At 73.3% G+C, this 57,671-nt stretch carries 41 protein-coding genes and 1 tRNA gene (2 of these 42 only partly in view); 24 read left to right on the forward strand and 18 right to left on the reverse strand.

Translation table 11 applies throughout. The annotated features are described in order from the left end of the window. The 5 genes from WMF34_RS40090 to WMF34_RS40110 all read left to right on the forward strand — a co-directional run. On the forward strand, positions 1-999 hold the 3' portion of the coding sequence (locus WMF34_RS40090) for a hypothetical protein (RefSeq protein ID WP_437991108.1). It extends 369 nt beyond the left edge of the window; only the last 999 of its 1,368 coding nucleotides appear in the window; its start codon lies off the left edge, out of view; its stop codon occupies positions 997-999. A 256-nt stretch (positions 1,000-1,255) separates the two neighbouring features. Then, a complete protein-coding gene (locus WMF34_RS40095) occupies positions 1,256-2,581 on the forward strand; it encodes a hypothetical protein (RefSeq protein WP_437991109.1) in 1,326 nt (441 codons plus the stop codon). A gap of 39 nt (positions 2,582-2,620) precedes the next feature. Then, positions 2,621-2,694, forward strand: a tRNA-Gln gene (locus WMF34_RS40100). A 225-nt stretch (positions 2,695-2,919) separates the two neighbouring features. Further along, the gene (locus WMF34_RS40105) at positions 2,920-3,642 is read left to right on the forward strand and encodes a sigma-70 family RNA polymerase sigma factor (protein ID WP_437991110.1); all 723 of its coding nucleotides are present in this window, start codon (positions 2,920-2,922) and stop codon (positions 3,640-3,642) included. After that, positions 3,639-4,082: a hypothetical protein gene (locus WMF34_RS40110; protein ID WP_437991111.1), complete on the forward strand. Its 444-nt coding sequence runs from the start codon at positions 3,639-3,641 to the stop codon at positions 4,080-4,082. Before WMF34_RS40105 ends, WMF34_RS40110 begins: the two co-directional genes overlap by 4 nt. Positions 4,083-4,216: 134 nt before the next feature. Here WMF34_RS40110 and WMF34_RS40115 read toward each other — a convergent pair whose 3' ends face one another. Continuing rightward, positions 4,217-4,990 (reverse strand): Stp1/IreP family PP2C-type Ser/Thr phosphatase, encoded by a 774-nt coding sequence (locus tag WMF34_RS40115; RefSeq protein WP_012240508.1) that lies wholly within the window; start codon positions 4,988-4,990, stop codon positions 4,217-4,219. 173 nt (positions 4,991-5,163) lie between these two features. Next, complete coding sequence (locus WMF34_RS40120; RefSeq protein WP_437991112.1) at positions 5,164-6,372, reverse strand: S1C family serine protease; 1,209 nt, start codon at positions 6,370-6,372, stop codon at positions 5,164-5,166. 254 nt (positions 6,373-6,626) lie between these two features. Between WMF34_RS40120 and WMF34_RS40125 the strand changes: the two genes are divergently transcribed. The 5 genes from WMF34_RS40125 to WMF34_RS40145 all read left to right on the forward strand — a co-directional run bounded on the left by WMF34_RS40125 (position 6,627) and on the right by WMF34_RS40145 (position 16,194). After that, the gene (locus tag WMF34_RS40125) at positions 6,627-7,205 is read left to right on the forward strand and encodes an RNA polymerase sigma factor (protein WP_437991113.1); all 579 of its coding nucleotides are present in this window, start codon (positions 6,627-6,629) and stop codon (positions 7,203-7,205) included. Positions 7,206-7,210: 5 nt separating this feature from the next. Continuing rightward, complete coding sequence (locus tag WMF34_RS40130; protein WP_437991114.1) at positions 7,211-11,950, forward strand: VIT domain-containing protein; 4,740 nt, start codon at positions 7,211-7,213, stop codon at positions 11,948-11,950. Positions 11,951-12,179: 229 nt separating this feature from the next. Continuing rightward, a complete protein-coding gene (locus WMF34_RS40135) occupies positions 12,180-14,651 on the forward strand; it encodes an AAA family ATPase (RefSeq protein ID WP_044966983.1) in 2,472 nt (823 codons plus the stop codon). A gap of 110 nt (positions 14,652-14,761) precedes the next feature. Further along, the gene (locus WMF34_RS40140) at positions 14,762-15,277 is read left to right on the forward strand and encodes a hypothetical protein (RefSeq protein WP_044966985.1); all 516 of its coding nucleotides are present in this window, start codon (positions 14,762-14,764) and stop codon (positions 15,275-15,277) included. A 5-nt stretch (positions 15,278-15,282) separates the two neighbouring features. Next, positions 15,283-16,194 (forward strand): 3-hydroxyacyl-CoA dehydrogenase family protein, encoded by a 912-nt coding sequence (locus WMF34_RS40145; RefSeq protein ID WP_437991115.1) that lies wholly within the window; start codon positions 15,283-15,285, stop codon positions 16,192-16,194. Positions 16,195-16,230: 36 nt separating this feature from the next. Here the strand turns inward: WMF34_RS40145 and WMF34_RS40150 are convergent, their stop codons facing one another. The 6 genes from WMF34_RS40150 to WMF34_RS40175 form a co-directional block, all read right to left on the reverse strand. Then, positions 16,231-16,890 (reverse strand): tetratricopeptide repeat protein, encoded by a 660-nt coding sequence (locus WMF34_RS40150; protein ID WP_437991116.1) that lies wholly within the window; start codon positions 16,888-16,890, stop codon positions 16,231-16,233. Between the two features lie 602 nt (positions 16,891-17,492). Continuing rightward, the gene (locus tag WMF34_RS40155) at positions 17,493-18,272 is read right to left on the reverse strand and encodes a hypothetical protein (RefSeq protein ID WP_437991117.1); all 780 of its coding nucleotides are present in this window, start codon (positions 18,270-18,272) and stop codon (positions 17,493-17,495) included. Then, complete coding sequence (locus tag WMF34_RS40160; protein WP_012240517.1) at positions 18,269-19,249, reverse strand: pseudouridine synthase; 981 nt, start codon at positions 19,247-19,249, stop codon at positions 18,269-18,271. The genes WMF34_RS40155 and WMF34_RS40160 overlap by 4 nt, the downstream gene beginning before the upstream one ends. Continuing rightward, positions 19,246-22,314 carry a PEP/pyruvate-binding domain-containing protein gene (locus WMF34_RS40165; RefSeq protein WP_437991118.1) on the reverse strand — a complete coding sequence of 1,023 codons (3,069 nt, stop codon included), beginning with the start codon at positions 22,312-22,314 and terminating at the stop codon, positions 19,246-19,248. The genes WMF34_RS40160 and WMF34_RS40165 overlap by 4 nt, the downstream gene beginning before the upstream one ends. A gap of 21 nt (positions 22,315-22,335) precedes the next feature. Further along, the gene (locus tag WMF34_RS40170) at positions 22,336-23,259 is read right to left on the reverse strand and encodes an alpha/beta hydrolase (protein WP_012240519.1); all 924 of its coding nucleotides are present in this window, start codon (positions 23,257-23,259) and stop codon (positions 22,336-22,338) included. A gap of 172 nt (positions 23,260-23,431) precedes the next feature. Continuing rightward, complete coding sequence (locus WMF34_RS40175) at positions 23,432-25,051, reverse strand: AgmX/PglI C-terminal domain-containing protein (protein WP_437991119.1); 1,620 nt, start codon at positions 25,049-25,051, stop codon at positions 23,432-23,434. A 692-nt stretch (positions 25,052-25,743) separates the two neighbouring features. Here WMF34_RS40175 and WMF34_RS40180 point away from each other — a divergent pair. The 5 genes from WMF34_RS40180 (at position 25,744) to WMF34_RS40200 (ending at position 30,519) form a co-directional block, all read left to right on the forward strand. Continuing rightward, the gene (locus WMF34_RS40180; RefSeq protein WP_012240521.1) at positions 25,744-26,667 is read left to right on the forward strand and encodes a hypothetical protein; all 924 of its coding nucleotides are present in this window, start codon (positions 25,744-25,746) and stop codon (positions 26,665-26,667) included. 52 nt (positions 26,668-26,719) lie between these two features. After that, positions 26,720-27,616: a hypothetical protein gene (locus WMF34_RS40185; protein ID WP_437991120.1), complete on the forward strand. Its 897-nt coding sequence runs from the start codon at positions 26,720-26,722 to the stop codon at positions 27,614-27,616. 268 nt (positions 27,617-27,884) lie between these two features. Beyond that, positions 27,885-29,213 (forward strand): protein kinase domain-containing protein, encoded by a 1,329-nt coding sequence (locus WMF34_RS40190; protein ID WP_437991121.1) that lies wholly within the window; start codon positions 27,885-27,887, stop codon positions 29,211-29,213. Between the two features lie 32 nt (positions 29,214-29,245). Further along, positions 29,246-29,776, forward strand: coding sequence for a hypothetical protein (locus WMF34_RS40195; protein WP_012240524.1), 531 nt, complete (start codon positions 29,246-29,248; stop codon positions 29,774-29,776). 107 nt (positions 29,777-29,883) lie between these two features. Continuing rightward, the gene (locus tag WMF34_RS40200) at positions 29,884-30,519 is read left to right on the forward strand and encodes an AMIN-like domain-containing (lipo)protein (protein WP_437991122.1); all 636 of its coding nucleotides are present in this window, start codon (positions 29,884-29,886) and stop codon (positions 30,517-30,519) included. Between the two features lie 71 nt (positions 30,520-30,590). On the opposite strand, the gene WMF34_RS40205 is transcribed toward WMF34_RS40200, so the two are convergent. Then, a complete protein-coding gene (locus WMF34_RS40205) occupies positions 30,591-31,808 on the reverse strand; it encodes a LysM peptidoglycan-binding domain-containing protein (protein WP_437991123.1) in 1,218 nt (405 codons plus the stop codon). Positions 31,809-32,022: 214 nt separating this feature from the next. Between WMF34_RS40205 and recD2 the strand changes: the two genes are divergently transcribed. Beyond that, positions 32,023-34,461: an SF1B family DNA helicase RecD2 gene (gene recD2 / locus WMF34_RS40210; RefSeq protein ID WP_437991124.1), complete on the forward strand. Its 2,439-nt coding sequence runs from the start codon at positions 32,023-32,025 to the stop codon at positions 34,459-34,461. Positions 34,462-34,886: 425 nt separating this feature from the next. After that, complete coding sequence (locus tag WMF34_RS40215) at positions 34,887-36,020, forward strand: tetratricopeptide repeat protein (protein ID WP_437991125.1); 1,134 nt, start codon at positions 34,887-34,889, stop codon at positions 36,018-36,020. Positions 36,021-36,101: 81 nt separating this feature from the next. Here the strand turns inward: WMF34_RS40215 and WMF34_RS40220 are convergent, their stop codons facing one another. From WMF34_RS40220 to WMF34_RS40235, 4 genes are all read right to left on the reverse strand, one after another. Continuing rightward, positions 36,102-36,944: an HAD family hydrolase gene (locus tag WMF34_RS40220; RefSeq protein ID WP_012240529.1), complete on the reverse strand. Its 843-nt coding sequence runs from the start codon at positions 36,942-36,944 to the stop codon at positions 36,102-36,104. Positions 36,945-37,029: 85 nt separating this feature from the next. Continuing rightward, complete coding sequence (gene rpmA, locus WMF34_RS40225) at positions 37,030-37,287, reverse strand: 50S ribosomal protein L27 (RefSeq protein ID WP_012240530.1); 258 nt, start codon at positions 37,285-37,287, stop codon at positions 37,030-37,032. Between the two features lie 14 nt (positions 37,288-37,301). After that, positions 37,302-37,610, reverse strand: a complete 309-nt coding sequence (gene rplU / locus WMF34_RS40230; protein WP_012240531.1) for a 50S ribosomal protein L21 — start codon at positions 37,608-37,610, stop codon at positions 37,302-37,304. 295 nt (positions 37,611-37,905) lie between these two features. Further along, a complete protein-coding gene (locus tag WMF34_RS40235) occupies positions 37,906-40,521 on the reverse strand; it encodes an ATP-dependent Clp protease ATP-binding subunit (protein WP_012240532.1) in 2,616 nt (871 codons plus the stop codon). An 80-nt stretch (positions 40,522-40,601) separates the two neighbouring features. On the opposite strand from WMF34_RS40235, the gene grxC reads away from it, so the two are divergent. From grxC to WMF34_RS40260, 5 genes are all read left to right on the forward strand, one after another. Continuing rightward, on the forward strand, positions 40,602-40,895 hold the full coding sequence (gene grxC / locus WMF34_RS40240) for a glutaredoxin 3 (RefSeq protein WP_044966993.1): 294 nt from the start codon (positions 40,602-40,604) through the stop codon (positions 40,893-40,895). A 190-nt stretch (positions 40,896-41,085) separates the two neighbouring features. Beyond that, positions 41,086-42,759 (forward strand): serine/threonine-protein kinase, encoded by a 1,674-nt coding sequence (locus WMF34_RS40245; protein ID WP_012240534.1) that lies wholly within the window; start codon positions 41,086-41,088, stop codon positions 42,757-42,759. 7 nt (positions 42,760-42,766) lie between these two features. After that, entirely contained in the window at positions 42,767-43,999 is a 1,233-nt protein-coding gene (locus WMF34_RS40250) for a tetratricopeptide repeat protein (RefSeq protein ID WP_157907250.1), read from the forward strand. Positions 44,000-44,269: 270 nt separating this feature from the next. After that, positions 44,270-46,237 carry an acetate--CoA ligase gene (acs, locus tag WMF34_RS40255; protein ID WP_437991126.1) on the forward strand — a complete coding sequence of 656 codons (1,968 nt, stop codon included), beginning with the start codon at positions 44,270-44,272 and terminating at the stop codon, positions 46,235-46,237. Between the two features lie 267 nt (positions 46,238-46,504). Further along, positions 46,505-48,070 (forward strand): serine/threonine protein kinase, encoded by a 1,566-nt coding sequence (locus WMF34_RS40260; protein ID WP_437991127.1) that lies wholly within the window; start codon positions 46,505-46,507, stop codon positions 48,068-48,070. A gap of 69 nt (positions 48,071-48,139) precedes the next feature. Here the strand turns inward: WMF34_RS40260 and WMF34_RS40265 are convergent, their stop codons facing one another. The 4 genes from WMF34_RS40265 to rho all read right to left on the reverse strand — a co-directional run bounded on the left by WMF34_RS40265 (position 48,140) and on the right by rho (position 54,408). Next, a complete protein-coding gene (locus tag WMF34_RS40265; protein WP_437991128.1) occupies positions 48,140-49,816 on the reverse strand; it encodes an ATP-binding protein in 1,677 nt (558 codons plus the stop codon). Then, on the reverse strand, positions 49,813-50,907 hold the full coding sequence (locus WMF34_RS40270) for a (Fe-S)-binding protein (RefSeq protein WP_437991129.1): 1,095 nt from the start codon (positions 50,905-50,907) through the stop codon (positions 49,813-49,815). The genes WMF34_RS40265 and WMF34_RS40270 overlap by 4 nt, the downstream gene beginning before the upstream one ends. Positions 50,908-50,956: 49 nt before the next feature. Next, positions 50,957-53,044 (reverse strand): GAF domain-containing protein, encoded by a 2,088-nt coding sequence (locus tag WMF34_RS40275; RefSeq protein ID WP_012240540.1) that lies wholly within the window; start codon positions 53,042-53,044, stop codon positions 50,957-50,959. A gap of 116 nt (positions 53,045-53,160) precedes the next feature. Further along, positions 53,161-54,408: a transcription termination factor Rho gene (rho, locus tag WMF34_RS40280; RefSeq protein ID WP_012240541.1), complete on the reverse strand. Its 1,248-nt coding sequence runs from the start codon at positions 54,406-54,408 to the stop codon at positions 53,161-53,163. A 420-nt stretch (positions 54,409-54,828) separates the two neighbouring features. Here rho and yccX point away from each other — a divergent pair, with 420 nt between their 5' ends. Next, positions 54,829-55,107: an acylphosphatase gene (yccX, locus tag WMF34_RS40285; protein WP_012240542.1), complete on the forward strand. Its 279-nt coding sequence runs from the start codon at positions 54,829-54,831 to the stop codon at positions 55,105-55,107. A 5-nt stretch (positions 55,108-55,112) separates the two neighbouring features. Continuing rightward, entirely contained in the window at positions 55,113-57,251 is a 2,139-nt protein-coding gene (locus WMF34_RS40290; protein ID WP_437991130.1) for a hypothetical protein, read from the forward strand. Positions 57,252-57,397: 146 nt separating this feature from the next. Here WMF34_RS40290 and rplQ read toward each other — a convergent pair whose 3' ends face one another. Continuing rightward, positions 57,398-57,671, reverse strand: partial view of a 50S ribosomal protein L17 gene (gene rplQ, locus WMF34_RS40295; RefSeq protein WP_012240544.1) — the 3' portion only. 245 nt of this gene lie beyond the right edge of the window; the window shows 274 of its 519 coding nt (coding positions 246-519); its start codon lies beyond the right edge, outside the window; it ends in the stop codon at positions 57,398-57,400.

Here is a 57,671-nt window from a genome sequence, read left to right on the forward strand (position 1 = left end):
GCCGGGGGCGCGGCCATCGCGCCGGCCGCCACGGGCCGCCAGCTCGTCTACCTCGTTCCGGTCGGCGTCACGGGCAGCTCCGGGGGCGCGGCGCTCGCGCGGGTCGGCTTCGGCGTGCTGGCCGGGTTCGGCGAGGTGACGGATCCGACGGCGTGGGATGTGAGCGCCGTGATCGAGGCCGAGGTGGCGGCCGAGGACGGGCTGGCCACGCTGATCGGCTCCTCCGGCACCGACGACGCGGCCCAGACGCCCACCGGCACCCTGCGCCTGTCCGCCTCGTTCGCGCGGCTCGACTTCGAGGGCGAGGGCAGCTCGGCCTTTCCCCCGCTGATCCTCTACGTCGGCGGCGCGGTCGGCCGCACCCGGTTCAGCTACCTGGGTCCGGGCCCCGAGCGGCGCGACAAGAGCCTGCCGCCGACCTACGCGCCGCTCGAGCTCACCGCCGTCCCCTGGAGCGTCGGCGCGGCGGCGGTCTACGTCGGCGAGGGCGGGAAGAAGCTCGCGCCCACGCTCGAAGGGCAGATCAAGTTCGACTCGCGCTGGACCGCGTCGGCGGACACGCTCGAGTGGTGCGAGCCCGCGGGCGACGTCGTCCACGGCGTGGATCCGGTCACCCAGTCCCCCACCTTCGCCCCTGCCACGCGCTGCAGGCAGGAGGTGCTCGGCGCGCCGATGCAGAGCCAGGAGCTCACGATCGCGGCGCACGCCGGGCTCGTCGACAAGGTGGCGAACGCCACGTTCCGCGCGGCGCTCGGCGCGAGGGTGGCGGTCGCGCTCAACGACGAGGCGCCCGCCGATGTCCGCCTCAGCCTGCGCGCCCCGGTCCACGTGACGCTGGCGCGCGCGCCGGTGGGGACGGAGTACCGCGGGCTCATCCGGCTGATGCCAGCGCTCAACGTGATCCGTAGCTCGACCGGAGGCACGGACGTCAGCGGCACGATCGAGATCGCCTTCCTCGGCCAGCGCGCGATGTTCGCCGACAACTACACCGACCTCTGACGCAGGGCCGCGACGCGCCCTCGCGGCCGCCGCGCCATTCTCCCGCGTTGCGGCGCCATCTCCCCGCGCACGGCCGCCACGCCTCCGCCCCCGCGAGCCCTGCCGCCGGACGCAGCGCCCTCGGCCTGGGCGCCTGCCCCGCCCGGCACCTTTCTTGGCCCACTGCGCCAGCATCCGCTACCGACGCACGAGAGCAGCGGAGGTGCACCCGGAAGCAGCATCGGGTGGGCCGCCGCGGCTCGCTAGGGAGACAGCGATGGGCCCGAGCGCAGCGTACAAGGTGGAGGGGCTTGGCGACGGCGTGCCGGCGTCGGGCGGCGCGGAGGGGCGCGGGCAGGGGCAACTGAGCAGCCTCTGCAGCGCCCCCACGATGCCGTTCACGTCGCACGCCGGCGGCGCGGAGGAGGCACCGGCGGAGTCGAAGCCCTGGTGCATCGACCGCGGCGACTTTCTGGAGGCGATGAGCACGGTCACGCTCTGGCGCGCGCTGGAGCTCGGGGAGCTCCCCCACAGCACGCGCGTCTGGCGCGAGGGCCTCGAGTGCTGGACGCCTGCCGGCGACGTGAAGGCGCTCGGCTGGACCATTTCCCAGCCGCCCCCGCGCGACGAGGCGCCTGCCCTCTCCGCCGCGGGCGAGGCGCCCGAGTCCACCGGCCCGCTCAGCTTCGCGCTGACGCCGGACGACCTCAGCTCCGTCGCGCCCCGCTTCCACCAGGACGCCCCCGCGAAGGCGCGCGGCGAGCGCGCCGAGGCCTTCACCCTCGGCCGGTTCCCGCTGGCCGAGGCCGTGCTGCGGCGGGACAGCCCCTCGCAGCCGATTTCTCTTGATATTCCGTCCTGTTTCCCCGCGGCCCCCTCGTCCCCGCCCGACACGCTCCCGAGCGCCGTGGCGCCGAGGCCCGGCGCCGCGAAACCCGGGCTCGGGCCGGCGCGTGGCGCGCGCGACGCGGATCCGACGCCGCGCGGGCGTGTGTCGGGCGCCTGGTCGCGGCTCGCACGGCGCGCCCGCGTCTCTCGCGGCGCCGCCGGAGCGGCCGCGGGCAGCGCGGCGCTCGTGCTCGTGCTGGGCCTTTCGGTGCTGAGCGTGGTCGCCCCTGGGGCCTCGCCTGCGAGGCCTGCGGCCGCGCAGGCTGCGCACCTCGGCGTGGCCCAGGGCGTCGCGACCGCCGCCGCGCAGGTCGCCGTACCTGCCCCGGACCTCGCCGCGAGCGCCGGCGCTGCGGCGCTTGCCGTGGCGGCCCCGGCGCGCGACGGCGCGGCCGTGGCGACCCCGGCGCGCGACGGCGCGACGGCCGAAGCGGCCCCGGCGCGCGACGGCGCGACGGCCGACGCGACGTTGGCGCGCGAGGAAGCGGCCGCGACCCCGGGCGAGGACACCGGCGCGCCCGCGCTGCCGCTCCACCGGGCGGAGAAGGCCTCGGCGTCCGGCGCGAAGCCGGCGCCGGCGGGTCGCCGCGAGCGCGGGCAGTTCCGCCTGAGGCGAGGCCGATCCGAGGCGGACGCCACGCGCGGCATCAGCTATCCGGCCCGCAGGGCCGACTCATGGCTCGGGACGGGTGCCATCCTGCGCGACTCGCGCTAAGGTGCGCGCCGCGCGGCGGTCGGCTCCGTCCCGCAGCACTCCGGCGTCGTTCAAGGGCAGGACGGGGGACTTTGAATCCCCTAATCGTGGTTCGAATCCACGCGCCGGAACCATCGAGCCCCCGCGCCCTCTGAGGGGGGTCATGGCGGCCGATCTTCATCGAGTGGGCGAGAGCGCCTCGGGTGAGGTCGCACCGCCTCGCGGGTGCGTCCTGCGCCGTCACCTGCTCGCTATTGTCTGGCGCGGTCGAGCCGGGGTTGTTTACCGTGGTCTCACCGAGGGCTCTGCGCCTGCCGCGCGGCGTGCGCGAGCCCCTGGCTCCTGGAGGACCGGACGGCGTGTCGAGCGATGAAGGGGCCCGCGGACGCGGAGCCCCTACCCATGTAGATACGGACCGCGAAGGCGGCTCTCCGTCCGCTGCGGGCGCGGAGCTCGGGCGCGCGTCGGCGGCGCCGCTCGAGGCGGGCGAGGCGCAGTTCATCGCGCGGCTCGTCGCGCGTGACGAGAGCGCGTTCAACGAGCTCGTGATCATGTACGAGCGCCGCGTGTTCGCGCTCGTCTACCGCATGCTCGGCCGGCGTGACGAGGCCGAGGACGTGTCCCAGGAAGTCTTCGTGCAGGTCTTCAAGGCGATCGATCAGTTCCGCGGCGAATCGAAGCTCTCGACGTGGATCTATCGGATCGCCGTGAATCTCTGCAAAAACCGGACGAAGTACCTCTCGCGGCGGCATGCTGGCGCCCAGGACGACGTCGACGCCATGGCCGAGCGGGTGCCGCTGTCCGCGGCCAAGGGCGTGAGCGTCGGCGACGTGAGCCGCCCTGACGAGCTGGTGGAGGGGATGCAGCTCGAGGCGGTCGTGAAGCGCGCCATCGGGCAGCTCGATCCCGAGTTCCGGGAGGCGCTCATCCTTCGCGACGTGGAGGACATGTCGTACGAAGAGATCGCCTCGGTCACGGGTTTGCCGGACGGGACGGTGAAGAGCCGGATCCATCGCGCGCGCGGCCAGCTCCGCGCGCTGGTCGAGAAGATGATGGGCGAGAAGGTGAGAGGCGGGAAATGAGCGGAGCGGACGACCCGAAGCGCACGGGGCGAGCCGAGGAGCCGGCCGCTTCGGGCGCGGAGAGCGGCGGCCGTCCTTCGGCTCCCCCCGTGGAGCGCCCGCCCGCCGCCGCCGCGCCCCTGAGCGACCTGCCCGAGGACGGCGACCTGCCCGAGGACGGCGATCTGCCCGAGGACGGCGACTTGCCGCTCGTCGACGAGCTGGATCTGCGCGAGCTGGTCCGAGGGGCGATGCGTCCGCCGCCCGCGGCGCCGCCGAGCCTTCTGCGCGGAGTGCAGCGCCGGATCCGGGTGCGCTCGCGGGGGAAGTTCTACGGCGACGGCTGGAGCACCGCGCGTTCGCCGCGCTCGACCTACCTGATGACGAGCCTCTTCATGCTCGCCCTCATCGCCTTCGTCTTCCTGGTCCTGATCCCCTGGAGCGGCGGCGCCCTGCCCTGATCACCGTCGCCGAGCGGCGGTCACCCGCACAGGAGACGGGCCCAGATCGGCGTTTTCGGCGCGGAAGCGTGCTCCAGCACGCTGAGCACCGAAAACGTCGAGGTGGGCCCGTATCCGAAGCGGGTGACCGCTGCTCACTGGGTCCAGCGAACGAGGACGCAGGTCACGTTGTCGGGGCCGCCGTTCTCGTTCGCGCGCTCGATCATCTTGGCGGTCGCGACCTGGATGTCCTGATGCTCCGTCAGGATCTGCGTCATCTCCAGATCGCTCACCGGCCCGGAGAGCCCGTCCGAGCAGAGGACGTACGTGTCGTTCAGCTGCGGCACCTCGAAGCGGGTGTCGACCTTGACCGTGTCCTTCATCCCGAGCGCGCGCACGATCACGTTCTTGTGCGGGAAGTTCGCGATCTCCTCGGGCGTGAGCCGCTTCATCTTGATGTAGTCGTTGAGGAGCGAGTGGTCCTCGGTGAGCATCTCGAGCCGGCCCTCGCGGAAGCGGTAGACCCGGCTGTCGCCGACGTGGGCGACGTAGACGCCGTCGTTCGCCGTGAAGATGCCGACGAACGTCGTCCCCATTCCCCGCTTCTTCGCCTCGCGCTGCGCGGTCTCGTAGATCCGCAGGTTGGCGAGCTTGATCCCCGTGATCAGCCGGTTCTCTTCGTAGCCCTTGGACCGGTCCATCTTGTAGGGCCAGGTCCGCTCCGGGTCGTCCTGCGTCTGGGCGAAGAAGTCCTGCATCGCGTCGACCGCCATCTTCGACGCGACCTCGCCCGACGCATGCCCCCCCATTCCATCGGCGACCATGAAGAGGCCGTACTCCACCATGATGCCGAAGTTGTCCTCGTTGTGGTTGCGCTTGCGCCCGACGTTCGTCTCGCCGGCCACTTCGATTCGAAACGTTTGGGACACGGATCACCCGATCGATGGCCCCGCGCGAGGCGCGGGGTTGAATGAGAACCGCGAGCGCGCCCGTCCGAGCCGCTCGAGCCCGATCCTGGAGGTTCGGTTGACGGAGTGTCAACCGGATCGGGCCCGAGCGCCGAGCTTATAGAATCCGCGCGCGGCCCCGCATCATTTTTTGCTTACTTGCGGTACTCCTCGGTCGCCTTGCCGCTCGAGCTCGGCGGCGGGAGCTCGGCCTCCGGCCGCCTCGCCACGGCGGCCGACGGATCCGGCGCGGCGCGGAGCACGACCGTGACCTGCCGGTACTTCCCGCGGCTCAGCAAGGTGAGCGGGACCTTCTCGCCGACCGCATGCGTCCGGATGGCGTCGGAGAGCGCCTCGGGGCTCGTGACGGGCACGCCGTCGACGGCGAGGATCATGTCGCTCTCCGCGCGATCGCCGCCCGTCAAGCGGGCCTCGTCCGCAGGGCTCTCGGGGTGCACCACGGTGACCCGGACCCCCTTCGCGACCGGCGCCACCTCGCTGACCCCCTGGATCCCGAGCCACGCCGCGGGCGGCACGGCATCCTTCGGCACCGCGCGAAGGAACGCCCTGACCGCGCTGATCGGCACGCCGAACGCGACGGGCGTGCAGGGCTTGCCCTCGTTCGGGGCGCAGCCGCGGCCCAGGATCGCGACCACGCGGCCGTCCTCGTCGATGATGGGCGCGCCCAGATCGAGCGGCGAGACGCGCGACCCGAGCTCGATCGCGCGCTCGAGCGGCCGGTCGTCGCCGCCGATCAGCGTCTTGTGCGATCGCAGCACGAGCGCGGTGGCCGCGACCTTGCCGCGCGCCGCCGAGAACGAGCGGATCTGCGCGTCCGGCCGCACCGGATCGCGCGACGAGGCGGTGAGCCCCTCGGCCCACTTGCCGGTCTGCGGCACGAGCAGCGCGAGATCCCACACGCGGTCGTGGTGGCCGAGCTTCACCCGCACGGTGGTCCCGTCGGCGAGGCGCGCCGTGAGGTCGTTGCCCGCGCCGAGCGGCGAGAGCGCCGTCAGGATGCGCCCATCGCCGGCGAGCGCCGCGCCGAGGCCGAGGACCTGCCCGCCGCGCTCGATGACCACCACGCCGCGCGCGGCGCGCTCCTCGACCGGCGGCTCCGCCTTGTCCTTCTCGGCCGGGCCCCCCTTCGGCTCGGCGGCGGCCGCCTTCTTCTCCTTCCCGCCCCCGCTGGCCCGGGTCGGGAGCACCACCCGCTTGCCGGACGGCGGGGCGTCACCCTCCCCCCGAGCCTGCGCCTCGCCCGGCGCGCCCTGCGCGAGCGCCGCGGGGGCGGCGAGCGCTGCGGCGGCGGACACGGCAGCGGCGAGCGCCAGCGACCGTCTCCATCGCTTCACACGCGACATGTCAACGGGATCGCTCGGCGCCGCGCCGCGGGGCGCGGCGGCGTGTGTGACACCAGGCGGGCTTGTCTCGTTCATAAGCGCGGCTCCTGAGGCGACGGCCGATTCTGCTGCGGCGGAGATCGCATTGCAAAAGGCAAAGGCCGGACCGCGCTGTACCGTGGGATCGGGCACCGGAGTCCGCCGGGGGCGGGGGTCGAAAAAAATCCGGTCACGAACTCGGGGGACGGGGACACATGGCCGGCGATGAGGCAGCGATGGCAGCTGGATTAGCGCTCGTTGGGTCGGAGGGCGACGCGCGGGCCGACGAGGCGCGCGCGATCGAGGGGCTGATCGGGACAGGCGACTTCCGGGAAGCGCTGGCGCGGTGTGCGAAGGCCTACGCCATGCCGCTGGGCCGGCTGTGCATGGCGTTCACGGGGTCGCAGGCCGAGAGCGAGGAGCTGGTGCAGGAGACGCTGCTCGCGGCGTTCGATGCGTTCCCGCAGTACCGCGCCGAGGGGAGCGTGCGGGCCTGGCTCTTCGGGATCGCGCGGCGCCTCTGCGGGCGGCACACCGAGCTCAGGGCGCGGCGCGAGGCGCGGCTGCGCCTCGTCCACGACACCCGGCCGCGGCCCGACGCGAGCGAGCTCGCCGCGGAGCGCGAACGGGCCGAGCGCGCCCGCGCCGCGCTCTCGCGGCTCAAGCCGAGCGAGCGCGAGGCGGTGGTGCTGCGCTTCGAGGCGGGCCTCTCCTTCAAGGAGGTGGCCATCGCGTGCGGGATCGACGAGGCGGCGGCGCGGAAGCGGGTGAGCCGCGCGCTTTCGCGGCTCAGGGCCGAGCTGGGCGAGGAGTGAGGGCGATGGGCGCGACAGAGACGGGTTCGGTTGGGCTTTGCGGCGAGGTCGAGGAGCAGCTCGCGGAGGTGCTCGACGGGACGGCGCGGCCGGCGCTGTACGAGCACATCGCCGGCTGCGACGCGTGCCGCGATCTCCGCCACGACGCGGCGCGCGCCGCGGAGGTCGCCGCGGCGGCCGGCGCGGACTTCCGGCCGGCAGACGGATTCGCGGACGCGCTGCTCCGGCGGATCGAGGCGGCGCGCCCCTCGGACGGCGCGACGAGCGGCGCGGTCCTGAAGGTGGCGGCCGAGGAGCAACACGACGCCGCTGGCGCGGGATCCGGCGTGACCGAGGGGCGATCGGACACCGCCGAAGGGCGATCGGACACCGCCGAAGGGCGATCGGACATCGCCGAAGGGCGATCGGACACCGCTGAAGGGCGATCGGACATCACCGAAGGGCGATCGGACACCGCTGAAGGGCGATCGGACACCGCCGAAGGGCGATCGGACATCGCCGAGCGGCGATCCGACACCGCTGAAGCCCGATCCGACATCGCCGAGCGGCGATCCGACACCGCTGAAGCCCGATCCGACACGGCCGACGTCCGATCCGGCACCACCGAAGAGCGCTCCCCTACCCCCAGGCCGCGTTCCGACACCTCCGGAGCGCGATCCGGCGCGGCCGAGGCGCGCACGGGCGGACCGCGCTCCACGATGCCGGAGCGAACCGCGCCGGCAGCGCGCCGCACGGCCTTCGGGCGGCGCTCGGCCTTCGCCGCCGCCGCCCTGGCCGCGGCGGCGGCGGTAGCGGCCGGCGTCGCCCTGCGGCGCGGCGGCGAAACGACGGCGGCGTCCGTCGCCGCCGCGGCCGGGGCGCCATGGTCCGGCAAGGTCGCCTCGGTGTCGCGCGCGTCGGCCGACAGATCGGGCGGCCTCGAGGCGTGCGACGCCGCGGGCGCCTGCGCGCCGCTCGCCGCGGGCGCCCCGCTCCCGGAGGGCGCGACCCTGCGCACCGACGCGCGGACGCGCGCCCACCTGTCGCTCGCGGACGGCTCCGCGCTCGCCATCGACCGCGGCTCCCGCGTGTGGATCGCCGGCGACGGCCGCCGCGCGCGCGTCGACGAGGGCGCCGTCGTCCTCGACGTCACCCCGGCCCCCGGCGCGCCGCCCGCGCGCATCGAGGTGCCGCACGGCCAGATCGAGGTGCTCGGGACCAAGCTCGCGATCACCGCGAGCGCCGCGCGCGCCTCGGTCGAGGTGGCCCGCGGCGCCGTGCGCGTCACCGGCGAGCGCGGCGAGCCCGTCGAGGTGCGCGCCGGCGAGGAGGCGACGCTCGCGAAGGGCGCCGCGCCCGAGGTCGCGAGCGCGACGTCGCTCGCCGACACGCTCGAGTGGAGCGACCGCTCCGCCGAGGAGGCCGACGCCCCGGCGCTCCGCGGCCTCGGCGAGCTCAGGGCGCGCAAGCCGGGCGCGACGCAGGAGAAAGAGCGGGCCGTCCGGCTCGCCAGGCACGCCGTCAAGGTGCGGATCGTCGACGTCGTCGCCAGGACCGAGATCGACGAGACCTTCGCCAACGACACCGACGAGGAGCTCGAGGGCATCTTCAGGTTCCCGCTCCCGCCGGGCGCGCAGATCGAGCGGCTCGCGCTCGAGGTGGACGGCAAGCTCATCGAGGGCGCGTTCGTCGATCGCGATCGCGGGGCCGCGATCTGGCGCGGCGTCCTCCAGAACGCCGCCCCCAAGGCGCCCAAGCCGCGCGAGGAGATCATCTGGGTCCCGGGCCCGTGGCGCGACCCCGCGCTGCTCGAGTGGCAGCGGGGCGGCCGGTTCGAGCTGCGCATCTTCCCCATCCCGAAGCGCGGCGCGCGGCGCGTCGTGCTCACCTACACGCAGCTCGTCGAGCAGGCCGGCGGCGTCCGGCGCTTCACCTACCCGCTCGCGCACGACCAGAGCGGCACGACGAACATCGGCGACTTCTCGCTCGACGTGCAGGTGCTCGGCCACGACCGGGAGTTCGGCGTCGCGACGCGCGGCTACGATCTCGCCGCCGCGCCCGCGGACGGCGCGGCCGACCGACGCACGCTGGAGGCCCGCGGGTTCACGCCGGCCGGCGACCTCACGGTCGAGTACGCGCTCCCCGATCGCGACCGGCCCGTCACCGCCTGGGCCTACCGGATGCCCCCCGCCCCGGCGCCGGCCACGCCGCCCGCGACGTCCCAGGCGCGGCGCGGCGCGGCCGGCACGTCGAAGCGCGACGGCGCGGAGCACGAGGCCTCCCTCGCCGCGGCGCAGGCCATCGCGAGCGACACGTCGCCCTACGTCGCGATCGCGATCCGGCCCCGGCTCCCCCGGTGGCAGGAGTCGACCTCGCGGCGCCACGCGATCGTCGTCGACTCGAGCCGATCCATGGTCGGCGAGCGGTTCGCCCGCGCGACGCGGCTCGCCTCGTCGCTCGTCCGCGAGATGGACCGGCGCGACGAGGTCGTCGTGCTCGCGTGCGACACCCTCTGCCGCTCGCTCGGCGACGCCGGCCAGGGCGGCGCCGCGCGCCCCATGGCCCCCGGCGCCGCCTCGGCGGGCGAGGTCGAGCGCTTCCTCGGCGGCATCGAGCCCGACGGCGGCAGCGATCTCGCCGCGGCGATGATCGCGGCGCGCGCGGCCGCCGGCCCGCTCGACGGCAAGGAGCTCCGGATCATCTACCTCGGCGACGGCACGCCCTCGGTCGGCCCGACGCGCCCCGCCCACATCGAGGCCGCGGTGCGCGGCGCGGTCCCCGCGGACGGCGCCGCCGCGGTGGTCGCGGTCGCGCTCGGGAGCGACGCGGACACCACGTCGCTCAGGGCGCTCGCGCGGGGCGGCGGCGGGGTGATGGTCCCCTACGTGCCCGGCCAGAAGGTCGCGAGCGCGGCGCAGTCGGTCCTCGGCGCGGCGTACGGCCTCGCGCTGCGCGATCCCGAGATCGAGCTCCCGCCCGGCCTGACCCAGGTCACGCCGGCGCGGCTCGATCCGATCCGCGCCGGCGGCGAGGCGCTCGTCGTGGCGCGGATGAGCTCCGGGGCCGACGTGAGCGGCGCGATCCGCCTCCGCGGCCGCGTCTCGGGCGAGCGCTTCGAGCAGACCTACCCCGTCAACATCGTCGCCACGACCGGCGCGGGCAACGCCTTCGTCCCGCGCCTCTACGCCGCGGCGAAGATCGCGGAGCTCGAGGAGACGGGCGGCGACGCGCAGAAGCCCGCCATCATCGAGCTGTCGCGGCGCTTCTCGGTGGCGAGCCGGTTCACCTCGCTGCTCGTCCTGGAGAGCGAGGCGATGTTCAAGGCGTTCGGCCTCGATCGAGACGGCATCACCTCCGCCTTCACGGGCGAGGAGCAGGCCGAGCGGGTGAGCGCGAGCGCCGAGGGGGAGGAGCCCGGCAACGCGGCGGACGAGGGCGCCGAGGAGAAGGGCGACGCGCTCGGGGCGGGCCTCGGCCTGTCAGGCAGCGGCAGGGGCGGCGGCGGCTCCGGCTGGCCGGACGCCGCGCCGGCCGCGAAGGCGGAGTCTCGCACGTCGGCCGGCGCCCCCCCGGCGTCGCCCGCCAAGCGACGACTCCCAAAGCTCGATCCCCTCTCGGGCTCGCTCGACGACATGCCGGCGCCGGCGCCGGCGCCGACGGCCGCCGCGCCCGCGGAGCCGAAGCCGGCGCCCCCGCTGGACGAGCGCGCCCGGAGATCGCGCGACGACGACCTCTTCGCCGCCGAGGAGTGGTCGCGCCCGCGCCCGCGGCGGATGATCCCGATGCGCCGGGTGTTCGATCGCAAGGTGAGCTTCGACGCGACGAACACGCTCGCGCCCGAGAGCGCCGCGAAGACCGCGGCCGCCGAGGCGGCGCTCGCGGCGGCCCCGGACAGCCGCGACAGGACGGTGGGCCTCTACGCGCTCTACGCCACGACCGGCCGCCTCGGCGAGGCCCAGGAGCTGACCGCGCGCTGGAGCGGGCGCGACGCGCTCGATCCCGACGCGCTCATCGCCCGCGCCGACCTCGCGGCGCGGCAGGGCCAGCGCGATCGCGCCGCGCGCATCCTCGGCGGCCTCGCCGACGTGCGCCCGGGCGACCGGGCCACCCAGGCGCGGCTCGCCGAGCTCTGGGACGCCGCGGGGCGGCCCGCGTTCGCGTGCCAGCACCGGGTGGCGCTCGCCGACCTCGCGCCCGCCGACGCGAAGCTCGTCGCCGCCGCGATCCGGTGCGCCGGCGAGGGCGGCATGAGCGAGCTCGCGAGCCAGCTCCGCCTCGACGCGACCTCCGCGATCCGCGCGGAGATCGACCGGCGGCTCGCGCAGCCGGACCCGGCGCCGGCCGCCGACCTGCCCGGCGACGTGCGGCTCAGCGCCGAATGGACCGGCGGGGCCGACCTCGACCTCTCCCTCATCGACGCGCAGGGGCGGCGCGTCTCGTGGATGGGCGCGACCCTCCCGTCGGTGGGTGTGCGCTCGCGCGACGCGACGAGCACGCGCTCGGAGTCCCTCGCGCTGCGGAGCCTCCCCAAGGGGAGCTACGTCGTCGAGATCGCGCGCGCGTCGGCCGAGGAGGGCGCCGGCGCCGCGAGCCCCGGGGCCAGCGCGCCGGGCCCGATCCGCGGCGAGCTGACCCTGCGCCTCGCGGGAGAGACCCGCAAGGTGCCCTTCACGCTCGACGGCGCGCGCCTCGAGCTCGGCACGGTGCGCGTCTTCTTCACCTCCCGCCTGGTGCCGGTCGACGGCCCGGCGGCCCCGCGGTTCTGAGGAAACTGACGAAACCGAAGGAACGGACGAAGACGAACCCGACGGGAACGACCTCCGCCCACGCGCGGCGGCTCTCTCTTGCGCACCCCTCCCTTCACATGTCCTGAACGACCCTCGCAGCGCGCTTCCGTAACAACCGCTTCATCGCCCCCCGGGCGCGCTCGCCCGGGGATCGAGCGGCCCTCCCGCCGCGCTCGTGTCGGGCGGAGATACCCGATACAGTTTCGACATGAATCCGCTCGTCCCGGACTTCATCCTCGAACAGGACGCCGAAGGGCAATACGCGGGAGCGATCGACGCGGCTGTCCTGCACGTCTCGCTGCCGGCGATCGTGGAGCTCGCCGAGCAGATGATCGCGCGCCAGGCGCTCGATCCGGACGCGCTGCGCTCGTTCTTCGATCCGCTGTTCGAGGCCGTGCACCAGTCGGGCGGGTTCGTCGTGACGCTGTCGCCCGCCGGCGGGTTCACCGCGCTGTTCCCCGATCGGCCAGGGCGCAACGTCACCCGGCACGCCCGCAGCGCGGCGCTCGCGATGCGGCGCAGCCTCCTGGAGCTCGCGGCGCGGCGCACGCTGGGCGCCGGAGGCGCGCAGACGCCGTTCAGGATCGGGCTCGCCTGGGGCACGGTCCACTGGACGATCGTGCGCATCGCCCCGGATCGCGCGTACTTCCTGATCTACGGCCCCGCGATGGAGGCCTGCCAGGCGACCGACCGCGGGGTCGACGACAGCGAGCTCCACCTCGATCGCAGCTTCCGCGAGCGGCTCCCCGCGGCGAGCGCGCGGGAGAGCGTGGCCGAGCTCGACGAGGCCGATCTCCTGAGCGGGCCCCCCTCGCTGACGATCACGTCGGCCCCGACGGACGCGGACGTCGAGGCGTTCCTGCCGCCGGGCGCGGGCGATCTCGCGCCGGAGGGCGAGATCCGCGAGGTGACGACGGTGTCGGTCTCGCTCGATCGGGTGGAGAGCCCGACGGAGCTCCTCCAGCAGCTGCACGAGATCTCGGCGATGTACGGCGCGACGTTCGCCGGCATGACCGTGACCGAGCGCGGCTTCGGCGCGCAGTTCTACTTCGGCGCGCCCGTCGCGCACGAGAGCGACCACGATCGCGCCCTCGACTTCGCGCTCGAGCTGAAGAGCAACGGCCTCGGCGTGCCCCGGCTCGCGGTGGGCGTCACCCGCGCGCGCTGCCTCGTCGGCTTCTTCGGCGCCGTGGGCCGCCGCGAGTTCGCGTGCGTCGGCCGCGCCATCCACCTCGCCGCGCAGATCGCGCGGAAGGCCGCGCCGTCGTCGATCTGGGCGGACGAGCGGGCGTTCCGCGCGGGCGAGGCGAGCCACCAGTGGTCGACGGAGAACATCTTCCGGTTCGACGGGTTCGATCTGCCGATCCTCGTCTACTCGCTCGAGCGGCGGCGCATCGCGGTGCAGGAGGAGTTCTACGACCTCGGCCCCATCGGCCGCGAGGTCGAGCTCGGGCGGCTCACGCAGGCGCTCGAGCCCCTGTTCACCGGGCGCTCCGCGGGCGTCGTGTACATCCTCGGCGAGGCGGGCATCGGCAAGAGCTACCTCGTGCACAGCTACCGCCACCAGCGCGCGCAGCTCATGGACATGCGCCCGCTCCTGTGGATCGAGGCCCGCTGCGATCAGACGCTGAGGACCCCGCTCTACGCGTTCGAGTTCGCGCTCAAGGAGTACCTCGGGATCTCGTCGGAGCTCGGCCAGCGGGCCAAGCAGGCGGGGCTCGATCTGGCGCTGGAGCTGCTCCTGGAGCGGCTGCCCGAGAGCTGGACCGAGGCGCGGGCCGGGATCGACAGGTCGCGCGAGGCGCTCGCGCGGCTGCTCAGGCTGCGCGGCCAGGAGGCGGGGGCCGAGGCCGAGGAGCGCGACGAGGTCCTCGGGGCGCTCGCGGCGCTGCTCGTCGCGGAGAGCTCGCTGCAGCCGGTGGTGGTGCACCTCGACGACGCGCAGTGGGCCGATCGGACCTCGCTCGACGCGGTGCGCGCGATCACGGCCGCCTGCAGGGACCTGCCGCTGGCGGTGATCTGCTCGGCGCGGCCGGCGGCGTCGTCGGGGGAGGGGGTGGACGCCCGCATCCCGCTCGACGCCGGCATCCCGTCGCACGCGATCGAGCTCGCGCCGCTCCCGGCGGAGCGGCTGCTCACGCTCGCGGAGCCGTTCTTCGGCGGCCCGCTCCCCACGATGCTCGGGTCGCTGCTCGGCCAGACCGCGGGGGGGAACCCGTTCTTCGCGCAGGAGATCCTCGCGTACTGGCTGGAGGACGGGCGGTACGGGTCGGCCCACGACGCCGCGCGCTCGAGCCGGTTCATGCCGCCGCGGACCGTGAACAGCCTGCTCGTCGCGCGGCTCGAGCGGCTCGAGCCGCGGACGCGGCAGACGGTGATCTCCGCCGCGGTGCTGGGGCGCGAGTTCGACACGCGCGTGCTCGCCCGGATGATCCCGGACGCCTCGGCGCTCGTGGATCACCTGCGCTTCGGCGAGGCGCAGCGGATCTGGTCGCGGATGGGGGAGCACCGCTTCGAGTTCTGCACGGTGCTGATCCGCGACGCCGCGTACGGGATGCAGCCGAAGGAGACGGCGGAGCGGCAGCACCGCCTCGCGGCGGAGGCGATCGAGGCCGTCTACGGCGACGATCTCGAGGATCAGCGCGCGGCGCTCGACAGCCACCGGCGGCTCGCGGGCTGAGCGCGCCCGGCCGTTCTGGCCGGCGGGGCGCGGGTGGAACGTCGGGGCGGTACGTGGAAGCGCGTGGAACCCCCTCGACGCCGCTTTCGAAGTGCGGCAACTGTCCGCGCATGAGCACGGCCCATCACGAGGCTCACGCGGCCCCGGCGCACGACGTGAGCGATCACCATGGCTTCGACGGGGAGCCCGCCCGCGCGCTGCCGGCGGACGAGCCGCCCACCCCGAACTGGGTCCCTGCGCTGGGGCTCGCGGTCTTCGTGGTGGCTGGCGTCACGTTTCTCGCGCTGCACAGCGGCGACGACGGCGCCGTGGGGCAGGCCGCGCCGGCGGGCGCGCGCCCGGCTGCGGCCGAGGTTCGCCCGGCGGCGGCCGGCGCTCGCCCCGCCCCGGCTGGCGCCCGACCGGCGACCGCCGAGGCTCGCCCCGCGGCTCAGCCCGGCGCGCGCCCGGCGGCGCCGACCGGGCCCGCGGCGGGGGCAGCCGCGGAGGCCCTGCGCGCCGGCGCGGCCGGCACCGCCGCGCCGGGCCCGGCGAACCTGCGCAAGCTGACGCCGCAGGAGGTGGATCTGGTGCGCAAGCGCATGGAGGCGCGGCAGAAGGACGGCGCCCCGGCTCCGTCGAAGTGAGCGAGATGGCGGTGGACCCCGCCGCGGCGCGCATGCGCACGGTGCTGGTGCTCGGCGCGGGCACGATGGGCCAGGGGATCGCGCAGGTCACGGCGGTCGCCGGCTACGTGACGCGCCTCTACGACGTCGACGCCGCGCGGATCGGCGCGGCGATCGAGGACACCAAGCGCGCGACCGATCGCCTCGTCCAGAAGGGCAAGATGCTCAACGAGGCGCGCAGCGAGATGATCGGGATGCTCGTGGCGTCGCCGGATCTCGAGCGCGCGGCGGCGGACGCCGATCTCGTGATCGAGGCGGTGCCCGAGCGGATGGATCTCAAGGTCGAGGTGCTCGGCCGGGTGAAGGCGGCGGCGCCGGAGCGGGCGCTGCTCTGCACGAACACGTCGAGCCTGAGCGTCACCGAGCTCGGGCGCCGGCTCGGCGCGGGCGGGCGCACGATCGGCCTGCACTTCTTCAACCCGCCGCCGGTGATGGAGCTGCTCGAGGTGGTGCGGGGGCTCGAGACCGACGAGGCGACGGTGACGGCGGCGCTCTCGGTGGCGAGGCGCCTGGACAAGACGCCGATCGTGGTGAACGACACGCCCGGCTTCGCGACGAGCCGGCTCGGCGTGGCGCTCGGCGCCGAGGCGATGCGGATGCTGGAGGCCGGGGTGGCGTCGGCCGTCGACATCGATCGGGCGATGGAGCTCGGGTACCGGCACCCGATGGGGCCGCTCAAGCTGACGGACCTCGTGGGGCTCGACGTGCGGCTCGCCATCCTGGAGCACCTCCACCGCGAGGTGGGGGAGCAGTTCCGGCCGCCGGTGATCCTGCGGCAGATGGTGCGGGCGGGGAAGCTCGGGAAGAAGACGGGCGAAGGGTTCTACCGGTGGACGGAGGCGGGGGCACAGCCCAGCGACGGCTGGCGCCGCGGGTAGGGAGCGCGGCGGGCGCCGCGCGCGGCCGAGGGCGCGCTACCGGTTCAGCTTGTCCTTCTTGGCGTTCTCTTCGGCTTCCTTCTGACGCTCGGCCTCGCGCTGGACGATGCGCTCCTTGACCGCGGCGTAGTCCTTCTCGTCCTTCATGCGCCGGTCGAGCTGCTTCTGCCGCTCCGCCGCGGTCGCCGGATAGCCGGTCGCCTTGGGGTTGCTCGTCAGGAACGTGCTGTAGGCCCCCCACGCATCCTTCGCCGCCTGCCAGTTCTTCTGACGCTCGCGCAGATCGGCGAGGCAGAAGAGCACCTTGGCGTGGAGCTCCTCCGTTCCCTTCTTGCCGATCGCCGTGGTCCAGGCCGTCTCGGCCTCCGCCGTGTTGCCGGACTCCAGCATCGCCTCGCCGAGCAGGTAGAAGCCGAGCATCTTCGAGGAATCCAGCTTGATCGCATCCTGGAACGCCGCGATCGCGCCGGGGATGTCGCGCGCCACGAACGACGCCTGGCCCTTCAGGACCTGCTCCGTGTAGGGGCTGATGCCGGTGTGCCCGTTGGGATCTTTGCGCTGCGACGGAGCAGCGTCGGGCGCGGCCGCCGCCTGCGGCTTCTCCGTGCCCGCAGGCGGCTGGGCGGCGACCGGCGCCGCGGAGAAGACGACAGCGAGAGCGAGCGATGCGACGACAGCGAGCGAGCGGTCCTGCATGCCCGCCAAGGTACCGCAGTCGCGGCCCGGAGGGGAACGTTGCTGCAGCACAGGGCAACGACGGTCGCCGCCGCGCGGCGGTCGCCGCCGCTCTGGGGGCAGGGACGAACCGCAGCGGCCCCCTGGCACAACACGCCGCCGGCCCGCAGCGGGCCGAGCGCCCGCGACCTCGATCGCTGAGGGGGCTTCGCGTCCCGGCTCGCCCGCGACCACATCGCGTTCTGGTCCCCTCGCCTGCCGGCTCGCCTGTGACCACATCGCGTTCTGGTCCCTTCGCGTCCGGGCTCGCCCGCGACCACAACGCGTTCTGGTCCCCTCGCCTGCCGGCTCGCCCGCGACCACATCGCGTTCTGGTCCCCTCGCCTGCCGGCTCGCCCGCGACCACATCGCGTTCTGGTCCCCTCGCCTGCCGGCTCGCCCGTGACCACAACGCGTTCTGGTCCCTTCGCGTCCGGGCTCGCCCGCGACCCCATCGCGTTCTGGTTGTCCCAGCAAGCAAGTGCTTGAAAGCAGACGTTTTTCTTGGGACTACGTGACCCAGTTCACAACTGCGCCAGCCGGCCCGGCAAACGCTCCGGTCCCGGAAGCCCAACCAGGGCAGGCTACTTCCGCCGCGGTCTGAACGGATCCGGCGGCAACCCGGCATCCGGAGGCCGACCCGCATCCACCGGCGGCCAGCCCGCATCCGGCCAGCCCGCGTCCACCGGCAGCCTCCCCGCGTCCTGCCACCCCGCGTCCACCGGCGGAAAGCCCCCATCGGGGCCAGCGTCCGGCAAGCCCGCGTCCGCCGATCCCCCGGCGTCCGCCGGCAGCTTCCCCGCATCCCCCGGCGCGCCCCCGTCGACCGCCACCCCGCCCTGCGCGCTCAGCGACACCAGGCGGCCGTCCGGCTCCGGCGGCCAGAGGAAGCGCTCCTCCGCGCCCGTCTTCCGGTCCACCAGCTTGGCCCAGCTCGCGCGCGGGTTGTCCGCCATCTGCACGCGCAGCCGCGCCGTCACGCCGCTGTCGAACGTCGGACGGCGGAGCAGGGCGCCCGGCGGACGCTCCGGCGCGTCCCCCGTCAGCGGCACGTCGAAGCGGACCCGATCGAGCAGCTCCTGGCCCACGTACAGCTCGATCGCGAACCGGCCCATCACCCGCGCCGTCGCCAGGGGCCGGTCGAGCGCCACCGGCCGCACCCGCACGATCGAGCCCTTCCCCTTCGCGTACTGCACGTCGAAGACCCACTGCTTCGCGCTGGGCCGCGGGGCAGGGTCCGGCGCATACCCCGCGCGGGACGGCGGAGCTTGCGGCTCGGCGACGGCGACCACGCCGGCGGCGGCGAGCGCAAGGCCAGCGAGGAGCCCCAGGGCGGCGCGGGTGAGAGGGCGAGGCGAGGTCATCGGGTACCGGAAGAAGGCCCGAGCGGCAGGGCCGCCTCGAGCGTCGCGGAGAGCACCTCTTCCCACGCCGAGCCGCCGCCGTCGAGCGCTACCCAGAGCTCGCGGAGCTCGTCCGGCACCGGCGCGATCGCCGCGCAGAGCTCGCCGCGCTCGTCCGGCACCGTGACGCGCAAGGCGTGCAGCGCGACGCGCGAGAGCGGGATCACCCGGCCCCTCGCCGTGGTCACGGACCGGGCCCCGCCATGGTCGCGATCGCCGAGGAGCGGCGCCCCCGCGTGCGCCGCGTGCACCCGGAGCTGGTGCGTGCGGCCCGTCACCGGGTCCAGGCGCAGCAGCGTGGCCGGCGCCGCGCCGCCGCCCGCCGAGGCGACCGCGCGGTAATGCGTCGACGCGTCTTTCGCGTCCGCGCCGCCCACCGCGGGCAGGCTGCGACCGCCCCGCGCCCGCGCCGCGCCGATGGGCGCATCCCACGTGCCCGACCCCTCGACGCGACCCCCGGCGACGCCGACGTACACCCGCGCGATGCGCCCCGCCTCGCGCATCGCAACCACGTGTCGCCGGCCCCGCGCGCCCGTCGCGCACAGCACCGCGCCGCTCACGCCGACGTCGAGCCGCGAGGCGGCGTGCGGCAGGTCGCGCAGCCCGAGCAGCTCCGCGACCTCCGTGACCAGCGACCGCGTGCCCCGGCGCTCCGGCTCCGTCGGCAGCGCCGCAGGCTTCGACGCGACGAGGAGCTCCCCCCAGCGCGCCAGCACCTCCACCGGCGGCGCCCCCGGCGCGTCGCGCCGCGCCGGCCACACCGCGAGCTCGTCGCCGAGGGCCACCGCGTCGCCGGGCCGCGCGCGCCGGCCGTTCAGGAACGCGCGCCCCTCCGCCGCCGCGCCCGCGAGGCCCCGCGACGCGCCGCCCGCGCGCTCGAGGACGTCGGCCACCGTGGGGCCGTCCGAGGGCCCGACGCGGAAGCGCGCGGCCGTCATCCGGGCGTCGCCGCGCGCGGTGCAGCGCCGCCGCCAGGAGCTCCCCCGGCGACGACGCCCGGCGGCGACGGCGAGGCGCGCTCGTCGAGGCGCTCGACCACGCCGCGATCGCCGTCGATGCGGAGCCGATCGCCCGTCTTGATCGCCAGCGTCACGCCGGGGACGTTCACCACCGCGGGGATGCCGTACTCCCGCGCGACGATCGAGGCGTGCGACATGGGGCCGCCGAGCTCGGTCACGACCGCGGCGGCCACCAGGAACAGGGGCGAGAGGCCGACGTCGGTCGTGCGCGCGACCAGCACCTCCCCCGGCGCCACTGCGTCGAGCGCCGAGGCGCCCGGCTCGAGCACGCGGGCCCGCCCCTCGACGACCCCAGGGCTCGCCGGCAGCCCGAGCAGGCGCTCCCCGGACGCGGGCGGCAGCACGACCGGCGGCGGCCGGCCGATGAAGGTGGCCGGCGGATCGGGGCGCGCGGCGTCGCGGAGGTGCTCGGCGCGCCGCAGCCGGACGAGGTGGCCCACGTCGGCGCGGCCGCTGAAGAGCGCCGTCGCGAGCTCCTCGTAGGTGCAGAAGAAGACGCTCCCGGGCTCCAGCGAGGGATCGAGGCGCCGGAGGCGCCGGTCGATGTCGAGCGCGACCCTGCGCAGCATGCCGAGGACGCGCGTCACCCACGTGCGCATGCGCTCCCGCAGGCGCACGTAGCGCTGCGCGCGGCCGACGAGGGTGCGCAGGAGCGCGAGCTCCAGCCGCGGCACGCGCGTCTCGAGCATCGCCATCTCCCGATCGGCGAGCGCCCGGGCGCGCGCCAGCGCGCGCTCCGGATCGCCCGGCGCGCCGCGCAGCGACGCCGTGAGCATCGCGACGACCGGCGACGGGTCCTCCCGCCAGCGCGGCGTCGCGAGCTCCGCCTCGCGCACGGCGCGATCGCCGTAGGCGTCGAGGAACCGCGCGTACGCGTCGCGCGCCGGCCCCTCGGGCAGGTCGCGCGGCCACAGGACCCCGCCGGCGAGGAGCCGCTCGCGCGCCGTCCGATCCTGCAGGACGAGCTCGGCGACCCGCGCGAGCTCGATGCCCGGCCCCGCGCTGTCGAGCTCGCGCACGCCGCCCGCGAGCACCTGCGCCAGGTGCTCGACGTTCGTCTCGGCGCGCCCGGCCGGCGCGTCGAGGTGCGCCTCCCCGGAGGCGGAGCGCGCGGAGGCGCGGCGGCCCGCGATGCGCTCGAGCGCCTTGCACAGCGCGAGATGGCTCGCGAGCGACGCCGACGCGCAGTGCAGCATCCGCGTGCCGGTCCGCTCGAGCAGCAGGAAGACGCTCCGGAGCGTGGTGCCGATGGCGTCGTCCGGCAGGAGCGTCATGTCGAGCTCGGAGAGGGCGCGCTGCGCCCAGAGCGCCTCGCCCTCGTAGGCCGCCACCTCGCGCTCGAGCCGCGCCTGCCGGAGGAGGAGCCGCGGCCCCGTGAGCGGCAGCCGCGCATAGAAGCCGCGCCGCGAGACGCCCTCGCTCTGCTCGGCGAGCCGCGCGATGAGCGCCTCGCTCGCCCCGCCGCTCATGCCGAGCAGCGCGCGCGGCGAGAGCCCCGGGACCTGCGCCGCGATCCGCATGAAGGCGGTGAGGTTGAGGTAGAAGCGCCCGTGCACGTTGGCCACGAGGCGCGCGCCGCGCGGCACGCGGCAGCCGAGCGCGGCGAACGCCTCGCGGAAGCCCCGGTCGGAGAACGCCCGCGCAACCGACCAGGTGAGCGGCGTGGCCGCGCCGGGGAGCGCCTCGCCCACGTTGGCGCGCGACCAGATCGTGTCGGCGTCGCCGCCCTCGGGGAAGCCGCCGCCGCTCACCGGGCGCACCTGGAGCAGCCACACGCGCCGCGCCGGGGAGGGCGCGCCTTCGCCGGCCTCCCGCGCCGCCGGGGAGGGCGCGCCTTCGCCGGCTTCCCGCGCCGCCGGAACGGACGCGCCCGCCGCGGCGGCGGCCTCCGGCCGGTCGGACGGCGCTTCCCCGTCGACCACGAGCCCCGCGCCGGGCGGGCCCTCGCCGCGCTCCTCGACCACCTCGACAGCGAACTCCACGTCGAACGGGCCCTTGCCGCCCTGCTCGAGCCGCTCGGCGAGCTCGGCGAGCTGCCGCAGCGCGGCCTCGCCGAGCGCCGGCTGCTCGGCGCTCGCCTCGGGCACCGGGACCTCCTCGAGCCCGGCCGCGCCCACGACGAGCGCGCGCCGCTTCTGCGCGACCGCCGACGCGACGACCCTGCCGCCGTCGCGCGCCAGCCGGATCGTGTCGGCCGCCGCGGCGCCGTCGACGACCGGCGCGCCGAGCCCGAGCGTGGCGTTCACGAGCCGCTCGCCGGCGTGCCAGTGCTCGCCCTCGAGCCCCGGCGGGGGCGCGGTGAACAGCACGCCCGCGGCCTCGGCGCGCACCATCACCTGCAGCACGACGCCCATCGCGACGTCGCGGACGCCGGCGTGCGCGAGGTACGCGAGCGCGCGCGGCAGGAAGGCGCTCGCCCAGACCTGCCGGATCGCGGCGTCGAGCCCGGCCTCGCCGCGCACGCCGAGCACGGTCGTCGCGAGCCCCGCCATCGACGTCTCCTCGCTGTCCTCGCACGTGGCGCTGGACCGCACCGCGAGGCCCCACGGCGCCTCCTGCTCGACGGCCTGCCAGAGCGCCCGCAGCGCGGTCGAGAGCGCCTCGGGCAGCGGCTCGCTCAGGATGCGGTCGCGCGCGCGCGCCGCCCGGTCGACGCCCGCCCTCGTGCCCGAGAGCCGGATCAGCGTGGCGAGGTCGTGCCCCGGCGGCAGCTGCCGGTCGACGAGCTCCGTGAAGCACCGCGCGTCGAGCACCCACCCCCGCGGCACCGGGAAGCCGTCGCGGAGCAGGCGGCCGAGCGAGGCCGCCTTGCCGCCGACGCGCTTCGCGCTCGTGTGGCGGCGCAGGCCGGCGCTCTCGAGCGGCTTGAGCCACTCGCGCACGGTGGGCGGGTCGGTCGCGCCGTCGGCGCGGGCGGTGCGTGTGGGGTCGGCCACGTCGATGCCGAGGGAGTAACACGGTTCGTCGGCCTGGGTCAGGGGCATGTGACGGCCGGGCCGCCACGATCACGGCGGCGGCAAACCGCGCTGGATCCGCTCGTGCCAGAGCACCATTTCAACGCCGCCCGGCCCCCGATTCCAGGCGTAGTCGTGCGGGCCGGGCACGACGAGCAGGGTGTGGGTCACGCCGTCCTGCCGCAGCCGATCGCTGAGCGCCTGGATGGCGGGCAAGAAGGGGTCGGCCTCGCTCGACACGAGCCGGAGCGCGACCGCGCGGCGCTCCATGGCCCGGCGCGCGAGCGCGGAGAACATCTCCGCTTCGCCCGCCCGCACCGCGGGCTGCAGGGCGCCGACCGCGCCGAAGACGTCGGGGAACGACAGGCCGACGAGCAGCGCGAGGCGGCCGCCGAGGCTCACGCCGTCGATGCCGGTGGCCTCGCGCGCCGCCTGGCAGCCGCCCTCGGCGCGCGCCCGCGGCAGGAGCCGCTCGACGAGGAAGCGGCCGAAGCCCGCGGCCCCCTCGACGGAGCGGTCGCGGAGGTCGGGCGTGAACGGCGTGGCGATGCACAGCCCGCGGTAGGGGTGCTCCTTCAGCGAGGCGTTGAGCTGCGCGAGCCGCTCGGGCGTCACCATCTGCCCGAGATCGTCCGGCGTGAGCGGCGGCGAGCGGAGCCGCCGGAGGGCCGCGTCGAGGCCGTAGTCGTCGCGCCAGCCGCGCGCGCCGACCTCGAGGCCTCGCACCGCCTCGCCGCGCCCGTGCAGCGCGACGAGGAGCGGCGGCGCCGGCGCGGCCTCGGGCGCGAGGAGCAGCGCGCGCTGCGGGCCTTCGCCCTCGGAGGCGGGCTCGAACGGGAGATCCTTCCAGGCCGAGGGGGCCGCCTCCTCCGGCGCCGGCGGTGAGGTGCCTCGCCGGCACGAGGGCGCGGCGAGCGCGGCGAGGCCGAGCAGCGCGCGCCGGCGCGAGAGCGGGGGGATCGTCGTGGCGGCCATCGGCGGCGAGGGTAGCAGCGGGGCGCGGGCGCAGCCCTGGGCAGGCCCACGTGCCCCTAGGTAGGATTTGCCTCTCCTGCTCCCCTGGTTTCTTGGCGCCCTTGGCGTCATGGCGGTTCACGTCGTCGCCCGCCTGGCCGCGGCAGAGAGAGGACCTGGCTGAAGCGCCGGATCAGCCGCCAGAGGGGCTGAAGAGGAGGGGATAGGTCACGGTCACGATGCCGGCGTCCGGCGGCGGGAACGACAGCCCGTAGAACGAGCGCACCACGCAGGAGACCACGCCGGCGTCCGGCAGATCGGAGCCGCCGTTGTGGACGCTCGACACCGCCCCGTCGCGGCCGATCACGAAGCCGACCGACACGCGCCCGGTGAGGTTCGGGCTGTTGCGCAGCCCGTTCTCGTAGCAGAGCCGGAAGCGGCCGAAGTTCTGGCGCACGATGCGCTGGATGACCTCCGGCGGGATCCGGCCCGACACCGTGGTCGTGCCGACCCCCATGCGCGGCGCGCGCGTCTTGTGGCCAGGGCCGTTGGCGAAGCGCGACGCGCCGCCGCCAGGGCCGAAGCCCGGCCCATCGCCGACGCCGCTCCCGTGGTTGATGGTGCCGATCGACCCGATCCCGATGCCCACGAAGCGCCCGCCGCCGCCCTCGCCGACGCCCGTCAGCCCGAGCCCGCCCACGCCGCCCGACTCGTCGATCGTCTCACCCCACAGGTTGGCGATCACGCTCCTTTCGCCGTTGCCGAGCGTGTCGTCGCCGCCCCAGGGCGCCGAGAGCGCGTTGGGATCGCCGCCGGACCCCGCGTGGAGCACGCCGATCATGCCGAAGCGCGCCGCGTCGTCGAGCGCCTGGGCCCGCGAGATCCGCACGTCGCGGTTGTCCTTCGGCCCCTGGATCTCGAAGCGCCCGCCCGTCTTCCGGCTCGTCTCGCTCCCGGCCTTGCCCGACTCGCCCATCGCGGCCGCGCCGGAGCCGCCCTCACGCTCGGTCCGGCCGGTCGCGTCGGTGACGTCCTTCGCCTCGGGCAGCTCCTTCTCGGCGATCGCGCCGATCGCCTGCGCCATGAGGTAGGCCTGCTCCGCGCTCACGCCGCCGTCGTCGGCCATGGCGAGCGGGGGCATGAACGCGGCCATGGCCCCGAGCAGGCCGACGTGGAGCAGCGTCGAGAGCGCGGCGAACGGCAGGTTGCGGCGGTCCATGCCGGCCTTGCCCGCGACGCGGCGGCCCGCCCTGCCCACCGCCACCTCGAACCCGAAATCGCCGAGCTCGAGCCTCGCGCGAGCGCCGGGCGGCAGCGCGATCCGCCGCGCCCCGTCGAGCTCCGCGCACGGCGCCGCGCGGCCGGTAGCGATCGCCTGCGCGATCGTCATCCTGCAGCTGCCGAACTCGATGGATCCCGACGCGCCCGGCGGGATGACGGCGCTCACCTCCCCGCCCTCGCCGACGAGCACGAGCGGCGCCCGCGCCGCGCCGAGGCGCTCCGCAGGTAGGAAGAAATCGCACCCGCCCCCGGGGCCCTCCGCCTCGCCGACATGAAAGGCGCGCGGCGGCGTCAGGTGCGCCACGTGAAGCGGGGTGTTCCCCCACCGGATGATCACCTCGAGCGACAGCGCGTCGGTCTCGCACTCGTCGGCGGGGACGTCCGGCGCGCTCTTGACGAGCGCGTACGTATAGGAGCCCTCCGGCGCGTCCGCGGGCACGTCGGCCTCGATGGCCGGATACGGGCTGAAGGGCAGGTTGCTGAGGAACGGATTCGAGGGTGCGATGCCCGGAGCCATCTTGAACGTGTCCATCGGAGAACAGCCCTTTCCCTGCTCGCGCTCGCGCGCATGTCCGCGCGGCGAGCGGTCTGAATGGAGCGAGCCCTCGAGGGCCCGCCTCTCTCGGCGCGCCCCGGCGCACGCGCGGCGAGCTTCACCGCTCTCTGCGTGCGCCGCGGAGCACCGCGTCCACGCCAGGGATCGACAGCGCCGCCCGCCCCAGGTTCCGGAGCCGCGCCGCGATTTTCAGCGGCGCATCCGCGCGTCCGGGGGTTCCAGTTTCTGGACCGCCGCCCGGCGCCTCGAGGTGGTTTGGTGGTGGCCCGCGCCATCACCCCGCGGGATCGCGCCGCCACCTCGAGCGGAACCGCGGGGCGGCCGACGGCGGCCGACGGCGCCCGCGCGGGCACGATCCCCGCGCATCCCGGGGAGATCGCTGAAGTCCCGGGTGGCGCGACGCCCCCGTTGAAGGACGCCAGGCGATGGCACGGAAGCTGCGAATAACGCTGGGTGCGTTGGCGACGTCGTCGAGGTCGACGCCGTTGTCGACGTCAACGACGCGCGACCGCGCTGAACGGAGCGCGGCGCGCTGACGCCCGCGCCCGTCGACGCTGCCCGGCGCCGGTCCACGCCCGTGGTCCAGCGGCGGCGCGCCCGTGGAGCGCGCGCCGGGCGGCGGGCCGCGGCGAACATCCACCGATCGAGACAACGAAGGAGTCGAGCGTATGAGCAACAGGCGATCGTTCCATGTCCTCGCAGGGGTTCCGGTGCTCGGGTGCCTCCTTGCGATGCCGTCGTCGGCGCGCGCGCAGCACGAGACGCACGTCTACGGGGTCGCGAACTTCGGACACACGGGGGAGTGCGAGGACGACACCAGCCTGTCGCACTCGGTGCACACGAGCACCGCCGCCGCCTTCGCGAGCACGTTCAACCTCCTCCGCATGGTCTCCCTCTGGGACGAGGTCTCGACGCGCAACAACACGAGCGCCCGGGGGAGCTACTGGACCGACTCGAGCCAGGCGGCGTCCTGCGCCTGCTCGGCGAACGACATGGCGTCCGGCTCGGGCGCGGACGAGGCCGATGTCGTCTTCATCCACACGCACGGCTGGCACGACGCCGGGAGCTCGTCGACGCCCGCTTACAGCGGCCTGGTCATGGGCAACGGCAGCTACGACTGCCGCGTCCTGACGAACGAGAACATGCTCTTCGGCAACCCGGGCACGGGCGGGGACCTGGAGATCGCCGTCGTCAAAGCGTGCCAGTCGGGCGACTACGACGTGTGGAAGAACGGGGGATACCGGCAGCAGATCACGACCTCGGACAGCACCATGACGATGTGGAACGCGTTCCACGGCGACTCGTCGTGCGGCAATCACGTGAAGGACTACGTGGGCGACTACTCGATCAGCTCCATCTCCAACGGGGTGGGAGAGAACTGGATCGACGAGGCCTACGACGACAGCCAGTTCAGCAACGACGACGACTGCCCCGTCTCGATCGTGTTCGGCGCGTCGTTCGCGTCGCGGGAGCTCATGTACGAGTACGGCGGGTGGCGCGACCGGAAGAACACCGGACTGAAGACCGGCTCGACCATCTATTACATCGCCGGCTGCGACCCATCGAACGGGCGCGTGCTGCCCGGCGGATGAACGACGAACGCCGCGTGTTGCCCGAGGGATTCGAACGACAGGAGACATGACGATGACGACGCGAACGATTGGTTTCTGGGCCGCGCTCTCGATGACCCTCATCGCCTGCGGGGCGCCGGAGGTAGCGACCGAAGGGGGCGGCGACGACGGCGAGATCGCCGCGGCCGCGCAGGAGATCGAGGGGTTCACGTTCGACGCGCGGGAGCTCGCCACGGCGCCCGCCGCGAGGCTCCCGGCGGCCCGGCTGACGCTGCGTTCATTCGATGACGCGCTCATCCAGCGCTCGCTCATCGGGGCCGATCAGCAGTTCACGCCGCTCAGCGAACTGGGGCGCCGGACGGAGCACGAGTCGGCGGACTGGACCTACGAGAAGGACCCGTCGAACGGCCAGGTGCTCGTCCTGCGAAAGACGCCGAGCGGGCCGCGGATCTCGCCGGACGAGGCGCTCCTCCAGCGGAACGCGCTGGCGCGCCTGAACAGCTGGGGCATACCGAACGACGAGATCGGGGCCGTTGTGCAGCGGAGGACGCTGCGCGAGGATCAGGACGGAACGGCGGCTTCCGCCCCGGAGGTCCATCGTTACAAGACGTTCGTGTTCCGGGCCGTGAACGGCGTCCGGGTCCAGGGGCACCGCGCGGTCGTGACCCACACGCTCGATGGGACCTTCAACCGCGCCCTCATCCGCTGGCCCGCCATCGCCTCGACGGGCCACCGGCTCCGCACCGCGCTCACGGCGCCGGAGATCGAGCGGCGCGCCGTGGAGGCGCTCTCGGCAGAGGGGGAGAGAGGCGGCAGCGTGCGGCTGCGCTGGAAGTACGTCGCCACGCCCCTCACGAGCGGAGAGGTGACCCTGACCCTGACCGTGGGCGCGATCCTGGGCGCCGGGGCCACGCCCAGCGGCGTCACCGAGGAGCCGCGCGAGGTCGACATCGATGTCGCCGCGCCGTGACGGGCGCGCCGGAGGAGAGGCGCCCCGCCCTGGACAGCGCGCGGGCGCGGGCCGCGCGAAACCGGATCGCAATGATTCGGCGCTCGCTGGGTAACGCGGCGGACCCGTGGGACGAGGCCGTCAGGAAAACGTGTCGGCAACTCGCCGCGTCGCTCGCGCTCCACCGCCGTGCGATCCAAGCCGCATCGTTGATTCAGAGCCGCGCAGTCGGCCAGAACACACGAGTTGCGGTGGCGGTGCGCCCGTCATCGCGCATATAGTGAAGACCATGGGCGCGGCCAGGAGCAGCGGTCAAGACCCCCTCATCGGCGCGACGATCGCCGATCGATACCGGATCATCTCGCTCATCGCGCGAGGGGGGATGGGCAGGGTCTACAGGGCAGAGCAGTTCGCGCTGGGCCGGATCTGCGCCCTCAAGCTGCTCCTCCCCGATGAGCGCCTCGAGCAAGATCCGGAGTTCTTTCGACGCTTTTCGCGCGAGGCCGCGACCGCGGCGAGGCTCACCCACCCGAACTCCGTCACGGTCTTCGATTACGGCCGGGACGATCCGCGCGGGATCTACTTTATCGCCATGGAGTATATCGCCGGGCGCACGCTCCACCGCGTGCTCCACGACGAGGGCGCGCTCCCGGAGGCGCGCGCGGGCCGGATCGCGCGGCAGATCTGCCGCGCGCTCGCCGAGGCGCACGGCCTCGGCCTCGTGCACCGGGATCTCAAGCCGGGCAATGTGCTCCTCGTCGACCAGGAGGACGAGAAGGACTTCGTCAAGGTGCTCGACTTCGGCCTGGTCAAGGACGTCTCTGGGCGGCAGCTGGACGAGCTGACGCAGAGGGGCGTGTTCATCGGCTCTCCCAAGTACACCGCTCCGGAGCAGGCGATGGGCCACGAGCTCTCGCCACGCGCGGACATCTATGCGCTCGGCGTCCTGCTCTACGAGATGCTCTGCGGCAAGGCGCCGTTCGACAGGAAGGTGGCCTCGGCGACGCTCATGGCGCACGTCAGCGAGCCGCCGCCGCCGCTCGCCGATCACGCCCAGGGCGCGCTCGTGTCGCCGGCGATGACGGCCATCGTGATGCGGTGTCTCGAGAAGTGCCCTGACAGGCGCTTCCAGTCGATGAGGGAGTGCCTCACCGCGCTGAAGAGCGCGGCGGGCGAGCCGAGCGACGTCTCGCACGCCTCGCGGGCCTCGACCCCGGATCGCCTGTCCCTGGCGCAGCCCCGGGGCACGCTGCCCTCCGCGTCGTCGATCTCGGAGCTCCGCATCTCGGCCTTCTCGCCCTCTCCCAGCGAGCCGCTCGTGTCGCTTCGCCCGGCGCAGCTCGACTCGCTCTCTCCGCCGCAGGCCCCCGCGACCTTCAGCGGCTCCGTCGCCCCACCCCGTCACGCGACCGTGTCGCTCTACCTTGTCGCGCTGGTGGCGGCGATCGTCGGCGGGGGCCTGGTGCTGGCGCTCGGCTGGCGCGTGCCGGACGCCACGAGCACCCCAGCCGCCGTCCAGGCCGCCCCCATGCCGGTCGAGGCGTCAACGTCGACTACGGGTTCTCGCTCAAGCTCGTGCTCGTGCTGCCCTGATCGCTGGCAGCGCGGCCGGCCCTGAGCAAAGACCGTGGTCGAGAGGCCAATGACGACGTGAACGGTCATCGCAGAAAGGGGTCGGTTTGCGCTGGGCTGTTCCTCTGTCTCGCGGCGCTGCTCGGCTGCTCGCGGGAAGAGACCTCCCAGCCAACCGCCGGGAGCGGGGCCACGCGGCCGGCGGCGCTGCGGGCCGAGCTCGAGCCGGCGCCGGAGGGCGGCGAGCTCGCCGCGCTGGTGCAGCAGGCGCGGGAGCGCGCGCGGCGGGAGGGCCGCGAGCTCGTCGTCTACGTGGGCGCGCCCTGGTGCGAGCCGTGCACGAGGTTTCACGACGCGGTGAAGGCCGGCCAGCTCGACGCGGTCCTGCCTGCCCTGCGCCTGCTGGAGTTCGACCTCGACAGCGATCGGGAGCGGCTCGCCGAGGCCGGCTACGCGTCGGAGATGATCCCGCTCTTCGTCGTGCCCGGCGAGGACGGCCGGGGAACGCCCCTCCGCGTCGAGGGATCCGTGAAGGGCGAGCGCGCGGTGGACGAGATCGTGCCCCGGCTCGCGGCCATCCTGAGCCGAGCGCGGGCCTCGGCGCGGTGATCCTCGAGGCGCGCCGGCCGCCCCGCCCGCGCGAGCGCCGCCGCGTCGCGGTGCGCGTCGGCGTCTCGGTGGACGCGCGGAGGCCGCGGCACCATGGAAGGAACCTCATGAAGACCGCCGCCCTGCTGCTCGCAGCCGCCGCCGTGTCGCTCGCCGCGGGCTGCCGCAACGGCGCCGGCAGCGAGCCTGCCCAGCCCATGCCGAACGTCACGCCGATCGACACGCGCGCCTCCGCCGAGCCGGCGATCGACGACGAGCCGCCCACGCCGCGGCCCCCGAAGGAGGCCGATCCCACGAGCACCGACGCGTTCGAGGGCACCGCGGGCGCCACCGACAAGCCGCGCGCCGGCGCGAAGGTCGCGGTCCTGCGCGACGTGCGAACGGCCCGGCACGAGCACTACGACCGCGTCGTGTTCGAGTTCGAGGGGGACGCGGTGCCGGGCTACCACATCGATTACATCGACAAACCGGTGCGCCAGTGCGGCTCGGGAGAAGCGACGGAGATCGCGGGCGACGCATGGCTCGCGGTGCGGATGACCCCCGCGGCGGCGCACAACGACGCGGGGAACGCCACGGTCCCGTTCCGCGAGCGGAAGCTCGCGCTCGGCGTGGCGCGCGAGATCGAGCGGACGTGCGACTTCGAGGCCGAGGTGACCTGGGTGCTCGGGGTCTCGTCGCCGAACCGGTACCGCGTCCTCGAGCTGAGCAAGCCGGCGCGGCTCGTCGTCGACGTGAAGCACTGAGGCCGCGTCCACGGCACCCCTGCGGCTCCCCGCGCCGCGGGCGGGCCGCAGGGCGCGGCGCGCCCCGCCCCTCAGCCGTCCAGCGCGGGCCCGGGCTCGCCGTGGCGCGCCGGCGGCGGGGGCGCGTCGGCCGCCTTCGGCGGGGGCAGCCTCCGCGGCGGCACGACGATCTGCTTCGGCGGCGCGGCGGGGCCGCTGGACGGCCGCGGGATGTTGTAGACGCGCTTCGCCTGGATCGCCGTGGATCGAAGGCCGTTGGCCCGCTTGATCGCCTCCACGGTGGTGCCGTACTGCCGGGCCAGCGAGCCCAGGGTCTGCCCCTTCTTCGCGGTGTGGCGCACGTACTGCGACGTGGGCTTGATGGCCCCGCGCTTCACCAGCAGCGGATACGCGCGCGCGGCCGACTCCTGGGCGACCGGGCTGTAGAACCGGACGTGGATGTGGTTCGCGTGCCCCCGGGCGTGGCGGATGAGCGGGCGCGGCTTCCTCGACCCGAGCTGGAAGACCTCGTCGAGCCAGTCCTTGTCCTCCCCGATCTTCAGCGCGTGCTCCTTGAGCAGCCGCTGCACGCTGCTGTCGATGAGGATGAGCTCCACGTCGGTCTCGGTGACGAGCGCCCGGACGAAGGCCCAGGTGCGCTCCCGATCGAGGTTCGCCGCCGTGGCCCGCTGGTACCAGCGGTGCCGGGCGTCGAGGAAATAGCTGATGTCGACGTCGCGCCCGGCCTGGTGGCTCTTGTGCGGCGAGAGGCGGCCGCCCTCCCGGGCGCTGATGTGCCCGATGTAGAGCTTCGGGCTCCCCGGGAACTGCCGGTGCACCTCAGCGATCGCCCGGTCGAGCGCGTCGATCGTCTCGCGCGTCCCCCAGGCGTGGGCCGGATCGACGAGCTCCCACCGATCGCCCTCGGGCATCCGGACGCCGTTGAACAGCGCGCCCGCGTTGGTCGCGCCCAGCGACATCGGCCCGAGCGCCGCGGGGTCCTTCGAGAAAAGCTCCTCGATCTGGGCCTCGGTCATCGCCGAGAGCGGCGAGTGCGCCCGCGCACCGGTGCCCGGATCCGCCGGCGGCTCCAGGCCGTCGTCGACCTCACCGTCGTCGTCGTCGACCTCGGCATCGTGGGCGTCCGCGAGCGCGGCCTCCTCCGCCGCCGTCCCGGGCGCGGGCGAGGCGCCGCGCTGCTCCGAGGACACCCCGGAGGCCACGCGCAGCAGGCTGTCCTTGGACCGCGCCGCCTCCGGCGCCCTCCCGGCGCAGCCCGCGAGGAGGAGGGCGCAGAGGACGGAAACCAAGCTGCTGCGCCCCATCGCGGGCCACTATACCGACGCGAGGGAGCGACGCCAACCGCGGCCCCGCGCTCGCGTGCGGCGCGCTCCACGCGACGCGCGTTCAGCGTGAGCCCAGGTTACGGGGCGCCATGCGGCGTTGCGCGATGTTTTGCAGCGGCGCTCGCGTCCGCGCACGAGGGCGTTGCCGCCGCCGCGCCGGCGGCTACATGCTGCCCTCGTGCAACCGTCCCAGCGGAGCGGCCGCCCCGATCGAGCGGCCCGGGGGGCAGCCGCGCCGGCGCCGACGCCGGGGCCGGACAACGCGCCGCGCCACGACGATCGCGGCGAGCGCACGGGCGGGACGGGCGGGACCGGTGAGCGGCAGCCGGGCGGTGGGGGCCAGCAGAAGCTCTTCTCGGCCCGGGAGGTGGCGGGCAACGGGGCGGCGACGGTCGAGGGAGAGGTCGTCCGCGTCACGTACGAGAGCGAGTCGAGCGGCTTCCGGGTGCTGCGGGTGGAGGTCACCCCCGGCGCCCCGCCGGAGGTCTGGGTCGGCGTGTTCCCGCAGGTCGGGCCGGGCACGCGCGTGCGCGCGACGGGGCGCTACGAGCGCGATCCCAAGCACGGCGAGCAACTCAAGGTCGAGACCCTGCTGCCGATCGCCCCCGCCACGCTCGATGGGCTCGAGCGCTACCTCGGGTCCGGCATGGTGCAGGGCATCGGCCCGGCGTACGCGAAGCGGATCGTGGAGGCGTTCGGCACGGAGACGCTGGAGATCCTCGACCGGTCGCCGGAGCGGCTCGCCGAGGTCCCCGGGCTCGGCCAGCGGCGCGCGCAGGCGGTCGCGAAGGCGTGGGCGGCGCAGCGGGCGATCGGGGCCATCATGATCTTCCTCCAGGCGCACGGCGCCTCCCCGGCGCTGGCGAGCCGCATCTACAAGCGGTTCGGCCCCCACGCGATCGACATCGTCTCCCGCTCCCCGTACCGGCTCGCGCTCGACGTGTGGGGCATCGGCTTCAAGACCGCCGACCGGATCGCGCGCTCGATCGGCGTCCGGGCCGACTCGCCGGAGCGGGCGCAAGCGGGCGTACTGCAGACGCTGGTCGATCTGTCGACGCGCGGCCACACGCTGGCGGCGCGGCCGGAGCTCGCGGAGCTCGCGGCGGCGATGCTCGAGCGCGACGCCGCCGAGGTCGACAGCGCGATCGACGCGCTCGTGGCGAGCGGCCATGTGCGGGTCGAGACGCTCGAGACCGGCGAGGTGGCCGTCTACCCGAAGGACCTCCACGAGGCCGAGGTGCGGCTCGCGCGCCGGATGCGCTCCTTGCTGGGCGACGACGAGGACGACGCGGCGCCCGAGGCGCGCCTCGTGGAGGGCGTCGACGCGGCGATCGCCGCGTTCGAGGCGAAGACGCAGGTCTCGCTGGCGCCTGCCCAGCGGGACGCCGTGGCGCAGGCGGCGCGGAACAAGGTGCTGGTCATCACGGGCGGCCCGGGCGTGGGCAAGACGACCATCGTCCGGGCCATCCTGGCGCTCTTCGACCGCGCCCGGCTCCCGGTGCGGCTCGCCGCGCCCACGGGCCGCGCCGCGAAGCGGATGAGCGAGGCGACGGGGCGGGAGGCCGTCACGCTCCACCGCCTGCTGGAGTTCGATCCCAAGCAGCGCAAGTTCGGCCGCCAGCGGGGCCGGCCGATCGAGGCGGGGGCCATCGTGGTCGACGAGGCGTCGATGCTCGACCTGGCGCTCGCCGACGCGCTCCTGCAGGCGACGTCCGACGGCGCGCGCCTCGTGCTGGTGGGCGACGTCGATCAGCTCCCGTCGGTGGGGCCGGGCGCGGTGCTGCGGGACGTGATCGCCTCCGGCGAGGTGCCCACGGTGCGGCTCACGCAGATCTTCCGCCAGGCCGAGGGCAGCCTCATCGTCCGGAACGCGCACCGCATCCACGACGGCGAGCCGCCGGAGGGCGCGCGCGGGCCCGGCGGCGAGTTCTACGTGATCGAGCGGATCGAGGCCGAGGCGGCGGCGGATCTGATCCTCCACCTCGTGACGGAGCGCATCGGCAAGGGGTTCGGGCTGGATCCGCGGCGCGACGTCCAGGTCCTGACGCCGATGCACAAGGGCGAGGCGGGGGCGATCACGCTGAACGCGCGGCTGCAGGCGGCGCTGAACCCCGAGGGCCCGAGCGTCACGCGCGGCGCGAGGACGTTACGGCTCGGCGACAAGGTGATGCAGCTCCGCAACGACTACGACCGTGAGGTGTACAACGGCGACGTCGGCTTCATCACGGACGTGAACACCGAGGAGCGGAAGCTCCAGGTGCGCTTCGACGATCGCGAGGTCAGCTACGAGGAAGCGGAGATCGACGAGCTGACGCTCGCGTACGCGACGAGCATCCACAAGAGCCAGGGGAGCGAGTATCCGGCGGTGATCGTGCCGATCCTCACCCAGCATTTCGTGATGCTGTCGCGCAACCTCATCTACACGGCGGTGACGCGCGGCAAGCGGCTCGTGGTGCTCGTGGCGGATCCGCGGGCCGTGTCGCTGGCGCTGGCGGAGACCCGCCGTGAGGAGCGCCGCACCCACCTCGCGGAGCGGCTGCGCGGCGGCGCGCCGGCGCGCGCTGGCTCGGCGCGCACGCTCGAGGCACCCCTCGCCGCCGGCCCACGACTCGACTAGGACGGCGCGCGGCGAGGGAGAGGGCGAGCGAGATGGGCGTCCGAGACGGCGATAGCGACGGCGAGCACGACAGGGATCACACGAGCGACCGCGAGGCGGCGGCGGCGACGCGAGCCGCAGCGGCGCAGCCGGCTTCGAGCGCGGGGACCGCGGCGAGGTTCACGGTCGCGACGCGCGGATTCACGGGAGGAAGCGGTGGAAGCGGCGGAGGCGGCGGAAGCGCGTCTGACCCGAACGCGATGGCCGCGATGAGGCCGCGCGCGCTCCGAGCTCCCCCGTTGCCCGGCTGGGCCCTCCCTGCTAGCGTTCGCGCCCCTTCTACACGAACTACTGCCCCCATCATGACGGCGCGCAGGGTACCGGGGCGAGGCTGGGTGATGCCTGCGCCTCGGCGCGCGTGGGGGAGAGATCTCGGAGCATCGACGATGACGACCAACGGACAGCAGCAGGCGGGTGGGCTCAACATCACCGGAGGGGCGGCGATCGTCGCGCCCGTGAGCGCGTTTCCGAACGGCGTGCCGGGGAACGCGCTCATCGTCATCCCGATGAACAAGCCGACCGACGAGCTGAAAGGCCTGCTCGAGCAGGGTCCCGCGGCGGTGACCCTCGAGCAGATGTGGCAGCTCCTCGGCTTCAATGGGCCGGCGGTGCAGGTGCAGGACGATCAGGGGCGCCCGATCGCGATCGGCCTGGAGGACCTGCTCGCGGGGCTCGAGAAGCACTGGACCGAGCAGCCGGACGACCTGAACCGCGGGCGCATCTACGCGCAGGAGCTCCTCAAGCACAACCGGCTGGCGCGCGCCGAGCAGGTGCTCTCGAAGGTGGTCGCGAAGGGCGGCACGGGCGACGACTGGCTCGCGCTCGGCATCGCGCAGCTCTCGCAGGACAAGCACGACAAGGCCGAGGGGACGCTGAAGGGCGCGCAGAACCTGCTCAAGGACAACCCCTACCCCTCGCTGCACCTCGCGAAGCTCTACCAGGCGAAGAAGGACGACGCGAAGGAGCGCGAGTTCATCGAGAAGGCGCTCTCGATCGACGTGGACTGTATCGACGCGTGGGCCTACCTCTTCCAGTACGAGAAGCAGCGCGGCGACGAGGCGAGCGCGGTCGCCGCGGTCGAGAAGTTCTCGGCCGACAAGAAGACGGCCGCGCCGTACATCGCGATCCAGGGCTTCTACGCGGCCAACGAGGAGACGCGGGACAAGGCGGTCGAGTACGCCAAGAAGGCGGTCGCGCAGAACCCGGACAACCCGCTGGCGCTGCTCTGCCTCTCGGCGCTCTACGGGCAGAAGAACGACCTCGAGGCGGTGGTCCGCCTGCTCCAGCCGCACGAGGCGAAGATGAGCCGCGACGTGCGCCTGGCGAACAACTACTTCGAGGCGCTGTTCCAGTCGCGCCAGCTCGAGAAGGTGACCAAGCTGCTGAACGCCCTCGCGGGCTCTCCGAACAAGGAGGTCAAGCAGTTCGCCATCGAGCGGTCGCGCGCCGTCGCTCAGTACCTGCAGCAGCAGCAGCAGCAGCTCGCCGCGGCGGCCCAGCCGGCGCAGCGCAAGGCCTGACGCGCACGAACGCGTGGGGGAGCGCTGAGCGGCGCTCCTCCGCTGCCTTCGTTACCCCCAGCGCTCGCCGTCTGCCGGCGCTCAGTGACCGAAGGCGCGGCGGATGGCTTCGGCGATGCCGCCGCCCACCAGGCCGTCGGCCTTCAGGCGGTCCGTCGCCGCCTGCTTCACCTGCTCGGGCGCCTGCGCCATCGCGAACGATCGCCCCGCCACCTCGAACATCGGCACGTCGTTGAGCCAGTCGCCGACGACGACCACGTCCGACAGCTCGCAGCCGTGGTGCTCCGCGAGCCACGCGATCGCCGTGCCCTTCGTCGGCCCAGCGGCCCGGACCATCATCGCGAAGAGGCTCGCGTGGCCGTCCCGCAGGAGGGGGAACGAGACGACGAAGGCCGCTTCACCGAGCTCGGACCGGACCTCCTCGACGGCCGCCGCGACCTGGAGCTCGGTCCCGAGCGCGACCAGCGCGAGCAGGCCGTGCTCGTGCTCCCAGTACGGGTGCGACGAGACGCGCTCGACCTCGGCGATGGCGTGCGACCAGCCCCGGACATAGTGGACGTGCGGCGCGCCGGTCGCGTCGTGGACGATGCTGTCCTGCGCGAAGAGGAACGACGCCGTCGCGTGCCGCTCGGTGATCGAGCGCAGGAGGGACGCCTCGGCGCCGGAGATCGTGCGCGAGTACAGGTGCGCGTCGCCCTCGGTGTGCACGATGTGGCTGCCGTCGACGCAAGCGATGGGGCCGAGCACGCCGATCCGCCGCGCGACCTCGCGCGTCCCCGAGTACAGGCGCCCGGTCGCGATCGAGACCGGGACGCCGGCATCCTGGAGCCGCTGGATGGCGCGGAAGTCCTCGTCGTGGATGGACCCATCACGACGGACGAGGGTCCCGTCGACGTCGAGGGCGAGGAGTTTGTAGGTCGTCACCGCGCTTGAGTAGCTCGGAAGCGCGTGGAGCGCAGCAGGCGGGACGGGATGGGATGGATCAGGGCGCCCTCCCGGTGAGGAAGGCTCAGGAAGCCGGGTAGACCGACACCTGCTTCTTGGTGTTGGACTTCCACTCGTACGTGACGACGCCGTCGACGAGGGCGAAGAGCGTGAAGTCGCGGCCGGTGCCGACGTTGTGGCCAGCGTGGATCGAGGAGCCGACCTGCCGGACCAGGATGTTGCCAGCGCGCACGGGCGCCCCGGCGTACACCTTCACCCCACGGCGCTGCGCGTTCGAGTCACGGCCGTTCCTGGAGGAGCCGCCGCCTTTTTTGTGAGCCATCTCTACTTCTCCTGCTAGGCGGTGATGCCGGTGATCTTGAGCTCGGTGTACGGCTGGCGATGGCCGTTCTTGCGGCGGTAGTTCTTCCGCCGCCTGAACTTGAAGACCACGATCTTCTTGCCGCGGTCCTGCCCGGTGATCTCGGCGGCGACGGAGGCGCCGCTCACGAGGGGCTTGCCAATCTTGGGAGAGTCACCGCCGACGAGGAGCACCTCGCTGAAGGTGACCTTGTCACCGGCATTGCCGACAAGCTTCTCAACCCGGAGCTTCTGACCTTCGGCGACCCGATACTGCTTGCCGCCCGTCTTGATGACCGCGTACATGGTGCGTCTTCCTCAACCTGGGGACCGCGATCCCTCGCCATACGCCACGCAAATGGCCCTCGATCGGAGGACCCGGTGAGCGAGGGAGCGGCAGTATACGGACCTTCTCCGGCTTGGCAAGTGCTTCGCAGCGGCGTCGCCCAGGTTCTTCGCCGGAGCGACGCCCGCGGCCTCCGGGCGTGGGCAAGGCCCTGGAAAGCCCCTGCAACGCGCAGCCCGGACCGCGCGCCCGGTCGCGGCGCGGGTCGCGCTCGCCGCTCGTCGCGCACCGCCGTACCGCGCGCCTGTTTCGCCCTCACGCCTTGGTGAAGACGAACTTCTCGTCGACCACGTCGACCTGCATCGTCTGGCCGGGCTGGTACCCGCCGGCGAGGATCGTCTCGGCGAGCGGGTTCTGGAGCTCGCGCAGGATCGCCCGCTTCAGCGGGCGAGCGCCGAGGCTCGGCTCGTAGCCGAGCTCGACGAGCCGGGCCTTCGCGGCGTCCGTGAGGGCGAGGCGGATGTCCTTGTCCGTGAGCAGCTGCTCCAGCCGGCGGAGCTGGATGTCGACGATGCCCCGGAGGTCCTCCTTGCTGAGCGCCTTGAACACGACGATGTCGTCGACCCGGTTCAGGAACTCGGGGCGGAAGAACCCGCGCAGCTCCTCGAGCAGGACGTCGCGGATCGCCTCGCGCCCGTCCTCCGTGGTCCAGAGCTTGGCGTCGGTCTCGAGCACGCGCTTCGACCCGATGTTCGAGGTCATGATGACGACCGTGTTCGAGAAGTCGGCGAGCCGGCCGCGGCCGTCGGTGAGCCGGCCGTCGTCGAGGATCTGGAGCAGCAGGTTGAACACGTCCGCGTGCGCCTTCTCGACCTCGTCGAACAGGAGCACGCTGTACGGCCGGCGCCGGGCGGCCTCGGTGAGGAAGCCGCCCTGCTCGCTGTCCGCGTAGCCCGGGGGCGCCCCGATCAGGCGCTGGGCCATGTGGCGCTCCATGAACTCGCTCATATCCATGCGCGTCAGCGCCTGCTCGTCGTCGAACAGGAACTCGGCGAGCGCCTTCGCGAGCTCCGTCTTGCCGACGCCGCTCGGGCCGAGGAACAGGAACGAGCCGATCGGCTTGCCCGGATCGCGCAGGCCGACGCGCCCGCGGCGCACCGCCTTCGCGATCGCGCGCACCGCCTCGTCCTGACCCACCACCCGCTGCGCGAGCCGCGCCTCCATCTTGAGGAGCTTCTCGGCCTCGCCCTCGAGCATCTTGGCCACCGGGATGCCGGTCCAGTCGTTGAGCGTCGCCGCCACGTCCGACTCGGCGACGACGTTCGAGGTCGGCGCGACCCCCTCCCGCTGCGCGGCCTCCTCCGCGGCCTGGAGCCGCCGCCTGATCTCCGGGAGCGTGACGTGCTCGAGCTCGCCGATCTTGGCGAACGCCTTGTCGCGCTGGGCAGCCTTCAAGGCCTCCGTCGCGGCGACGAGCTCCCGGCGGATGGCCTGGCACGCCGCGATGACGCCGCGGCGCGACGCGTTACGGCTGCGCATCGACGACGCCTTCGGCTCGATCTCCGCGAGCTCCGCCTCCAGGCGCGTGCGGGTCTGGACGCTGAGCTTGTCGTCGTCGTCCGCGAGCGCGGCGATCTGGGCGCGGAGCGCGTCGACACGCCGGGTCAGCGTGTCGAGCTCGGCCGGCACGCCGTCGACCTCCACCCGCTTGCGGGCGGACGTCTCGTCGAGCAGGTCCACCGCCGTGTCGGGGAGCGCGCGGTCCGAGATGTACCGCTTGGCCAGCGCGACCGCCGAGGTGATGGCGCTCTCCCCCACCCGGACGCGGTGGTGGGCCTCGTACTTCGTGGCGATCCCGCGCAGGATCTCCGTCGCCTGATCGATGCTCGGCGCCTCCAGCGTGATCGTCGAGAACCGCCGGATGATCCCGGGATCGCGCTCGTTGATCTTGCGCACGCCCTCGGGCGTCGTCGTGGCGATGATCCGGATCTCCCCGCGCGACAGGAGCGGCTTCAGGAGCTCGCCCACGCCGGCACCCTGCACCCCCTGGCCGAAGAGCGCGTCGAGATCCTCGACGACGAGGATGCTCTCCGCGTCCTGCTCGCCGCGCAGCCGATCGACCAGGACCTTGAGGCGCTGCTCGATCTCCCCGCGGAGCTTCGCCCCGGCGACGAGCGCGCCGGTGTCGAGCTCGTAGAGGTGGGCGCCCGCGAGGTTCGTGGGCACGTCGCCGTGCGCGATCCGGTCGGCCAGGCCCCGGATGAGCGCTGTCTTGCCCACGCCGGGCTCGCCGACGATGAGGGGGTGGTTCTTGAACCGCCGCTCGAGGATCTGCAGCAAGCGGCGCGCCTCGACGTCACGGCCGATGACCGGGTCGAACCGCCCCTCGCGCGCGTCCGCGACGAGGTCCCGCGTGTAGGGCGCGGGTTGACCCGGCTCGGCCGCGTTGGCCGGCGCGGGCGAGGGCTCCCGCGAGGCCGCCTCCAGCGCCCCGAGGTGCGGCCGGAACGCGCCCGGACCGATGCCGAACGAAGAGAGGATTTCCCCGGCAGGCCCGCGGATCTCCTGGGCGAGCGCGTGCAACAGGTGCTCGATGCCCACGTTCTGCGACTTGTCCCGGGTCGCCTCCCGCTCGGCGCGCCCGAGCAGATCGAGCAAGCGAGGGCTCACGTAGGCAACACCGCTGCTGCCCGCCCTGGACAGCTTCTTCAGGGCGTTCTCGGCGAGCTGGAGCACCTCGTTCGGGTCGGCACCCGCCCGCCGAAAGACCTCGGACACGCCCCGGTCGCGCTCCAGCAACCTCATGAGCAGGTGCAGCGGCGTGACCTCGGCGTGCTGGCGCTCGTCCGCGATCTGCTGTGCACCGGCGACGACCTGCTTCGCGTCGCCGGTATAGCGATCGAGGTGAATCGTGCCCTCTTTCTCGGCCATGCGCGCAGCCTACCGCAAGGTGGAGCCCTGTGCGCTTGCATCTTTGGCCTGCCCGGGAAAGGAAAGAGGACGAGATGCCCATGCAAGCAGCCGAAGTCACCATCTACGTCACCGACTACTGCCCATACTGCGCCATGGCGAAGCGCCTGCTGACGCAGAAGCAGGCGCGCTTCACGGAGATCAACGTGGAGAACCGCGATGACCTCCGCGCCTGGCTGGTCAAGGCCTCCGGGCAGCGGACGGTCCCTCAGATCTTCATCAATGGAGCCAGCATCGGCGGATTCAGCGACCTCTCGGCCCTGGACAAGGAGGGGGGGCTCGATCCGCGCCTCGGTGAGGCGCCGAGCGCGGACGCACCTCCCATGCCGCGCTGAGGCGGATGAGGGTGGCTGAGGTACGACGGAGAATCCTCGTCGGACGCACCCCTGGGGCCCCGCCGGCGAAGGTGCACCCCGGCGTGGGGAGGTGATAAGCTGCCGCGCGGGGACGGGGCGCAGCTTTCTTTGATGCGGTTCGTCCAAAGGGCTTCACGGGCTTCGTCCGCTTCCCCCACGTCGAACCGCCATGCCTAGCAGCACCGACACCACCGCCGCAGCGACCCAGCCGGTCGAGGGGGCGCTCGTCGGAAAGCGGGTTCAGAAGTACGAAATCGTACGGACGATCGGGCGTGGCGGGATGGGCACGGTCTACGAGGCGGTGAATACCGCCATCGGCAAGCGCGTCGCGATGAAGTTCGTCGACGGCGATCTCGCGCAGAACAAGGACGCGGTGGCGCGGTTCCACCGCGAGGCGCAGGCGGCCAGCGCCGTCGAGAGCGCGCACATCGTCGAGATCTTCGACGCCGGCTTCGCCGACGACACCCCCTTCCTCGTCATGGAGCTGCTCCGGGGCGAGGACCTGGGCCACCGCATCCGGCGCTGCGGCAGGCTCGACCTCGGCGAGGCGCTCCACGTGACCGCGCAGCTGCTCCGCGGCCTTCACCGCGCCCACGAGGCGGGCATCGTCCACCGCGACCTCAAGCCGGACAACGTCTTCCTTGTCGACCGCGACGACGACCCGAACTTCGCCAAGATCCTGGACTTCGGCATCTCGAAGATGCGCCGCGCCGACGGCGCTCCGGCCCACACGTTGACCCGGCAGGGCACGGTGCTCGGAACGCCGTTCTACATGTCGCCGGAGCAGGCGCAGGCGATGCCCGACGTGGACGGCAGGACCGATCTCTGGGCCGCCGGCGCGATCCTCTACGAGTGCCTCACGGGACACCCGCCGCACAGCGGCAGCTCGTACGAGCAGGTGATCGTCAACATCTGCATGAAGGACGCCCTCGACGTGCGGATGAGCAACCCGGCCGTCCCCGAGCCGATCGCGCGTGTGATCGCCAAGGCGCTCACGCGGGACAGGGACGCGAGGTTCTCCTCCGCGCGAGATTTCCTGGACGCCCTGGTCGTCGGCGCCGGCGGGCTCCTCGCGTCACGGCGCAGCTCGAGCGACGAGCTCGGAGCGCACACGACGAGCGCTCCTGGCGCCCTCGGGCAGACGCCGGCGAAGCAGACGCCGGGTGATCCGAACATCGGGCTGGATCCGACGCTCGAGGTGCACGGGAGCGGCTCGAAGGTGGGCTGGTCGAGCAGCGGGCCCACGGGCGCGCGCGGCCCGCGGCGGCTCGCGTTCGCCGCGGTGGCGCTGGTCGCGCTGGTTGGCGGCCTCGCCGGCGCGGTCCTCCACGCGCGCCGCGCGCCGGAGGCGAGCACGGTGGCCACCGCGCCTGCGCTGCCCGCCCAGGTCTCGGTCGAGCTCCGGACGAACGCCGAGGGCGCCCTCTTCACCATCGACGGTGTGGCGCTGGCCGACCGCACGCTGCGCGGCCGCACGGGCGAGACGAAGCGCGTGCGGATCGAGGCCTCCGGCTACACGCCCGTGGACAAGGAGGTGACGCTCCAGGACGGCAACTCCCCGATCGAGGTCCTGCTCCACCCGCTGCCGGCGGCCGTGACACCGGCGCCGCCCCCGGCCGAGGCCGCGACCGCGGCGCCCGTCGCGCCCGCGGCGCCCGTCGCGCCCGCCCCGGCGCCCAAGGCCGAGCCGATCCCGAAGAAGGCGACGGCGCTCCCCCTCGCGGCGCGCCCCAGGGGCACGGGCGCCGGGGCGAAGGCCGCCGGTCCGGCGCAGGCCACCCCGGCGGTGGCGACGCCGAAGCCGGCGGGGGTCGCGGCTGGTTTGCAGCTCAAGGTCGACTGAGGCGGGTTTGCGCAGATCACACGGACGACTCACGCTGGCGCTCTGCGCGGCGACGCTCGGCCTGGCCGTGCAGCTCTCGCCGGCGCTCGCGCAGGTCGAGCCGTACCGGCAGCACATGGAGAACGGCATCAAGCTGTTCCAGGACAGGAACTACCGGGCCGCGGTCGTCGAGTTCGAGGCGGCCTACAAGGAGAAGCCGAAGGCCAGCCCGCTGTTCAACATCGCGCTCGCCGAGAAGGCCCTCTTCAACTACCCGAGGGCCATCGCGGCGCTCGAGCGCGCGCTCGCGCAGCACCGCGACACGATGGATGAGGGCGACGAGAAGACGGCGCGCAGCGCCATCGAGGAGATGCGCGCGCTCCTCGCCCATCTCACGATCGAGCTCAGCCCACAGACCGCCACGCTGATCATCGACGGCGAGGAGCAGCCCCCCTCGTCCTCGGGGACGCGGGTCGTGGAGCTCGGGCCGGGGGTGCACCGCATCGGCGCGCGCGCCGAGGGGCACGCGAGCGCCGACGAGAGCGTCACCGTGGTGAGCGGCGAGCGCGACAAGAAGGTGAAGCTCGCGCTGGTCCCGGACAGAGCCCCCGCGACCCCGGCGGCGCAGCCGTTCACGCCGCCCCTGCCCCCTCCGCCGAAGCCGGTGCCCCTCTCGCTCCCGCCGCAGGGCTACTATGTGATCGGCGCCGCGTCGCTGCTCTGGCCGCTCGGCCACCCGCGAGCCTTCCCGGCGCCGGAGGCGAACAGCGGCGGGGCTGGCTCGATCCGGGTGGGATACCGCGTGAACACCCCCGCGGCGTTCGACGTGATGCTCCAGTACGCGAACATCGCGACCGGCTCGGACGACCCCGCGTACCCGAATGCCAGTTACACGCTCGGCTCGACGCGCCTCGGGCTGAACGTCCGCCTGATGACCCCTGGGCAGACCTGGCGGTTCGTGGGCTCGATCGGGGGCGGTCTCACCTACGATTCGGTGAAGTTCGACAGCATCAAGACGCAGGACGGAGACATCTGCGATGGCCTGTGCCAGAAGGCCGCCGGGGTGAACGCGTTCGTGTTCTCCGAGGTGGGCGTCGAGCTGGACCTCGGGGGCGTGCTCCTCGGGTTCTCACTCGACAGCTACTTCCAGTCGTCGCGCGGCATCAGCTACAAGAACAGCGATCAGGACGACGTCACGCTCTACTCGGCCGTGCTGCTGCAGCTGGGGGGCAGCTTGCACGCCGGCTATGCGTTCTGGTGATCGGCCTCTGCCGATCCCGGGCGCTCGTTCCATCCTTGTTCTGCCGCTTGACGGATGTATCCTCGCACGCCCTCGCGGTGAGCCGTAGACGGTTCGCCGCGCTCTCCAGCGGGAGCATGGGCCGGGGATCGGCTGCTGCCGTCCTCTTCAATCACGTCAGCCGGGGATCGGCTGCCGCCGTTCCCTTCAACGTCAGCCGGGGATCGGCTGCCGCCGTCCCCTTCAACGTCGGCCGGGGATCGGCTGCCGCCGTCCCCTCAAGGGGTGACCATGTCGCAGGATGCCATCACGTCGTTGCTCAAGGAGACGCGCCGGTTCGAGCCGCCGGCCGAGTTCTCGCGTCGTGCGCGCGTCGGCGCGCAGGCGACCTACGAGGCGCTCTACCGCGAGAGCATCGAGCAGCCGGACGCGTTCTGGCGCCGGGAGACGAGCGACCTCGTGTTCCGCACGCCGTGGACCACGATCAGCGACTGGTCCCTGCCGCACGCCAAGTGGTTCCTCGGCGCCACCCTCAACGTCACGGAGAGCTGCCTCGATCGACACCTGACGACGGCCACCAAGAACAAGGCCGCCATCATCTGGGAGGGCGAGCACGGCGCCACGCGCACGCTGACCTACGCCCAGCTCCACCGCGAGACGGTGCTGCTCGCCGACGCGCTCAAGCGGCTGGGCATCGAGAAGGGGGACCGGGTCGCGATCTACATGGGCATGGTCCCCGAGGTCGCCGTGGCGATGCTCGCCTGCGCGCGCCTCGGCGCGGTGCACACCGTCGTGTTCGGCGGCTTCGCCGCGGACGCGCTCCGCGACCGCATCCACGACAGCCAAGCCAAGCTCGTCATCACGCAGGACGGCGCGTACCGGCGCGGGCAGGTCGTGCCGCTGAAGGCGACCGTCGACAAGGCGCTCGCGCAGCCGGAGGCGAAGAGCGCGACCCGCGTCGTCGTGTACCAGCACCTCGGCAAGGAGCGCTGCGAGGTGCAGATGACGGAGGGCCGCGACGTCTTCTGGCACGACCTGCTCGCCGGGGCCGCCCCGGCCTGCGAGCCGACGGTCGTCGACGCCGAGCACCCGCTCTTCATCCTCTACACGAGCGGCTCGACCGGGAAGCCCAAGGGGGTGCTCCACACGACCGCCGGCTACCTGGTCGGCGCGCACGTCACGACGAAGTACGTCTTCGATCTGCGCGACGACGACGTCTACTGGTGCACCGCCGACGTCGGCTGGGTGACGGGCCACAGCTACATCGTGTACGGCCCGCTCTCGAACGGCGCGACGTGCCTCATGTACGAAGGCGCCCCGAACTTCCCCGACTGGGGCCGCTTCTGGAGGCTGATCGAGAAGCACGGGGTCACCATCCTCTACACCGCCCCCACGGCCATCCGCGCCTTCATGCGGCAGGGCGACGAGTGGCCCGCGAAGAGCGATCTGTCGAGCCTCAGGCTCCTCGGCTCGGTCGGCGAGCCGATCAACCCCGAGGCGTGGATCTGGTACCACCGGACCATCGGCGGCGGCCGCTGCCCGATCGTCGACACCTGGTGGCAGACGGAGACGGGCTCGATCATGATGACCACGCTGCCCGGCGCGTCGTTCTCGAAGCCGGGATCGACCGGGCTGCCGATGTTCGGCGTCGTGCCCGAGGTCGTGACGAAGGACGGCAAGCCCGTCGCGGCGGGCGAGGGCGGGCTGCTCGTCCTGAAGCAGGCGTGGCCGTCGATGCTGCGCACGGTGTGGGGCGACGACGATCGCTTTCGTAAGCAGTACTTCAGCGACGTCGAGGGCTGCTACTTCACCGGCGACGGCGCGCGCCGCGACGAGGACGGCTACTTCTGGGTCGTCGGCCGCATCGACGACGTGCTGAACGTGGCCGGCCACCGCATCGGGACGGCCGAGATCGAGAGCGCGCTCGTGTCTCACCCCTCCGTCGCGGAGGCGGCCGCGGTCGGCCGTCCGGACGACCTCAAGGGACAGGCGCTCGTGGTGTTCGTCTCGCTCCGGCCGGGGGTGAAGGCCGGGCCGGAGCTCCAGGCAAAGCTCGCCGAGCACGTCGCCAAGGAGATCGGCAAGTTCGCGCGCCCCGACGCCATCCGCTTCGCGGACGCCCTGCCGAAGACCCGCAGCGGCAAGATCATGCGCCGGCTCCTGAAGGACGTCGCCGCTGGTCGAGAGCTGACCGGCGACACCTCGACGCTCGAGGACCTGACCGTCATGGCGAAGCTCCGCCAGCAAGAAGAGGAGTGAGCCCCGCGGCGGCGCAGGGGCGCGGCCGTGCCCCTGCGACCGACGCGAGGACACCGCGCACGACGGCGCAGCGCCTGCTCCTCGGCGAAGGGGAGGAGAACCCACGGAAGAGCTCGATCCTGCGGCTCTTCCGCCGCGCTCGGCCCTGGGAAGAGCGACGGCGGCCCGCGACCGGCATCCCGCGGCTTACGGTCGGATCACCTCGTTCGCGCCGGAGAATTTGATCCTCCGCATCGGCGCGGAGGATACTCTGGGGCGAGGGCGCGCTTGGAGCTCGAAGCTGGAACCGTCGTTGCGAACCGGTATCGCATCATCCGCCAGCTCGGCCGCGGCGGCATGGGCGAGGTGTTCGCCGCGGAGAACATCCGCACCGGCCGCCAGGTGGCGATCAAGCTCCTGCGCGCCGAGTCGAAGGCCAAGTCGTCCGCGGCCGAGCGGTTCCGGCGCGAGGCGCGCGCCGCCGGCTCCATCAACAGCGATCACGTCACCGAGATCCTCGATGTCGAGGAGGACCCCGAGCACGGCATCGTCCTCGTGTTCGAGCTGCTCGAGGGCGAGTCGCTGATCGATCGACTGAAGCGGACGGGGCCGATCGATTTCGAGGAGCTTCACCCGATCATCGAGCAGGTCTGGATGGGGCTCGCCGACGCGCACCGCGCGGGGATCATCCACCGCGATCTGAAGCCGTCGAACGTGTACATCGAGGCGCGCCCCGACGGGTCGAAGCGGGTCAAGATCCTCGACTTCGGCATCTCCAAGCTGCCAAAGGAGATGGGAGCGGAGACGCTGACCGAGATGGGCCAGAGCCTGGGCACGTTCTCGTTCATGCCGCCCGAGCAGATCGGCAAGGCGAAGACGGTCGACCACCGCGCGGACATCTACGCCTGCGCCACGATGATCTACCAGTCGATGAGCGGCCAGCTGCCTTACCAGGCGCGCAACCTGCTCATCATGGTCGAGATGAAGCAGAAGACCGACGCGCGGACGCTGGCCGAGGCGATGGACGGGCCCGTCGACCCGCGGCTCGAGGCGTTCCTCGCGAAGGGGCTGGCGCGGGAGCCCGCGGACCGCTTCCAGAGCGCGCTCGAGGGGCTCACCGCCTGGCGGGAGCTGCGGCCGGCGAGGAGCTCCAGCCATCCGGTCAGCGGCTCACCCATCTCCACGCTGCCGGCGAGCAGCGGCTCCGGCCATGCGCGCAGCTCGCCCATCCCGGCAGCGCACCAGAGCTACAAGCCCCCGTCCTCCGGCGCGGTCAAGCTCCCGGTGCCGCCGATCGACCCCATCTTGATCCGCACGGCGACCGACCCGGGGGCGCAACCGCGGGTCGAGACCGGGGTGCGCTCGCACGGCGAGCCTGAGCGGCCGGCCCACCCTGTCGGGGAGCCGCCGCTCACGCAGAACGAGGGCCAGCTCCCGCCGTACATGCCTGGCGGGCGCGCGCCGGGCGTACAGACGGCGGCGGCGCCCGTCCAATGGACCGGCCCGAACGGCACCATGGTGCTCAACAACGCGGCCCGAGAGCTCGTGCCCCCGCTCGTGTCCCACCCCGTGACGCCGCGGACGCTCCCGGATTTCTCCGAGGACAGCTCGGGCGGGTCGACGACCGGCCAGGGTCCGACGCTCGTCTACAAACCCGTGCGGCCAAGCATGGGCTCGGCGAGCCTGGGACCCACCACCGCCGGTGAGCCAGAGCCGATCGAGCAGCGGCCTCCGGCGCCGCCGCCGGCGCGGACGCTTCGAACCATCGTCTATGTGCTCGCGGCGATCCTGTTCGCCGTCGTGGGCTTCCTCCTCATGGGGTATGCCCTCGAGTACCTGGACATGCCGAAATAGGCCGCGCGCAGCGGCTCCGCGTCGGACGTGCCGCTCTCCGCCGCGCGAGCGCGCAGCGGCCGGCGCGGCTCACAGCGCCGCGTCCGCGGCGCGGCCCTGGGCCGGTGAGCGCCCGGCGGGCAGCGCGATCCGGAACCGCGTTCCCCCCGCCTCGCGCGGCTCGCACGAGATCGTGCCGCCGTGCGCCTCGATGATGTCCCGCGTGACCGCGAGCCCGAGCCCCGTACCGCGCTGCTTCGTCGTGAAGAAGGGGTCGAAGATCGACGCGCGCAGCTCCTCCGGCACGCCGGGGCCCGTGTCGTCGACCGCGATGGTCGCGGCGCCGCTCGAGAAGCTGACGCTCACGACGATCTCGCCGCCCTTCGGCATCGCCTCGCGCGCGTTGCGGAGCAGATTCAGGAGCGCCTGACGGATCTGCGACTCGTCGAGGAGGAGCTCGGGCCCCGCCTCCTCCACCTCGACGCGAACCGCGACGCCGGCGCGGTCGAGCTCGGGCCTCACGAACGCCACCAGCTCCTGCACCAGGTCGTCCACCCGCTCCGGCTCCAGGCGCGGGCGGGGGCGGCGGGCGACGCTGAGGTACTGCTCGGCGATGCGAGACAGGCGGTCCACCTCGGCCCGGATGGCGGTGACGAGCTGCGCCGACTCCTTCATCACCGGCCTGAGCTCCGCGTCAGGGGTGTCCGCGGCGGAGGCGCGCGCCACCTCCTCCTCGAGCAGCTCGAGGTTCAGCCCGATCGACGACAGCGGGTTCCTGATCTCGTGCGTGACGTGCGCGGCCATCTTCCCGATCGCCGCCAGCCGCTCGGCGTTCACGAGCTCGGCGCGCGCGCGGCGGATCGCGGCGACCATGTCCTCGAACGTCGTCGCGAGCTCGCCGATCTCGTCGTTCGTCGCGAGCGCCTGCTTCGGGGTGAGGTCGCCGCGCGCGACGGCGTTGGCCCGCTCGGTGACCGCGGTCAGCGGGGCGAGCACGCGCCGCGCGTACAGCGACATCATCACGCCGACGAGGAGCGTCAGCACGCCCAGCCCGACGAGCAGGTGCATCGAGCGCTCCTCGCGCAGCTCCGCCTCGTCGGTGAGGCTCTGCATTTGCCCCTCGACGCGGCTCCTTATCACCCGCAGCCGCTGCGCGCCCTCGACCTCTCGCTTGACCAGCTCGTCGCGCGTGCGCTCGGCGAGGTCACGGTCGCCGACGGCGAGCGCCTGGAAGAGCTGGGCGAACCGCTCCGGGCTGGCGCCGACGAGCCGCTCGATCGCCGCCACCTCGGCCGCCACCTCGTCGCTGAACCGGCGGACGCCGGACGACGCGGCCGCCTGCCCCACGCGGGCGTCCCCGCCGGTCGCCTTCTCATCAGCGCCGGCGAGCGCCCGGGCGGCGTCCTTGACGTTCGAGAACGCGAGCGGACGGGTCCGCCTCGCGGTCTCGATCCACTCGCGCACGTCCCCCGGGTTCTTCGCGGCGGTGATGTGGTTGAGCTGGGCGTTGAAGACGTTCTGCTCGGCCAGGACCTCGCCGATGCGGAGCAGCAGCGGGACGTACCCGGCGCGCAGCAGCTGGGCGTCGCGCGAGGCCGCCCGCAGCGCCTGGACGCTCCAGCCGACGGTCAGCGCGAAGGCGGCGAGCACCACGAGGTAGCTCGCGAGGAGCCTCCCCGCGACCGTGCGCCGCTTCTGGGGCGCGCGCTCCTCCGGCCCCGCGGCGCCGCCGCGCGCCTCGTCCGCGGCTGGCGGCGGCGCGGTCATCGCGGCGCGACGGCCCGCGCGACGAGGCTCGCGAGGTCCTCCGCCGGCTCGCCCCGCGTCCTGAACCGCTGGAGGCTCTGCGCGCAGTGCGTCACGAGCAGCCCGCCGCCGAGCGCGCGGTGCTCCGCGATCCTGGCGTCGGCGATGGCGGCGGACGACGTGGGGCGCGTGGCGGGCAGGAGGCCGCCGCCTCCGCTGCAGTCGGCGTGCTCGCGGCGGTGGATGAACTCCTCCGGCGGCCGCCCCGTGATGCGGGCGAGGATCTCCCGGGGCGCGTCGTAGCGATCGAGGCCGCGCCCGAGCTGGCAGGGATCGTGGTAGCGCACCCGCCGCTCCGACGCCGATCGCTGCAGCCTGTCGAGCGACGAGCGCGCGAGATCGACGAACAGCTCCGGGGCCTTCACGCTCACCCCCGCGCGCGGGTACTCGACGCGCACGGCGCGCGCGCACCCGGGATCGACGGCGACGAAGCGCCCCCCGGGCGCGACCTCCGCGGCGAGCCGCCGCGCGGCGGCCTCGAAGCCCGGGCGATCGCCGGCGTACAGGAGCGGCAACCCGCAGCAGGCGCGCACCGGGCGGGTCGGGGCGCCCGCCAGCGCCTCGGTCGCGTCGAGCGCGTCGCGGGCGACGTCCGGCGCGTGACGTTCATAGCCGCAGCCGAGCAGCACGTGGACCGCGTCGGGCGCGGCCGCGGCCGATCGAGAGCGCGCGTCGAGCTCACCGGCGCGGCCCTCCTCGCGGGCCGAGAAGCGCTCCGCCACGCGCCTGGCCCCCTCCGGCGCGAGATCGCGCGCGAAGAGCTCCGCGCGCGCGTCCGTCAGCACCGTGGCCACCTCGTTCTTGTGATCGCAGCGCTCGCGGCACCCGAAGCACGCGGAGCACGCCCAGGCCGGATCCGCGTGGCCTGCGTCGAGCGGCACGTCGCCGCGCGCGGCGAAGTACGCCATCGACATCTTCCCCCACGGCGTCACCGTCTCGTTCGCCTCGACGTTCGACACGGGGCAGGCGGCGCGGGAGAGCTTGGGGCAGTAGACGCACTTCTCGAGCGACGTCCGGTGCGGCTCGAGGAGCTTCAGGCGGAGCTGGGACACCGTTCGAGTCTCTCCATCGGGTGCGCCTCGCGCAAGCGGCGGGAGCGCGTCAGGCGCCCGAGCCGTTGCTGGACGAGCGTCGGCCCCGCTCGTTCGCGGGGGTGACGGAGGGAGCTGAGCCCGCCGGCCTGCGGCGGGGGATGCCCTCGTGGACGACCGGCGCGACGCTCGCGCCCGCCTTGGTCGCCGGGCTGCCGTCCCTCGACACAAGCTGGGGCTGCCCCCCTGCGGTCCCGGGAGACCGCGACGGCGCGCTCTCCTGGGGCAGGCGGATGGTGAACTTCGCGCCCTTGTCGGACGACGCGACCGTGATCGTCCCGGCGTGCTCGTCGACGATCTTCTTCACGATCGCGAGCCCGAGGCCGGTGCCGCCGCGCTTGCCGGAGGTGACGAACGACTGGAAGAGGCGGCCCTGGATCTCCTTGGGGATCCCCTTCCCGGTGTCCGCGACGCAGATCGCGAGGTCGCCCCCGTCGCGGTAGGCGCGGATCGTCACCGTGCCCCCGCCTGGCCGCATCGCCTCGACCGCGTTGCGGACCAGGTTGTGCAGGAGCCGCGTCATCTTCGCCTCGTCGAAGCGCGCGGTCCCTCGGTCCTCGAGCTCCAGGGAGAGCGAGACGCCGGTCCCGGCGAGCTCGTGCTCCAGCTGCTTCTCGATGTCGCCGAAGAACTTGGTCAAGTAGACCTTGCGCACGAGGATGCTCCGCTCGCCACGCGCGAACTCCAGCACCTCGCGCTGCATCGCGCTGATGACGTCGAACTGCTTGAGGATCAGCCGCGCGTGGTCCTCCCGCGTCGCCGCGTCGGGAGCGCCGGCCATGAGCTGGACGTAACCGCTGATCACCGTGAGCGGCGTGCGCATGTCGTGCATCACGCCCGAGAGCAGGCGCCCGATCGTGGTGAGCCGCTCGCTCTGCTCCCGCTCGAGGCGCGACCGGAACAGGCGCAGCGCGGTCGACGCGTTCGCCGACACGAGCCGCAGCAGCGCGCGATCGTCCTTCGAGAAGCCGTGGGGGTTCCTGGAGTTGTAGAGGGCCATGGAGCCGATCGGCACCGCGTCCTCGCCCTCGAGCGGCACGGCGATCGCCGTCCTGAGCTCCGCGCCGACGAGCTGGGCGAGCCGCGGCGACACGAGCGTATCGTCCGGATCCCGACTTCCGCCCTCGCGCGAGAAGCACACAGCCTCGTTGTTCACCATGGCGCGCCCGACCACCCCTTCGCCGCGGCGCATCGCGATGCGCTTCACCGCCGGCCTCGGGGCGGCCCCGACCACGACGCCCTCCGGCTCCTCTCCGAGGGCGGGCGCGCGGGGCGGCGCGCTGCCCCCGTCGAACGCCGTGAGATCGAAGAAGTAGAGGAACAGCCCGCCCTCGATCTCGTCGACGAGCATCCCCCCCGCCCGCGCCTCGCACGCCCTGCCGGCCTCCGTGATGACCGCGCGCGCGAGGTCCTCCATCGTGGTCGCGCGGCCCATCGCGCTCTCGAGGTCGAAGAGCAGCTTGAGATCGCTCACGCGGTGCTCGAGCTGCTCCTTCGTCTCCACGAGCTGCGTGTTCTTCTGGATCACCGAGAGGAACAGCCGCGAGTTGTCGATCGAGACGGCCGCCTGCGTCGCCAGCGCGCTCAGGAGCTCCTCGTCGTGGACCGAGAACTCCCCCTCCCCGTGCTTGTTCAGGACCTGGATGACCCCGATGGTCCGGCCGACGTGGTTCTTCATCGGCGCGGCGAGGATCGAGCGGGTGCGGTACCCCGTGACCTCGTCCCAGTCGCGCTGGAACCGGCGATCCCGGTAGGCGTCCTTGACGCGGACGGTGCGCCCCATCTTGGCGACATGGCCCGCGATCCCCGCGCCGACGGGCAGCTCGATCGCGCGCGCCTCCTCGCCGATGACGATGCGCGACAGAAGCCGCTGCCGCTGCTCGTCGAGCAGGTAGAGGGTGGCTCGGTCCGCGTCGAGCAGCTCGGTGATCTTGTTCAGGATCAGCGCGAGGAGCTGGTCGAGATCCAGGGTGCTGCCAAGGGCCAGCCCGACATCCCGGAGCGCCCGCACCGTCTTGTCGGCGTGGGCGAGGCGCGCCTCGAGCTCCTGTACGCGAGCCTGCAGCGCCTTCGTGCGTTGTTCCGCCTTCGCGGTCACCAGAAGACGCTAACACGACTTCGCCCGGAGGAGCGCGCGCGCGGGCCCCTGCGCGGACCGTTCGCGTGACAGAGAGCGCTCCCGACGACCGCCAGGAGCGCCCCTAGGACGCGCCGTTACTGGTTCATGCTCTCGAGGAATTCCTGATTGGTCTCGGTGCGGCTCACCTTGTCCAGGAGGAATTCCATCGAGTCGATGACGTTGAGGGGGTGCAGCAGCTGGCGGAGCAGCCACACGCGCTGGAGGATCCACTCCGGCAGCAGCAGCTCTTCCTTGCGGGTCGCGCTCTTGTTGATGTCCAGGCAGGGGAAGATCCGCTTCTCCATCAGCTTGCGATCCAGGTGGATCTCGCTGTTACCCGTGCCCTTGAACTCCTCGAAGATGACCTCGTCCATGCGCGAGCCCGTGTCGACGAGCGCGGTGGCGACGATCGTCAGCGAGCCGCCCTCCTCGACGTTGCGCGCGGCGCCGAAGAACCGCTTCGGCTTGTGCAGCGCGTTCGAGTCGACGCCGCCGGAGAGGATCTTGCCGCTCGGCGGGACGACCGTGTTGTACGCGCGCGCCAGGCGGGTGATCGAGTCCAGCAAGATCACGACGTCGTGCTTGTGCTCGACGAGGCGCTTCGCCTTCTCGATCACCATCTCGGCGACCTGCACGTGCCGCGTCGGGGGCTCGTCGAAGGTCGAGCTGATCACCTCGCCCTTCACGGTGCGCTGCATGTCGGTCACCTCCTCCGGGCGCTCGTCGATGAGCAGCACGATCAGCGTCGTGTCCGGGTGGTTCGCGGAGATCGCGTTGGCGATCTGCTGGAGCAGCACCGTCTTGCCCGCGCGGGGCGGCGAGACGATGAGGCAGCGCTGCCCCTTCCCGATGGGGCAGAGCATGTCGATGATGCGGGTCGAGAAGCTCTTCGTCCCGTTCTCGATGTTGAACTTCTGCTGCGGGTAGAGGGGCGTGAGGTTGTCGAACAGGATCTTGTCGCGGGCGACCTCGGGGGGCTCGCCGTTGATCTTGTCGACCTTGAGCAGCGCGAAGTACGCCTCGCGCTCCTTGGGCGGCCGGATGGAGCCGCTCACGCTGTCGCCGGTGCGGAGGTTGAAGCGCCGGATCTGGGACGGCGAGACGTAGATGTCGTCCGGACCCGGCAGGTAGTTGTAGTCCGGCGCCCGGAGGAAGCCGAAGCCGTCGGGCAGGCATTCGAGCACGCCCTCGCCGTAGACCGGCTGGTCCTGCGCCGCGTGGGCCTGCAGGAGAGCGAAGATGACCTCCTGCTTGCGCAGCCCGGCAGCGCCCTCGATGTTGAGCCCCTTCGCCATCTGGACGAGCTCGGCCATCGGTTTCTGCTTCAGTTCCCTGAGGTGCATGAGTCGGAAAGCTCCAGGATGCGACGGCGGGTACCCTGTCAAGGGCGTGGAGGCCGTCGGTCGTTGGTTTTTTGGTTGGGGGGGTCTAGCGGGTCGGACCCGAGGCGGGGCCGAGCATGTCGTCGATGTCGGCGGGTCGCCAGAGGGAAGAGGGCTCGCCTCGCAACCGGCGCCCCTCACGTTCATGTCGCTCGATCGGCGGGCTGTGCTTGCCGATCGGGCGGCGACTCTATCAAGCGCGTCTGCTCTGTCAATGCGCGGCGGGAGGCACGGACGACGCGCGCGCGTCGTCGGGCGCGGCACGGACACAGGTCGCCCGCGCCGTCCGTACGAAGAACGGCGCGGGCGAACTGCCCGTGGCTCCCAGGTGCTGCCTGAAGTTGCCTCCCCCGGAACGCGCGGCTAAGTCAAGCTGGTTCCATGGGGCTCAAACAGGTTCAGCTGTTCGTCCGCGGTCGCGTCCAGGGCGTCTTCTTTCGTGCCTCCACGCAGCGCGAGGCCAAGCGGCTCGGCCTCACCGGCTGGGTGAAAAACCGCTCCGACGGCAGCGTCGAGGTCCTCGCCGAGGGGGAGGAGGACGAGCTGAAGGAGCTCATCGCCTGGGCGAACCGCGGCCCGAGCGCCGCGCGGGTCGAGCGCGTCGACGTCCGGTGGCGGGGCTTCTCCGGCGATTTCTTCGACTTTCGCATCACGGATTGAGGCGCTTGGCACGCCACACGTCGGATCCGAGGGGCGCAGGGGCGCGATCGGCGCGGAGACGCGCGCGGCTCGTCCTGATCGGCCTGCTCGCAGCGGCGCCGCTCGCGACGCCTCCGGCGCGCGCCGCCGGCGAGCGCGACGCCGGCGCTTCCGCGCCGGCCTCCTCCGCGCTCCCTGAGCTCCCGCGCCTCGCCCCGATCGTCCGCCCGGAGCCGGACATCACCGCGGTCCGCGAGCTCGACCGGATACTCGACCAGATCACGTCGGAGGACGCGCGCTCGCGGGAGAACGCCCGCGCGGCCCTCGATGAGCCGATCCCCGGCATCGTCGATGCGGTGCGGCTGCGCGTTCAGGACATCCGCGGCTCGCTCGATCGGACCGCGGCGCCTCGCGTGCTCGCGGACGCGCGCAGAGAAGGCCGCAAGGCGATGAAGGGCGAGAAGGGGGAGGACGAGCGCGACGGCAACAAGAAGAAGACTGCAGACGCGAAGGCCGACAAGGGCGCGAAGAAGGGCGCTGGCGACGCAAAGAAGGGCGCCGGCGACGCAAAGAAGGGCGCCGGTGACGCGAAGAAGGACGCGAAGGCCGACCAGGGCGCAAAGAAGGATGCCGGCGACGCGAAGGTCGCAAAGAAGGACGCGAAGGCCGACCAGAGCGCCAAGAAGGGCGCTGACGACGAGAAGGACGAGGGGGACTGGCTGGATTTCATGCTGGCCGTGGCGCGGCCGCGGGACAGCGCGTGGCGCGATGTCGTCAAGCTGCTCGCAATGGAGCGGATGCTCGTCGCTGCAGGGACGACGCCTGCGGTCCGCGAGCTCATCGCGCTGCACGCCTATTTCGGCGAGCTGCTCCGCATCGATCTCCAGCGGCAGGTGGCCAAGCTGCGCGACAAGGCGGTCCCCGCGCTGATCGAGGCGCGCCAGCACGACGCCAAGATCGTCCAGCGATGGGCCAACAAGCAGCTCGACCTGCTCGGCCGGGCGATCCCCGGCGAGGCGATCGCGTCGAATGACACGCAGATCCTGGCCGACGTCCTCCGCGCCTACGGCCGCGTCCGGGACGTGGACGCCATGCGCGTGATCCTGAGCTTCTGCAACAGCGACCGCGCGCGGCTGCGCGACGCCGCGCGGGAGGCGATCTCCGCGATCGGCGAGCCCGGCATCTGGCAGCTCCGCGACGCCTACCTGGACCTCACCGGCGTGAAGCCGCCGCGCGAGTGGTCGTGGGACCGTGTCGCGCGCGAGCTCTTCGGGACGTACGATCGCGCGCGCCTCGCGGAGGTGTACAAGCTGATGGACGAGGGCGTCGCCGCGGCGAGCGCGGGCAAGCCCGCCGAGGCGACCGACGCGTTCGACAAGGTGCTCGCCCGCGCGCCGCTCTTCGAGCGCCGCAAGGAGATGGTGGACGCCTACGTGGAGCGGGCGCGATCGCTGTCTGCCGACCGGCGCGACGACGCGCTCGCCATGCTGCGCAAGGCGCTGCGCCTCGACGCGCCAGGCGAGCGCGCGAAGAAGATCGAAGCGGAGATCGCCTACCTCGAGGGCGCGCTCCTCATCGAGCGCGGCACGCCGGACAAGTTCGTGCTGGAGCGCGCGATCGAGCTCGACCCTTCCCACGACGGCGCGAGGGCGGCACTCACCTCCCTCGGGGACAAGGTCGCGGAGCGGAAGAGCCAGACGAACCGCCACATCGCCGCGGGAGCGGTAGGTCTCGCCGCGGTGCTCTCGATGTTCTTCATCGCCCGGCGACGGAGCGCTCCGTCGCCCGCTCGAGCGCAAGCCGGCACCGTTCCTCCGCCCCCGCCGGCGTCTCCTGCCTCGGCGCCGCCCCCTCCACCCCCGCCGGCGTCTCCTACCTCGGCGCCGTCCCCTTCGCCCCCACCGGCATCTCCTGCCTCGGCGGCGCCCCCTCCGCAGCCGACCGCATCACCTGCCTCGGCGCCACCCCCTCCGCAGCCGGCCGCATCACCTGCCTCGACGCCGCCCGGGAGGCAGGACAGCGCCGCTCCTCCGCAGCCCCAGACGTCTCCCGAGCCGGCCCCAGCCTCCGCCTCGAGGGCGGACCCCGACCTGCCTGCACAGCCTATCGAGGAGGCGGAACCGCGGAGCGACGACGCCCCTGAAGCCGGCGCGCGCGACCGCTGAGCCGTCGCGCGCACCAGGCCCACGCATCGGTCGGCCCCTGAGCGCCGGCCAGGCTCACAACGCAGAAACGCCGGGCGAGCTTGATCGCTCTCCCGGCGTGCTGTCTGCGACTGCGCCGGCGCCACGCGGCGCCGGCCTGGTTCGGCTCAGCCGGCGGTCGTCGCCGGGGTGGCCGGCTCCGCCGCGGCGACCGGCTCGGCGGCCTGCGCAGGCGCGTCCGCGACCGGCGGCGCGTCGATGAACTCGATGAGGCTCATCTGCGCGCAGTCACCGCGGCGCGGACCGAGCTTGATGATCCGCGTGTAGCCGCCCGGCCGCCCCTCGAAGCGCTTCGAGAGATCGATCATCACCTTCGCGATGATGTCGACCTTCTTGCCGTCGGTCGCGACCCCCCAGCGAGGGATGTAGCTGCCCACGAGC

Origin of the sequence: Sorangium sp. So ce145, from assembly GCF_051525985.1 — a bacterium.
GTDB classification, from domain to species: Bacteria; Myxococcota_A; Polyangia; order Polyangiales; family Polyangiaceae; genus Sorangium; species Sorangium cellulosum_B.

What these genes read in the sequence shown, in the direction of transcription:
- WMF34_RS40095 (WP_437991109.1), top strand. Translation starts at nt 1,256, where the DNA reads ATGGGCCCGAGCGCAGCGTACAAGGTGGAGGGGCTTGGCGACGGCGTG.
- WMF34_RS40110 (WP_437991111.1), top strand. Translation starts at nt 3,639, where the DNA reads ATGAGCGGAGCGGACGACCCGAAGCGCACGGGGCGAGCCGAGGAGCCG.
- WMF34_RS40120 (WP_437991112.1), bottom strand. Translation starts at nt 6,372, where the DNA reads ATGTCGCGTGTGAAGCGATGGAGACGGTCGCTGGCGCTCGCCGCTGCC.
- WMF34_RS40125 (WP_437991113.1), top strand. Translation starts at nt 6,627, where the DNA reads ATGGCAGCTGGATTAGCGCTCGTTGGGTCGGAGGGCGACGCGCGGGCC.
- WMF34_RS40130 (WP_437991114.1), top strand. Translation starts at nt 7,211, where the DNA reads ATGGGCGCGACAGAGACGGGTTCGGTTGGGCTTTGCGGCGAGGTCGAG.
- WMF34_RS40135 (WP_044966983.1), top strand. Translation starts at nt 12,180, where the DNA reads ATGAATCCGCTCGTCCCGGACTTCATCCTCGAACAGGACGCCGAAGGG.
- WMF34_RS40140 (WP_044966985.1), top strand. Translation starts at nt 14,762, where the DNA reads ATGAGCACGGCCCATCACGAGGCTCACGCGGCCCCGGCGCACGACGTG.
- WMF34_RS40145 (WP_437991115.1), top strand. Translation starts at nt 15,283, where the DNA reads ATGGCGGTGGACCCCGCCGCGGCGCGCATGCGCACGGTGCTGGTGCTC.
- WMF34_RS40150 (WP_437991116.1), bottom strand. Translation starts at nt 16,890, where the DNA reads ATGCAGGACCGCTCGCTCGCTGTCGTCGCATCGCTCGCTCTCGCTGTC.
- WMF34_RS40155 (WP_437991117.1), bottom strand. Translation starts at nt 18,272, where the DNA reads ATGACCTCGCCTCGCCCTCTCACCCGCGCCGCCCTGGGGCTCCTCGCT.
- WMF34_RS40160 (WP_012240517.1), bottom strand. Translation starts at nt 19,249, where the DNA reads ATGACGGCCGCGCGCTTCCGCGTCGGGCCCTCGGACGGCCCCACGGTG.
- WMF34_RS40165 (WP_437991118.1), bottom strand. Translation starts at nt 22,314, where the DNA reads ATGCCCCTGACCCAGGCCGACGAACCGTGTTACTCCCTCGGCATCGAC.
- WMF34_RS40170 (WP_012240519.1), bottom strand. Translation starts at nt 23,259, where the DNA reads ATGGCCGCCACGACGATCCCCCCGCTCTCGCGCCGGCGCGCGCTGCTC.
- WMF34_RS40175 (WP_437991119.1), bottom strand. Translation starts at nt 25,051, where the DNA reads ATGGACACGTTCAAGATGGCTCCGGGCATCGCACCCTCGAATCCGTTC.
- WMF34_RS40180 (WP_012240521.1), top strand. Translation starts at nt 25,744, where the DNA reads ATGAGCAACAGGCGATCGTTCCATGTCCTCGCAGGGGTTCCGGTGCTC.
- WMF34_RS40185 (WP_437991120.1), top strand. Translation starts at nt 26,720, where the DNA reads ATGACGACGCGAACGATTGGTTTCTGGGCCGCGCTCTCGATGACCCTC.
- WMF34_RS40190 (WP_437991121.1), top strand. Translation starts at nt 27,885, where the DNA reads ATGGGCGCGGCCAGGAGCAGCGGTCAAGACCCCCTCATCGGCGCGACG.
- WMF34_RS40200 (WP_437991122.1), top strand. Translation starts at nt 29,884, where the DNA reads ATGAAGACCGCCGCCCTGCTGCTCGCAGCCGCCGCCGTGTCGCTCGCC.
- WMF34_RS40215 (WP_437991125.1), top strand. Translation starts at nt 34,887, where the DNA reads ATGACGACCAACGGACAGCAGCAGGCGGGTGGGCTCAACATCACCGGA.
- rpmA (WP_012240530.1), bottom strand. Translation starts at nt 37,287, where the DNA reads ATGGCTCACAAAAAAGGCGGCGGCTCCTCCAGGAACGGCCGTGACTCG.
- rplU (WP_012240531.1), bottom strand. Translation starts at nt 37,610, where the DNA reads ATGTACGCGGTCATCAAGACGGGCGGCAAGCAGTATCGGGTCGCCGAA.
- WMF34_RS40235 (WP_012240532.1), bottom strand. Translation starts at nt 40,521, where the DNA reads ATGGCCGAGAAAGAGGGCACGATTCACCTCGATCGCTATACCGGCGAC.
- grxC (WP_044966993.1), top strand. Translation starts at nt 40,602, where the DNA reads ATGCAAGCAGCCGAAGTCACCATCTACGTCACCGACTACTGCCCATAC.
- WMF34_RS40245 (WP_012240534.1), top strand. Translation starts at nt 41,086, where the DNA reads ATGCCTAGCAGCACCGACACCACCGCCGCAGCGACCCAGCCGGTCGAG.
- acs (WP_437991126.1), top strand. Translation starts at nt 44,270, where the DNA reads ATGTCGCAGGATGCCATCACGTCGTTGCTCAAGGAGACGCGCCGGTTC.
- WMF34_RS40265 (WP_437991128.1), bottom strand. Translation starts at nt 49,816, where the DNA reads ATGACCGCGCCGCCGCCAGCCGCGGACGAGGCGCGCGGCGGCGCCGCG.
- rho (WP_012240541.1), bottom strand. Translation starts at nt 54,408, where the DNA reads ATGCACCTCAGGGAACTGAAGCAGAAACCGATGGCCGAGCTCGTCCAG.
- yccX (WP_012240542.1), top strand. Translation starts at nt 54,829, where the DNA reads ATGGGGCTCAAACAGGTTCAGCTGTTCGTCCGCGGTCGCGTCCAGGGC.